This is a genomic window from uncultured Hymenobacter sp. (assembly GCF_964243305.1).
GTDB lineage: Bacteria > Bacteroidota > Bacteroidia > Cytophagales > Hymenobacteraceae > Hymenobacter.
Genome location: NZ_CAXTEF010000009.1, coordinates 1 through 57,671 on the forward strand (window position 1 = coordinate 1; position 57,671 = coordinate 57,671).

Below are 57,671 nucleotides of genomic sequence, written 5' to 3' on the forward strand. Positions count from 1 at the left end.
GTTGAGTGAATACCATGCCCGAAAGATACAATCACCCCCGGTTAGACCACCGCCCTCTTGGGCTCTAGAAACATCCTTAACCCTTATCACTGTCGATTTGGTGTAATTTAACACGAGGAGAATATAGCTGAGAGATAAGGTAAAAGCGATAATTAAATGAGTTGTCAAGGTCGGTCGGCCATACTTATTCAATACCCTACCAGCCAGAATAAAGCTGAAGCCTGCTGCTGCTATAGGCAGGCCAAGCTTGGCTCCGAGGCCTAGTGTGCCAATTGTTATTACACCTCCTATCGTGCAGATTGTAATTCCTATGTTTCGAAGAAGCTTCGGTTTTTTCATAGCATCTATATTTTACGAAATTCAAAATAATCGAGGTACTACTTAAACTTCATACCCCACTAACCCCGCAATTTGTTACAAGAAGCTGGTCAACTTCGCTTATGGTTACTCAGCAAGCTGCCCTAGCCCGCGTCCATCAGTTCCTGGAAGAAGTCCGCCAGTTGGGCGTCCCCTTGAAACAGGCTATTCTGTTTGGCTCTTTTGCGCGGGGCGAACAGCACGAGTATTCCGATATTGACTTGGCGCTAGTAGCTGATGGCTTTACGGGCGCGGCTTTTATGGATATAAAGCCTTTTATCCGGTCGGTCGTGAAACACGTGGACATTGAGCCCCACACCTTTTCCCCGGTGCAGTTTACCGACTGGAACCCTTTCGTGCAGGAAATCAAGCGCACCGGCATTGTCGTTGGTGAGTGGGAGCCGGCTGGTCAGGAGCCACAAGCAACTCGCAGATAGTTACGCCCGGCGGCAACCAACCAGCAGCGGCAGTTTCGGGAAGAAGCTGCCGCTTTTTTATGCACCGCGCACCGTCTCGCAAGCTGCGGGTTCGTCGAAACGGCAACCTTGCGGCCCGGCCCTGCGAATACCCTACCCCCACCAGCCGGCCGCAACCCAGCGCCGGCTACCCAACTGCTATGGCATTCCCCCTCCAATTCCTCCTCCAAACCGTTTTACCGCAACTTCTGATGGGCAAAGGCAACAAGAAGCACTCGAAAAAAGGCAAGAAAGACGAGCTGTCGGACGATATTCTGGACATGGCGGCCATGTCGGTGAGGAAATTCCGCAAGGTGACCAAGGAGATAAACAAGCTCAGCGTGGGTCAGAAGGTGGTGGGCGGCGTGGCCCTGGCAGCCGCTGGCCTGGCGTACCTGGCCGCTAACCGGCAAGGCGGGCCGGAAACGCCCATCGTTAGCAAGCTGCTGGCGCTGGCCGGCGGGAAAGAAGAACCCACCAGCGCGGTCGAGGCCGAAGAAGTGGCGGCGGAGCCAATTGAGTCCGACGAGGTGCCGCCGAAAAGCCGGAAACCGCGCAAAATCAAATAGGCTCGGCTGGCGTTTTGAAGCCGCCATCAGAGCTTGGTCAGGGGTAGCCGCTCAGCCAGTCATGTTAAGAATTGGGCTGCGTGGCAACCTTCGGATGGGTGGCTGCGAATACCAACCTCACCTGCCGCGCAAGCGGCCACCTCATCATCAAAAACGTCATGAACATGAAAAAGAGTAAGGACAAGAAAAAGGACGTTAAGAAAGCCAAAGCCACCAAGAAAACCAGCCTGTTTGGCGGGGCCGGTAAGTCCATCAAGAAGCTGGGCAGCGGCATCGGCGGGCTGAGCACCACGCAGAAAGTGGCCGGTGGTGCCGCCCTTGTGGCCCTGGGCCTGAGCTACCTGGCCAAGCGCCGCGGCAACGGCTCCTCATCTACTGCCACGACCAACTCGGCCGACGCGGCCGGCGCCGAGCAGAGCCTAGCCGCGATAGATGGCGGCAACATTTAGCGTGCAAAACCACCCACGCTCAAAACAAAGCAGGCGGCCCGATTGGGCCGCCTGCTTTGTTTTGAGCGTGGGACTAATCAATCGACCGCTACCTATTTCACGAAGCGGCGGGTTATTGTTTGCTGGTCTTTGGTGACGACAACCAGGGTATAAACTCCGGCCGGCAGCGCCGCGACGCTGACGGTGCCGCGCGCGGCCGAGCCGCTGGCTACGCGCTGGCCGGTGGCATTAAGGATGCGGTACTGGCTGCCGGCCAGCTCCAGGCCCGAGCTAAGGGAAAGCTGGTCGGTGGCGGGGTTGGGATAGACGTCCAAGGTGCGGCCGTTGCTGGCTTGGCGGGGGGTAGGGGCCGTGACGAGGGCACCGCGGGCGCTGGTGCTCCGGCTGATGCGCACCCAGTTGAGGTTGTAGCCGCCGGTTTGGGCGAAGACGCCGAAGTTGTAGGTGCCCGCATTTATGGTCACCGTCTTGGATACGGTCTGCCAGTTCTGCCAGCCGCCGGTAGCCGGCACGCTTGTGCTGCCGAGCTGAATAGCACCTGCATTCAGGTCCGCGGATATGGTGCCACCATTGGCGCCGCTGGCCACGCGGTATTCAATAAGGTAGGTGCCGGTAACCGGAAAGTTGATGTTGGTGAACACCAGGTAGTCGTTGGCGTCGATGTAGCCCAGGTTCTGCCCGCCGCCGGTGTCGGTGCAGCTTTCGACAATCATACCGCTGTTAGTGTTGGCGCCTTCAGCTTCGAGCTGCCGGCTGAAGCTTGGGGCAGCGGCCGTCTGCACCCGCAGCGACGTGGCTTTGTCGTTCCAGTTGCCCGTACCCAGGACATTGTTAACTAAGCAGCCGTTGCTACTGGCGAGCGTGAGCGCTGCGCCGCCGAAGTTGTCGTTTTCGTAGAGCACCACCTGGTAGCCGCTGTTCACCCGCAGCGAGGAAACGTCGTCGTTGAGGATGCCGCGCGCCTGCAAAGCAGCCAGGCTGTAGTCGCCCACGGGCAGGGTCACGGCCGTGCCCGTGTAGTTGCAGTCCCGGTACATCGTCGCCACGCCGCTGGTAGCTGGCGGCGTAATCGTGCCCCGCGAGGCAACTACTTGATTAATTGCCGTGAGCAGCGAGTTGGCGCCTACCACATCCTGGCCCAGGTGCCAAATCATGATGCCGCCGCCCTGGTCGAAGGCCAGGTTGGTTTTGCTCTTGATGGTGGCAATGCCGTTGTAGCCCACGCCGTTGAACAGGTCGGCGTTGGGGTCGGCACCCTGGGCGAGCAGCGTAGCAAACGGCACCCCGTTGGGCTGGCCGTAGAAGGGCACGCCGAGCACGGTTTTGCTGGCCGCCAGCCCGCGCCCGCGCCAGTACGAGACGGACTGCGAGGCCAGTGCATACGTCGAGTGGTTGGGCGGGGAGTCGTCGTAGGCCATGATGTTGAGAAAGTCTACATTGCTGAGCACGCTGTTCTGAATGTAGCCACCGGCCCAGGTGCCGCCGGCCACGGCCGTGGTCAGCAGCTTGCCGCGGCCGTGCAGCTGGGTGGCCAGAGATTGCATTACTGAAGCGTAGCCGTTGGCGGTGTTGGCGTCGGGGTGCTCCCAGTCAATGTCCACGCCGTCCAGGTTGTACTGGTTGACGAAGTTGATGAGGTTGGTGGCAAAGGCGCTGGTGTAGCCGGCGTTGTTGGCGATAGAGACGAAGACGCCGGGGTTGCCATCGAGCCAGCCGCCAACCGAGATAATGACTTTTACATTGTTGGCGTGGGCCGTGCTCACCAGACTTTGCAGCTTGGCCGGGTTTTCAATGGGCTTAAGCGAGCCATCGCCGTTGGGCAGCAAAAAGGCGTAGTTGACGTGGGTGAGCTTCGAGAACTGCACGCCGCTCACTTCCCCATTCCAGGACGGCAGGTAACCAACTACCTTGAACTGGGCAAAAGCCGGCGCCGCCGTCAATAATAACAGCAGCCCGAGCGCCCTGCTTAGTAGCGTTATCTTCTTCATATAGAGAAAGTTGGGGTGGAAAGATGGAAGAAAGTAAGAAACTATCGGAATTTAAGCAGCCCGCCGTAGGGACGCGACACTGCGCGTCTCCTTGTGCGTGGGGGATAGGGTAATCAGTTATAGCTAATGACTGCGCTCAACCACGTGCCAGAAGATGCAAGGTGTCGTGTCTCCGCAGTGGACCGCGGCTGCGGCTTTTGGCCCGGCCAATAAATTCGCCTTACCTCGGTCCACTTTCCTACCCCCCCTTGCCGGCTTGAACGCGGGCAGGGGGGGGTAGGAAAGTGGACCGAGTATAAAGAGGAAATCCTCTTATTTCACGAAGCGCCGGATTTTTGGGGCGCGGCCCTCGGCCGTGAGCACGAGCGTGTAGGCGCCGGGCCGGAGCCTCGCCACGTCGAGGCTGCCCGCGGCGGCCGAGCCACTGGCTACCGTGCGGCCCACGGCATCGAGAATCCGAAACCGCGTATCGGTCAGGCTTTGCGCCGAGCGAATCAGTAGCCGGTCGGTGGCTGGGTTGGGGTACACAGTCAGCTCGCTCGCCGCTGCGGGCGCCGCCGAAGCCAGCGTGCCGCGGGCGGCGGTGCTGTTCTGGCTGATGCGCAGCCAGTTGATGTTCCAGTCGCCGACCTGGGCCAGGATGCGCAGGTTGTAGGTGCCGGCGTTCACGTTCACGGTTTGCGAGATGGTGCGCCAGGTCTGCCAGCCGCCGGTGCCGGGCACGTTGGTGGTGCCAAACGAAACGGCGCCGTTGTTGAGGTCGGCGCTGAACGAGCCGCCGCTGGTGCCGCAGGCCACGCGATACTCAATGAGGTAGGCACCCGAATTGGGGAAGTTGATGCTGTTGAAGATGAGGTTATCCCCGTTGACGATGTAGCCCATGTTCTGGCCGCCCTCGGCGCAGGTTTCGGCTATCATGCCATTGTTGACGCTAAAGCTCTCGGCCTCAATCTGCCGGCTGAAGCTGGCCGCGGGGCTGGCAGCGGCGGCGAAGCTGAGCCAGTTGACGTTGCAGCCGGTGGAGGCCGCCGCGAACAGGCGCAGGGTCTGCGCACCGGCGGGCAGGCTCACGTTGACGCTCAGCGTCTGCCAGCTCTGCCAGCCGCCGGTGTTGCCCACGCTAATGCTGCCGAGCACCGTGCCGGCGCTGTTGCGCAGCTCCAGGCGGGCATTGCCCACAGCGCTGGCCACGCGGAAGTCCACCTTGTAGGTGCCAGCCGTTTGCACGTTCACTTTGTAGTCGAGCCAGTCGTTGGTGTCGAAGTAGTCCACGTTGAGCCCGCCGCCCGTGTCGGTGGTGCCCTCGGTCTGCGTACCCGACTGGGCCGCGAAGCTCTCGGCTTCAATCCTGCCCGGAATCGTTTGCGCGCTCGGCGCCGGTGCTGTAGTGCCCTCCACCGTGTTGAGCATGGCGACGGCATCAGCCACGCGCAGGGCCACGAAGTAGCCGAAGGCCTGATTCAGCTGGCTCTGCTTGGTGGTGTTGCCGGCGTACTGCTTGCGCAGGTTGTAGAGGCGGTGCACCTGGCGCAGCTCGGTTTCGGTGTAGGGCGCGCCGGTGTACTGCTGCACCTGCACGAGGTATGAAAAGCCGAACTCGCGCGTGGGCTCAAACATGGTGCCCTCGCCGAAGTCGTTGAACGTGGCCAGCTGCACGAAGCCCAGCCGGCTCTGGTACTGTTTGGCCAGGCTCAGCGTCTGGCTCAGCGTCTGGCCGTTGTTGTGCGCGATGGTCCAGGTCGGCCCGGCCCAGCCGCCTTGGGCGTAGAAGCCGTTGAAGCCGGGGTAGGCCACGCCACCGGCCACGCTCAGCGTAGGCACGCGGTTCTGGTAGAAGTTCTGCAGGCCGGTCAGAAAGTCCGAGTAAATCCAGTTGTACTCGCCCGCCGCGTTGGCGCCGGCCTGCTGCGACTGGTACCACAGGGTCAGAAACGTAGGGGGGGTAGGGAGCACCCCCAGAATCTGGGTCCAGTCCGACGGGGTCTGGTACTTCTGCGGGCCAAAGGTGAGCACCAGCGGCTTGTTGTTGAGCTTGATGTAGTTAGCCTTGGGAAAGTAGTTCGTACCCACGTACTGCATGTTGGCCTTGGCATCGTTGAGCGTGGCGGCAAACTGGTCTTCAAACACGACGGCGAAGCCCAGCCCTACGTCGGCGCTGCGCGGCAGCACGGCGTTGGTGTTGCGCAGCAAAAGGGGCAGGTCGTTGCCGCCGTTGCCGTAGAAATCGACCAGCACCCCATCTACGCCGGCATACTTCATCAGCAGGAGATGATACTCCAGCACGTCCGGGTCCGACGAGGCGTAGGGCCCGATGAGGGGGTAGTAGTGGGCGGCAATCTGGCGCTTGCCGGTGGCCGCGTCCACGATGATGTTCGGGTTCTGGTTGGCCATCGTCCAGTGCACGCCCCACTGGCCGGTGCCGGAGGTCTGGGGCGTCTCGAACCAAGGCATGTAGTGCATGTACACCCGCGTCGGGTTGGTCTTGGCGACGGCCGCGGGCTGGGCCTGCGCGTCCAGAAAGGTCAGGACGCCGAGCAGGACAAGAAAAAGTTTTTTCATAATAGTGTGGGCAGGGTGGGGTAGGGAAAAAGAAAAGCAGGTCAGTTTGCGGGCAGTGGGCTGCCCGGCGCCAGCAAAAGGTAAGAGGAAGTAAGGCGAAGCCCACTTCCTCTTACCTTCTTGAGAGCGTATTACTTATTTACTCAGCCGCTATTGCTTGCTAAACCGGCGCACGAGCTTCTGCCCGTCTTTGCCGACAACCACGAGCGTGTAGAAACCGGGCTTGAGCGTGGCTACGCTCAGCGTTTCGCCGGCGTAGGGGCCGTGCCACACGGTCTTGCCGTCCACGCTCAGAATCTGAGCCTGCCCGCCCGCAAAAGCCGCCGCGGCCGAGAGCGTAAGCCGGTCCGTCACCGGGTTGGGGTAGAGCAGGATAGCCGGATCACTTCCGGTTTTTGTCGTGGCCAGGGTGCCGCGGGCGCTGGTGCTCCGGCTGATGCGCACCCAGTTAAGGTTGTAGCCGCCGGTTTGGGCGAAGACGCCGAAGTTGTAGGTGCCCGCATTTATGGTCACCGTCTTGGATACGGTCTGCCAGTTCTGCCAGCCGCCGGTGCCGGGGATGGTCGTGTTGCCGAACTGGACGGCGCCCGCGTTCAGGTCCGCGGAAATTGTGCCGCCCGCCGCGCCGCTGGCTACGCGGTACTCGATGAGGTAGGTGCCGGTGGTGGGGAAGTTGATGCCGTTCCACACGAGATAGTCGTTGGGGTCGATGTAGCCCATGTCCTGCCCGCCCTCGGAGCAGTTTTCGACCACCATGCCGCTGTTGACGCTGGGGCTCTCGGCTTCGAGCTGCCGGCTGAAGGCCGGGGCAGCGGCGGCTTGCACGCGCAGCGACGAGGCCTTGTCGTTCCAGTTACCGGCGCCCAGCGGGTTATTCACCAGGCAGCCGTTGCCGGCCGCCGCCACGGTCAGGGCGGCGCCGCCGAAGTTGTCGTTTTCGTAGAGCACCACCTGGTAGCCGCTGTTCACCCGCAGCGAGGAAACGTCGTCGTTGAGGATGCCGCGCGCCTGCAAAGCAGCCAGGCTGTAGTCGCCCACGGGCAGGGCCACGGCCGTGCCCGTGTAGTTGCAGTCCTTATACACTGTGGCAACCCCCGTAGCGGCAGGCGGCGCCGAGCCGGCGTACCCGCCGAACGTGGCAATGGCCTTGGTCGGCTGCGGAGTTTGCAGCGTTGCCGACTGGTCGTTCACGTCGTCATACGCAAAGCCGTAGGACTTCTGGTCGACGCTGATGCCGGGCAGGTGCCAGAACCGGGCGTAGTAGTTGGCCGGCGCGGCCTGGTAATACCTGGTGGCGTCGTACCAGTTCTGCTGACCGGGGTTGGGCGTGGTTGTGTTCACCACGTGGCGGTTGATGGCTGCCGTGAGCTGGGCCTGCACCACGAGGTCGGCGTCGCCGTCGCCCACGCGCCTGTCCAGCACGCCCTTGCCCTCGAACGCCTCCTGCGTCGTCGGCTTGGCTGCCACGATGCCCGTGCGCCCGGCGTAGGCACCCGACTGGCCCACGACCGTGAGCCGCCCGCCGCTGACGCGGCCCTTGAAGACGCCCGCGTTGCCGGCGAAGAAAATCAGGTCCTCGTTCACGTACTTGTTCCAGATGGCGTCGATGTACGAGCCCAGGTAGTTGGCGTAGGGGCCGGGCGTGGTGCCGTTGGTGCCGTCGGCGAAGGCGGCGGTTTTCGAGGGGAACGTGATTTCGCCGGTCGTGGAGTTGAGCAAGCCCTGAAACTCGGTGGGCACGTTGGCCTTGTAGGCGGCCTGAATGTCGGCGTGGTTTTTCAGCTCGCCCGTGCGCTGCTGGTAGCCGCCCTGGCCGAACAGCTCCAGGCCCATCGGGTACTTGTAGGAGTCTACGCGCGTGGTGTTGCCGAAGAAGCCGAACTGGTTGTTGGTCAGCTCAATGATTTCGTGGAGGATGCCGCGGTTCGGGTCGTTCGGATTCTGCGGATTAGGTCCGGAGTAGCCCGACGGCGCGCCGGAGGCGCCGTAGAAGTAAAAGTAGAGCTGCTGCCCGCGCGAGATAAATACCCGGCAGCCCTCAATCCGGGGCAGGGTGAACGTGCGGTTGGCGATGTCGCTCAGGCGCGTGAAGCAGTCGGCGTAGCGGGAGTTGCCGCCCGGCCCGGTAGCGCCGTTGTAGGTCGGGCCCAGCACCGTGTTGTAGGACGTGGACATGGGCAGCACTGCGCTGGTGCGGGCATTCACCCAGACGTGGTTGCCGGTGGCAATGTCCTTGCCTACAATGGCCACGAACAGTTCCGTGTCGGCAAAGGGAGAATTGTTGGCAATCGTGAACGGAATGGGGCCCTGAGCCCGGCTGCTGAGTGGCAGCAGCGCGCCAAACAAGAGAGTAAGGACGGAAAATAGCGTAAGTTTTTTCATGCTGCGGATGGGAATTTGGGGATGGAAGAGGATAAAAAGAAAACCGGCTTGCAGGTGCAATCAAGCAACTTTTCAAATGAAAGAGAAGCTGCCCGCGCCGGGCGGGGGCACCAGTCATCCCCGCCCGCACGCTTAGCGCACACGCTAATCCGAACTTCTTTGCCTCCACCATCAGCATCGCCAGTCAAGTTTTGACGCCCTCAATCGGCGAAGCTGCCCGCCGCACGGCAGCGCGACGCGACGCCTGGCAGGTCTGCTGGCCCGCGTTAAAAAACAATGAAATTGCCCGTATTTTATTGGCCTTGCCGGCCTGGTTCAGGGGACGCAAACGCACTTGGCGCTTCGCTTTTTCCCGGGTACTCCCAGCATTGAGTTGGCAGCCGCGAACACAATTCCCTACCCCCACCTGCGCGTGCAAACGCCAGGCTGCCGCTGGCAAGGCAGAGATGGCGCCTGCGTCCCTCCGCTGCTCTATTCAACCTACAACGCCCCAGCGGCGGCCACTCCGAGAGTGGCCGCCGCTGGGGCGTTGGTATTTATTTCCTGCTTCCTGCTTAGGCCGGATTGGCGGCTGGCGGGGGGGTAGGCGGGGGCGTGGCGCTGGCACCTTTCACGCGCACGGCCGTGGGGCCTTTCTGGCCCATCTCCACTTCAAAATTCACCCGGTCGCCTTCCTTGATGGGGCCGCCGGCCAGGCCATTGGCGTGCACGAAAATGCTTTCCTGGCTCGCCTGGTCCTTGATGAAGCCGTAGCCTTTCGAATCGTTGAAGAAGCTTACCACGCCGGTGCGCACGGTGTCTTCGGGCTCGCGGTCTTCCTGCTTGGCCACGCTGATGCGGATGTCCTCGTCCTTGATGACCTTCTTCTTCTTGGGGTCGGGCGGCGTGGCTGAGATGTTGCCGTTTTCGTCCACATACGCCAGCATCTCGTCCAGGCTCTGGCCGGATTTTGCGTTGGATTTGCGCTCTTCCTTGCGCTCCTCTTTTTCCTGCTTTTTCTTCTGCTTCTTCTTCTCGTTGTCTTTTTTGCCAAAGGTTTCCTGTGACCGGCCCATAGTGCGTGCTGCTGATTTGTGGTATCTGTTGCGCCGCCTGAGGTAGGGGCTTTAAACAAAAGAAGGGGATAGCAGCGAAGATACGAAATAATGGCCGCGTTGTACTGTACCGGGGTCGCCAGGAGTTCGCGAGTGGCGGGCAGTAGAGCGAACTTTGCAGTCTGCGAATCGAATAATTAACCGGCGCTGTAGGCGCACTCGCGGACTGCAAAGCCCGCGCTACTGCCCGCCGGCCAACAAGCTGAACCTTAACTCTCTTAGTCTGGGCTGCGTTAGCCAGTCATATTGTTTCCCTACCCCCTCACAATTTCCCAAACTCCGGAAGGCTATGGCCGATAAACCCACTACGCTGCCGCCGCAGCACCAGGACCAGCAGCCCGGCCTCGAAGCTGAGATGACGCCGCCGCCCGAATACATCCGCCCCGGCTACCGCGGCAGCGGCAAGCTCGCCGGCAAGGTGGCCCTTATCACGGGCGGCGACTCCGGTATCGGGCGCGCTGTGGCCGTGCATTTCGCCCGCGAGGGCGCCGACGTGGCCATCTCCTTTAAGCCCGAAGAGGAAGAGGATGCTTACACCACCCGCCAATTAGTAGAAGCCGAGGGCCGCCGCTGCCTGACGCTGCCCGGCGACCTGCGCGAGCACGGCTACTGCCAGGACATCGTGGACCGCACCGTGCAGGAGCTGGGCCGGCTCAATATCCTGGTCAATAACGCCGCCGAGCAGTTTGTGAGCCAGGACCTGACCGAGACGACCGACCAGCAGTGGGAAGACACGTTTCAGGTTAACTTCTTCGCCATCGTGCGCGTGACGCGCGCCGCGCTGCCCCACTTGCAGGAAGACGACAGCATCATTTGCACTTCCAGCATCAACGCCTACCGCGGCAACCAGCAGCTCATCGACTACTCATCCACGAAGGGCGCCATCACGGTGTTTGTGCGCTCGTTGGCCCAGCAGCTGGCCGAGAAGAAAATCCGGGTCAACTCGGTGGCGCCCGGCCCCATCTGGACGCCGCTCATTCCGGCCAGCTTCCCGGCCGAAAAGGTGGCCAGCTTCGGCAAAGACACCACCATGAAGCGCCCCGGCCAGCCCTCGGAGGTGGCGCCGGCCTTCGTGTTTCTGGCGTCGGACGACTCCACTTATTTCACGGGCCAAACCCTGCACCCCAACGGCGGCGAGACGGTGAACACCTGAGCCGGCGGCCCACCAGCCAACAACTCCGCGCCAAGCCGCGCCGTACCAAGTTAAAATCAGAGTCAAAGCCGGCCGCCTATGCGGCCGGCTTTTTGTTATGCTACCGCGGCCATTATGCTATTAATTCACTGAAAAATTTAGCTTATGAAACCCCACTTCCTGGCGGCGCTGGGCGCGTTGGGCCTGCTGCTGGCCTCCTGCTCGGACGAAAAAAGCACCGAAACCACGGCCGCCGCGCCCGCCGCCGGCGAAAGCAGCCTGGTGCCGACTTCCGCCACTCCCATTCCGGTCGGCGACCTGTACGCGGCGGATACCATCACCTACCGCACCGACGCCCGCCACCTGGCCGACCGTGTGGCCGCCGACCTCAAGCTGGCCGACCCTATCACCGAACGCCGCCTCGAAAAAGTCTACTTCGTGCGGCGCCAGCGCCGCGCCCAGCTGGACCGGCGCTACACCGCCGACACGACCGGCCGCTACGCTGCCCTGCGCCAGCTCAACGACGACACCGACCGCGAAGTCCGGCAAGTGCTGCCCAGCCCGGCGCTGACGCGCACCTACGAGCGTGGCCGCGCCGGCTACTACGACGGGCCCCTCACCGCGACGGCCGCCTCGGCCGAGGCGGAAGTGTCGGCTGAGGCAACCCCAGTGGTTGCGGCCACCGGAACGACTTCGGCCCGCCGGTCGGCGCCGCGCCGCGGCGCGCGCATTGTCAAGTACAAGAAGAGTGGCGACGAAGTAAAGATTAAGTACAGCGACGGCACGAAGGTAAAAATTGGCAAGGATGGCCGCCGCCGGGTGCGGCACGGCCTCGGCGCCAAAAAGAAGCTGGATGCGGCGCTGCGGCGGCTCAACGCCAAGAAGGGAGAGTAGCTGGTGGCGTTTTCACCACTTCAGGTTGAAAGAAGGGGGTAGGGAATGCCCGCGGGCCGGGCCGCTTTTTTGGCAAAACCAGCTACCTTACCAGGCCTGGCCGCCCGCCCGGAAGCTGGTCGTTGGCGCCCGGTTGCTACCCCTTCTTTCGCATGGAAATCCCTACCCCCCCTGCCGCGCTCAATGCGCCCGTGACTCACGGGCTGGCCCAGGCCACGGACCTCAGCGCCGCGCCCGCGGCCAATCGGTTTCAGTTGCCGTTCGAGGCTTTGCGGGCGCAGGCGCCGGTGCTGCGCGCTGAGGATGCGGCGGCCCGCTGCCGGCGCCTGCGCCGGCTCAGCAACTGGCTGATGAGCAACCGCGAAGCCGTGCAGCAGGCCCTCTACGCCGACTTTCGCAAGCCGCCGGCCGAGTCGGACCTGACGGAAATCTGGACTTCGCTCACGGGGATAAATCACGCCATCAAAAACCTGAAAACCTGGATGCGCCCGCGCCCGGTGCCGGCCCCGCTTTCGCTGGTGGGCACCCGCAGCTGGGTGCAGGTCGAGGCCAAGGGCGTGGCCCTGATTATCGCGCCCTGGAACTACCCGTTTTACCTGGCCGTCGAGCCGCTGGCCTCGGCCCTGGCGGCGGGCAACTGCTGCGTGGTCAAGCCCTCGGAGCTGACGCCCCATACCGCCGCCCTCATCAGCCGCCTGGCGCGGGAGCTGTTTCCGAAAAACGAGGTGCTGGTAGTGGAAGGCGACAAGGATGTGGCCACCGAGCTGCTGCAACTGCCCTGGGACCATATTTTCTTCACCGGCTCGCCTGAGGTGGGCAAAATCGTGATGCGCGCCGCCGCCGCGCACCTCTCGGGCCTGACGCTGGAGCTGGGCGGCAAGAGCCCCGCCGTGGTCGATGAGACGGCCAATCTGCGCGACGCGGCCGAGAAAATCGTGTGGGGCAAGTTTCTCAATGCCGGCCAGACCTGCGTGGCGCCCGACTATGTGCTGGCGCAGGAAAGCGTGAAGGACGAGCTGGTGCGCGAGATGCAGAGCGTGATAAAGCGCCTCTACAACCCGGGCGGAGCGGGCATTCAGGCCTCTGATTCGTTTGCGCGCATCGTCAACAAGCACCACTTCCGGCGCCTGGCCGGCCTGCTCGAAGACGCCCAGACCCAGGGCGCAACCGTGGTGCAGGGCGGCACTATTGTGGAGCAGGACCGCTACATCGAGCCCACCATTCTGACCGATGTGCCGGCCACGGCGCGGGTGCTGGAAGAGGAGATTTTCGGCCCGCTGCTGCCGGTGCTCTCCTTCGGGCAGCTGCCCGAAGCCGTGCAGTATATCAACGCCCGGCTACGGCCGCTGGCCCAATATTTTTTCACCCAGAGCCCCGATAACCGCCGCCTGCTGCTCGGCGCCATTCCGGCCGGCGGCGCGGCCGTCAACGAGGCCGTGTTGCACTTTGCCCACCCTGAGCTGCCCACTGGCGGCGTCGGCAACTCCGGCCTGGGCAAGTCGCACGGCTACGCGGGCTTTCTGGCTTTCAGCAACGAGAAAGGCGTGCTGCGGCAGCGCGTGGGCCTGACCGCCATCAAGGCCCTCTACCCCCCCTATACCGGCCGGGTGCGCCGCCTGATTGGGCTGCTGGTGAAGTATCTGTAGGTTGAAATACTCAGGCGCCGCCGAATGGGAGTGACTAAAGAATTTTTATAAAAAATTTCAGCAGCTCAGGTAGGGATTAAACTCTGAAAATCACTCTTTAGGCCGAAAAAAGTATTGTGGAAGTTCTGCCGCCACAGTAGGCGCGGCAACCTGCCTGCCGGCTCGGCGTAAAGCAGCCGACATGACTGAGCCATTGTCCGCTTCCGCCCCCCAGTCCCAGCCGACTACTGCTGCTGCTGCCAGCCCGGCCGATACCACCGCGGCCAGCGGGGCGGTTGTGCTGCCCGTTATTGAAGAGCAGGCCGTCATCAACCGCGAGCTGGTTGAGGCGGGCCGGGTACGCATCACGCGGCAGGTGCACGAAGCCGACGAGCTGGTGCGCGTGGCCGTGCAGCATGATGAGGTGCGCGTCGAGCGGGTGGCCGTCAATCAGTATTTGCCCGCTGGCGCCCCTACCCCCCCCACCCGCTACGAAGGCGAGGTAATGATTATTCCGGTGCTGCGCGAGGTGGCCGTGGTCGAGAAGCGGTTGTTGCTGGTCGAGGAGCTGCGCGTTACGAAGCAGCAAGTCATGACCGAGCACGCCGAATCGGTGCGCCTACGCCGCGAAGAAATCAACGTCGAGCGGCTGCCGGGAGCCTCCTTGCCCGCGGCTGGCCCAGCTCCCCAGTGAGCTTACCCATTGGCTTTCAGGTGCTAAGGTCGTAAAATAGAAACCCTTTCCCAATTTCTTTCCTTTCCCGTTTCACTTTAAATTTTCAAATCATGCAGACCGTAGTAGGAATTTTCGACAACGCTGCCCAGGCGCAGCAGGCTTCCCAGCAACTCGCCGCCGCCGGCTTTAGCTTGGAAAATGTGGATGTAGCTTCTTCGGGTGCCTACGCTGGTGGCCAGTCCGGCAACACGCTCAGCCAGGCCGCCCGCCCCGACCGTGACCCGTCGGACTATCAGAACAATAGCGGTACGGTCACGGAAGGCGCCGCCGACGCGGCCGGCCGCACCGGCGACGGCATCGGCAACTTTTTCAGCAACCTCTTCGGTGGCAGCGACTCGGATGAGACGCAGCGCTACTCGCACGTGGCCCGCCAGAGCAGCTCGTCCATCGTAACGGTGCACGTGCAAACCGCCGAGCACGCCCGTAAGGCAGCCGAAATCCTGGACGCCGCCGGCGCCGTAGACGTAGACCAGCGCGCTGCTGAAACCGGCTACCAGAGCCAGGGCAACAGCTATGCCGCCAACACCGGCACCACGGATAATGCCGGCATGACCGCCCAGGTTATCGAGGAAAACCTGCAAGTAGGCAAGCGCGTCGAGGAGACCGGTGGCGTGCGTCTGCGCAGCCGCATCGTAGAAAAGCCGGTTGAGGCCCACGTTCGCCTACGCGAAGAGCACGTGACCGTGCAGCGCAATCCGGTGAACCGCCCGGCTACGGACGCTGATTTCAACACCTTCAAGGAAGGTCAGATTGAAATAACTGAAAGCGCTGAGCGGGCCGTAGTGGGTAAAGAAGCCCGCGTGGTAGAAGAAATCTCGCTGGGCAAGGAAGTGACCGAGCGTGAAGAAGTAGTACGCGACACGGTGCGCAAAACCGAAGTGGACGTGGAGCAGATTCCCGGCTCAACGACCCGCACTACGGGCACGTCGACTGGCTCGACTTCGAGCACTGATAACAGCCGCAACAGCTAAGACTGATTCGGCGAGTTAAAAAAAGAGGCCGTCCCAATTGGGACGGCCTCTTTTTTTTAGCTATCGAAGCTGTTTAGGAAGTCCTGAACAACTTCGATAGCTAAAACTGGACTTAAATCACTTGCGATTCAGGCGTATGGTCTTGATCGACGTGTATAACGACACTAAGTAGGGAGACGCCGTTGGGTTATAGTCAGAAGGGGGGGTAGGGATTTTTACTTGACCTGCCGCTGCTGCATCTCGGTCTGAATCTGGCGCTTCTTGCTCTGGAATTCCTGGTAGCTGGCCGCGCCCAGCGCCTCGCGCAGCTGGGCTTCGGAGGTGGCATTAATGCGACGCAGCTCAGCGTTGAGCTGGGGCGATTTGGCGGGAAACTTCAGGCGGGCAGCGTTCACCTGCTCGACGGTGCCGTTAAAAATCTCACGGATTTTCAGGGTCTGGTCGGGGCGCAGGCGCAGGGTGGTGGTCATCACATCGGCTAGGTCGCGGGCAGCGACGGGCGGCGTGGGCGACTCGGGCGTGCGCACGGTTTCGATGACGGGCGCTGGCTTTTCCGGGCGGCGAAAAAGTGAACAGCTGGCTAGAGTGAGGGTGTTCAGGCCAAAAATCAGCAGCAAACGGCGGGAGGGCATAAGCAGAAGCGTAAGTTTAGCGGACTTACGCAAATACAAGCCGTAGGGTGCGGGGCTTGCCCTCGCCCGGCGCGTGAACGATGTTGATTGCTGAGGTAAGTTAAAAGTTGAAAGTTAAAATCCTTACGAGTGAGGTTTTAGCCTTTAACTCCACTCCACTGGCGCGCACGCCGGGCGGGGGCAAGCCCCGCACCCTACGCGACGACCACCCGCTGGCTAATCCCTACCCCCTGCTCGGCCTTCAAGGCCTGCGCCGTGAAGTGCGCCAGCGCCATGATAGTCAGCATCGGGTTGACGCCGCTGCACGCCGGAAACGCCGAGCCGTCGGCCACGAACAGGCCCTGCACCTCCACGGTTTCGCCATTGAGCCGGAGCGGGTGGGTGGCCGCGTCGCCGCCCATGCGGCAAGTGCTCATCTGATGGGCTGAATAGAGCCCAAACTGGTTGGGTTTCCAGTTCAAATGCGCCAGTTGCGCCAGCACCTCCGGGTTGGTCAGGCAGCCATCTTCAACTTTCAATGTAGGTAGCGTGCCGTGGGGCAGGTAGATGGTGTGGGCGCCGGCCGCGGCGTGGATTTCGGCCGCGGCCCGCACGCCGGTCAGCATGTTGGCCAGGTCAAACGCCGATAACGTGTAGTCAATCAGCGGCATCCCTTGCCGGTCGATGCGCACCCGGCCGCCTTCGCGGTCGCGGGTGAGCACGATGAACGAGCCCAAATGGCTCGCGTCGCGCATCAGCGCATGGTGCTGCTGGCCCGAGCGCCAGGGCAGCACCATGCTCATCAGGCCGGGGTGGGCAGGCGGCGTTTCGAGCTTGGCGCCGAAGTTGGTGCCGTGCAGCCGGGTGTAGGTGTCATTCACGACCGACATGCTTGGCCCGTGCCAGGGGTTGATGGGGTAGGGATAGCGCGCCGACACCACCACGGTGGGGTGCAGATGCAGGTGCCGGCCCAGGTGCGGGTGTTTCAGGCCGGAGCGCAGGAGCAGCGCCGGCGTCTGGATGGCGCCGCCGGCCACCACCACGCGCCGGGCCCGCACCGTGATGCGCACGCGCCGGCCATCGGCGGTGGTGTGCTCGGCCTCGGCGCCGGTGGCGCGGCCGTTTTCTATCGTCACGCGGCTCACGGCGGTGTCGGCCAGCAGACGGGCGCCGTGCTCAAAAGCGGTTTTCAAATACGTGTTCAGCGTGCCCTGCTTGAGGCCGTGGGCGTCGCCGAGCGTGCTGTAGCCCAGGGCCCGAAAGTGCTTGTCCGATTCGTCCAGGCCCTTTTCGTTGCGCGGGATGAGCTTCACCTCCTGGCCCAGCTTGGTCGAGCCGTCCCAGAGCGCCTGGTTCTGGCCGTTGTGGCGCCCGTAGCTTGTGTTCACACTCAGGGCGCGGGCCACGGCGTCCAGGCTTTGCTTAAATTCCGGGCTGATGAAGTGCGGCGCCTGGTGCTCGCGGGCCCATTCTTGCAGCACGTAATCGGGCGTGCGGAAGGCGCCGGCCCAGTTGACGGTGGTGCCGCCACCCAGGCAGGAGCCGGCCAGCAGCCCGATGCCGCCGTCCTGCGTCGTGAGCGTGCCCTTGGCGTCGTAGAGCTTGCCCATCATGTCCACCTCGCGCTGGGTGAAGTCGCAGCCGTGGCAGTAGGGGCCTTTTTCCAGCACCAGCACATCCAGGCCGGACTGGGCCAGCTCGCCGGCCACCACGCCCCCGCCGGCCCCAGAGCCGATGACGAGTACTTCGCACTCATAAGTCGTGTCCTCGGTGGGTTGAAGGGTTTTCAGCGGCCGGGGCGAGTCCACGAGGTCTTCCAAATCAGGCCCGGCGTAGCCAGCGCGGGCCCACGCGGCAGGGTTGCCCCCAGCCTGCGAGCCCCCATAGTACAGAAACGTAAACAGCTTGCGCAGCGCGTGAAACCCCTTGCGCAGCTGCGGCAGCTTGGAGGACGCCCAGCTTTGCAGCAGCTGCTCGCGCTGAACCGGCGTCAGGTTTTGAAACGGCCGCAGCGGCCCGAACCACGTCAGGCCCAGCACCGGCTTTTCCAGCAATTCCAGCAGTTGCCCAAACTCCTTTTGCGCCCCCAGCGGCTGCGCCTGAATGGCCTGTTCCAGTTTGGTCAGGTCCACGCCGGCCGCGCCCGAAGTACTGGATTGCGGGTCGTCGGGCAGCGGCGGGATAAATGTGTCGGCCAGCGCGCGCAGCAGCGCGGGGTGAGAGGGGGCAAGCGTGTACATAATTCCGGCCTTTAAGCGGCCGTAAAAGGTACGGGTTTTCGGAAAAGTAGTAGGCGTGCCGAGTAGTTGGCGGAAGGGGGGTAGGGAAGGGTTGGGTTAAAAAGGCGGTCATGCTGAGCGCAGCCGAAGCAGCCGGCCAGAAAGAGTAATCAAGTTAAAAGAACGTCATGTCGAGCTTGCGAGACATCTCGCGTGCAGCACTAATCCAATCGTTGTTTTCTATCGAATTACTTCCCCATACGAGATGCTTCGCTCCCCTTCGTTGCGCTCTGCATAACGTTCTTTTTGCTTGATTGCTTCCCCGAGTGAGATGCTTCGGCTGCGCTCAGCATGACCACCTTTTTAACCCAACCCTTCCCTACCCCCTACCATGCCGCCTACCCCCCTGCGCACCCCCGAAACCCGGCACCGCGTTCACTCCCAGGACTGCGACCCGCTCGGCCACCTCAACAACGCCCGCTACCTCGACTACTTCCTCAATGCCCGCGAAGAGCACGTGCTGACGCATTATGCGGGAGAGTTTGACCAGTTTATGCAGGCGCGGGCGGCGGCCTGGGTCATTGCCAAGCACCACCTGAGCTACCTCAAGCCGGCACGGCCGGGCCAGCAGGTGCGCATTCTGTCGCAGCTTATTCATTTCGACAATTCCAACCTGGTAGTGGAGATGCAGATGCGCGACGAGGCCGGCACCCGGCTGCTGGCCCTGCTCTGGTCGGAAATGGCCTTCGTGCAGCTGCCCGCCGGCACCCGCCTCGACCACCCCGACGCCCTGATGGACCTGCTCGACGCGCTCGATGTCGACACCATAGCCTACGACCCCGACGGCTTCGACGAGCGCGTGAAGCGTGTGCGGCAGGAGCTGAAGCAGCAGCGCCGGGCAGGCGACGCCGACTAGGTGTCAGTTGTACTTATTCGGGTCGGTTTGGCTCCTTGCTAGTGGAGAATAGGCTGGCCGGGTGTACTTTCCCGGTCCTATGACTACTATCTTAATTATCCTGGTATTACGTTGGGTTTACGTGGTGTTAAAGCAGGCTGGCGCCGGAATCTGGTTCGCGGCCGGGCTGCTGCTGGCCGGCGCCCCCGCCGCTTTTGCCCAAACCCATCCCATTATTTCAGCTGTCCCGGCCGAGGCCGCCGACACGGCCGCGCACGACGACTCGCACCGGCTGGAAGTCGCCTACACGACGCTGGGCGAAATATCGGGCGTCGTCCGCGACGTGTTTGATGCCCGCGGCGTGGCCGCCGAGCTGCCCACCCTCGACGAAAACCTGCACGCCATCCGCCACAGCGTCGAGGAAACCGACGAAGTAGTGGACGTCAAGCAGTTGCAAATGTGCCAGTTGATGCTGGCCAACATTCAGGGCCAGCTGCTGGACTGGCGCACGGCGCTGGCGGGTGCCCACGAGCAGCTCGAAGCCATGCAGGGCCGCATCGGCGCCCTGGCCCGCCCGCCGGCCCGCCGCCCGGTTCCCGACGTGGCCGCGCTGGCCCTGGAGCGGGCCGATTCGGCGCTGCAAGTGCGGCAGCAGCGCACCGGGCAGCGGCTGGCCCGCCGGTTTCAGCAGGTCAAGCAGCTGCAAACGCAGGTGGCGGCCAGCTACATTCAGGCCCTGGAGCTGCAAGACCAGGTGGGCGAGCAGATGCGCCGCTTCGGCCGCACCGCCCTGCGCGCCGCCTACCCCCCACTCTGGGCAGCAGTCCCTACCCCCCTCGCCGCGCCCGAAGCCGACCACCACGCCGCCCAGTACCGCCAGAAAATCGTTGCCTATTACTTCGCCGAAAACTGGGACAACTGGCTCTACATGAGCGTAATAGGCCTGGTGTTCTATGGCTGGGTGAGCTTCAATTACGGCCGGATGCGGCGGCGCGTGCTGGCCCTGGAGCAGCCCTTCCGCTACCTGCGGCCGGGGCCGGTGGCCGCCACGCTGGTCGTGGTCTTCAGCCTGGCGCCGGCCCTGGAGCTGCACCCACCGCCGGTGTACCTCGACCTGCTGCAAGCCCTGCTGCTGCTGAGTCTGACGGCCGTCTTCTGGCGCTGCTGGCCGCGGCGGCCGTTTCTGTGCTGGCTGGGGCTGGTCGTGTTTTTCGGGGCGCTGGCTTTCACCAATGCCAGCGGCGCCACGGGGCCGCTGGCGCGCGGCGGGCTCTTGCTGCTCGACGTGCTGGCCGTGGGCATCGGCGCGTTTTTGCTTTCGCGCATCCGGCGGGCGGTGGCGCTGCCGCGCTTCGTGGTGGGCATCACGGGCCTCTTTATTTCCCTCAATGGCCTGGCCGTGGCCGCCAACGTGCTGGGGCAGCTGAGTTTGGCCAAGATGCTGAGCACGGCCGCCATCTTCGGCCTCACGCAGGGCATCGGCCTGGCCGTGTTTATCGAGCTGATAACCGAGGCGTTTCACCTTCAGATGCTGAGCAGCCGGCTGGCGGCGGGCGGCGTAGTCCACTTCAGCTACGATAAAATCGGCGCCCAGCTGCTGCGCCTGCTTACGGTGGTGGCCGGCGGCCTCTGGCTCGTGGTGTTCACCTCCAACCTCAACCTGCACTCGCTGCTCTACGCCAGCCTGGCCCACCTGCTGGCGGCTCCGCACCTGCTGGGCAGCACCGAGTTCACCTTCGGCAACATCCTGCTGTTCTTCCTCATTCTCTACGTTGCTACCCAATTGCAGCAGTACGTGGGCTACTTTTTCGGCGAAGTGGGCGAGGAAGCCAGCGCCGAGCTGCGGCAGCGCGGCTCGTGGCTGATGGGGCTGCGGCTGCTGCTCGTGGTGGTGGGCTTCGCGCTGGCCACGGCCGCCACGGGCCTGCCCCTGAGCAAGTTGGCCATCGTGTTCGGCGCCCTCAGCGTGGGCATCGGCCTGGGTTTGCAGAGCATCGTCAACAACCTGGTTTCCGGTGTCATCCTCCTATTCGAGCGGCCGTTTCACGTCGGCGACTTCATCGAGGTGGCCGGTAAGTCGGGCCGGGTGCAGGACATCGGCATCCGCTCCAGCAAGCTCACCTCGCTCACGGGCTCCGAAATCATCCTGCCCAACGGCGACTTGCTCGCCGGCCACGTCATCAACTGGACCCGCACCAACGACCATATCCGCGCCGACCTGGTGTTGCGCCTGGCTCCCGGCACCGACCTGCCCAGCGACCTCGAAACCGCCCGCGACCTGATTCAACAGGAAATCAGGAGCAGCCCCTACACCATGCAGTCCCTACCCCCCGAAATCCTGCTCAGCAGCATCAACGGCCAGGTATACGAGCTGAAAGTGCTATTCTGGATTATCAACATCCGCCAGGAGCAGCTCACCAAAAGCGAGATTCTGGCCGGCATCTACCGGCGCTTCACGGCGCAAGGTTTGCAGCTGAGCTGATGGAGCAGGTTGCTTGTTCGGCCTTTTTTGGCTACTCCTCGCTAAGACACAGTTTGCAGTTTGACCATCAAGAATATTCGCATACATTTGACCTAGTCTTGCTATCATGAAGAGGCTCTACTTGAATAACAGCACCTTCCATGTTACTCAGCGGCTCACCCTTGCCTCTGCCACCGGCTGCCACGCTCTGCTGGAGTTAGGCCATGTAGAGCATGTGCAGCAAACTAATTTTCACTCAAATGCATCACGAAATGGATAGCAAATTAAAAATCAAAGTTGGCGACTTGGAGATTGAATTTGAAGGTAGTGAAGATTACATAAAAGATGGTTTACTAAAACTGGTAGCTGAAGCAGTGGAACTACTTGGCGGTTCGAGGAAATCAGGCGAAGAAACTTCCCACAGTTCAAGTTCGTCGAGTAATCAAGGTGCTGCAACTGAAGGTGGAAGCTCGCAAGTTGATATGTCAACATCAACTATTGCATCTAAAATAGGCGGCGATAGCGGGACTGATCTACTATTATCAGCAGCAGCTTACTTGACGTTTGTTCAAAAAAAGGAGTCCTTCTCGCGCACAGACTTACTTCAAGAATCAAAAAACGCCACATCTTATTACACACAGAGTGTGAGTAAAAACCTCTCTGCTTATTTAACTAGATTAGTTAAAGCTGGTAAACTGGTGCAGCGAGCAAACGACTCTTACGCTATGCAAAGCGCCACACGAACCCAATTGCTCGCTCAACTTGCTAACTGAAAACGTTCTGTCTGGCTTGTTGTACAAAAAGCATCTTGTCCGTAAGGATAAGGTGCTTCTTTGTCTTGCCGTTGAGTCTGATAGCCCAAAATCAATTGCGACAATAACGAAACTCGCATTAAGCGCAGGGCTACTTGCTGTTAAGAAATGGAATGTTTCGGCCGTTCTATTAAGTGCTACTGGTTTGGCAATTCGGGTTAAAAATGGCTGGCGGTTAACGGATGAAGGGAAGCAGTATTTAGTTGATTCTGGCCTTTTAGTCGGGGTCGATTTTACGCCTCCATCAGCGCTAACTGACCTCAAAAGTCATTTGTCCGAAATAACTCATGCTGACGCAGCTAGTTTCGTTAATGAAGCAATTGGCTGTTTTGAACGACAGTTTTACAGGGCTTCTGTAGTGCTGTCGTGGATTGGTGCAATGTCTATCTTGTATGAGCATGTCATATCTAAACGCCTGCAAGATTTTAATATTGAGGTAAAAAGAAGAGATGCAAAATGGCGCGACGCAAAGACTGCAGATGACCTTGCTAGGATTAAAGAAAACGACTTCTTAGATGTTTTAGAGGCGCTGTCTATAATTGGTAAGAACGTTAAGCAGGAGTTGCAGGGCGTGTGTTTAAAATTAAGAAATGCTTGCGGTCATCCCAATAGTTTAGAGATAAAAGAGCAGCGCGTAGCAGCTCATTTAGAATTACTGGTTTTAAACGTGTTCTCTAAGTTTTAGAGAAACGAACCAAAGACCACAGCGGGCGTAAATGAAACGGGCCGGGACTACCCCCGGCCTTTTCTTTTAACTTCTATTTCGCCATGTCACTTTTCAGCAGCGATAAACTCAAGGGCCGCAAAATTGCCATCATCGCCACCGACGGCTTCGAGCAGGCCGAGCTGGACGAACCCAAGAAATACCTCGAAAACGAGGGCGCCGAAACCCACGTCATCTCCCTGAAAAGCGGCTCCATCAAAGGCTGGGACGGCCCGGCTAAGGACTGGGGCGACAAGGTGAGCGTGGACAAGGTAATTACTGAGGCCCGCCCCGCCGACTACGACGCCCTGGTGCTGCCCGGCGGCCAGATGAACCCCGACGTGCTGCGCATGGATGACGACGTAGTGGCCTTCGTGCGCGAGTTCGCGCAGTCGGGCAAGGTGGTAGCCGCCATCTGCCACGGGCCCTGGACGCTGATTGAGGCCGGCGTGGTGCGCGGCAAGCGCGTGACGAGCTGGCCCAGTCTGCAAACCGACCTGCGCAACGCCGGCGCCCACTGGGAGGATTCGGAAGTGGTGACCGACCACGGCCTCATCACCAGCCGCAAGCCCGACGACATCCCGGCCTTCAATAAAAAGATTGTGGAAGAGATGTTGGAGCCCCAGCACGGCGGCCAGCGTTGAGGCCCGGGCAGGGGGTAGGGAATTCGGTGTCTCGCCCAACAACCGCTTCAATTTAGAAAAAAGGCCTGACAGCGTGCGCTGTCAGGCCTTTTTAATTGGAATATCGCGGCCAGAGAGCTACTCCACCAACGCCAGCAGCCCCGCGCTGAAGCGGTGCAGGAGCAGCCATAAGCTCACGTCAAACACAAACAAGAACCCTCCCTGCACCCACAGCGAGCGGCCGAAGCCGGCCAGCCGCTCGGGGCGCCGGGCAGCCGGCGCCAGGGCGCGGGCGCGCAGCCAGGCGCCGGTAGCCACGTAGGCTACGTCGAGGCCGGCGTTGAAAAGCAGCAGGTTTTCGAGGTGGAGCTGCTCGGTGAGCAGGCCGGAAAGCGTGAGGCCGGTGGTTTGGCCAGGGTGCGTGCCGACGATGCCCACGGCGGCCAGCACGGCATTGACCAGGCCCCAGCCGGCGTTCATGAGGTGGAAGTGGTGAGCTTCGAGGCGCGGCTCCAGGCGGGCGACCTGGTAGCCGCTGAGCACGATGTTGAGCAGGGCCCACACGCCGAGCACGCTCATGCCCTGGGCCACGAGTAGCTCGCGGGCCTGGTGCAGGGTTGCCAGCGCGGTGGGGGGTAGGGAGGGGACCGGGGCGAAGAGCAGCATAGCAAGGAGCGGCCGGATAGGGCGGCTTCAGCGGATAAGCATTGACGAAAGAGCAGCAAAAAAGGAAGCCGGGTAGGGCTTCCTTTTCAAGGAAAACAAATGAAAAACGGGAAAGAAAAAGCTTATTGGGTGAAGCCCAGGCCGATATATACCTGCACCGTGCCGTTGCGCACCTGCTCAGTAACGTTCAGCCTATTCGCTTTGCTCGTGTCGAACACCTTGCCCAACCCTAAGTCATAGCGACCGCCAACCCGAGCAGGCCCCACTCGAAATTCAAGGCCGGCCACGCCGCCGAAATCAAGGCTATTGAGGCCGGAGTCATCGATGGCATAATCCTGCCCGTTTTGCTCGTACTTAGTGAGCAGCGAAATCTGGGGGCCAACGTGGAAGCTGATGGTTTCGGTCACGTTGCCCACGAACAGGATAGGCAGTTGCAGGTAGTCGAGGCGCACGTCGTCAGCGGTGCCGCTGCCATTGGTTTTGGCGCCCTTGCGTGAATACAGCAGCTCAATTTGCGTGGAAGCGAAGTCGTTGAAGCCAAACTGCCCATACACGCCAGCGTGGAAGGTGTTAGTGCCGCGCAGGTCAAGCTGGTCGGCCCCGTCGCCGTAGAGGTTAGTGTAGTTGTAGCCGCCCTTGATGCCGAAGCCGGTGTTGCGCGAGTCGGTGACGGCGCCGCCGGTGTAGTCTTTCGAGGACAACTCGCCCCCGGCGCGGGCCTGGGCCTGGGCCCCGGAGATGGAAGCGGCGGCCAATGCGGCCAGAAGGAAAAACTTTTTCATGGGAAGGCAGAAATGCAGGTAGAATTAGAAAAGACCGATATTATCAGGGCTGCTATACTTGGCCGGGTTAGGAAAGGTTGCCCGGTAGCGGCGCCCGGGGGCATTATTAAATTGCGTGATGTAGCTTTGCGGCCCGCTACCGGCTTTCGGCGGCGGCAAGCCGGGATATTAGCTCAGTTGGTTCAGAGCACTACGTCGACAACGTAGGGGTCACTGGTTCGAGCCCAGTATGTCCCACCGAAACCCTGTTTCCAGCCTGGAGACAGGGTTTTTATTTTTATGCCCCGGTTTTGCCCCCGGTCGTCAGGACATGAACTACTGCTTTTAGTGGAGCGATAGAAGCCAACGATAGCAGTCAAGCTTGGCCCTCCCACGCCATTTAAGGCCAGCTTTGAGTGGTAAAAGCTCAATCGACCGACTTGTTTACAGCAGCTTGCTGTTGGCTGTGGACGACGACACATCTGTGATGCGAGTGCTCGTAGAGGATGTACTTCGGGATACGGAAGCACCGCGCAACTTCGTCCACCCCAAATTCTTGTTCGTGATACAGCGTGTCCTACAGTAAGCAGGCGCTATGGCGAGTGACTTGGATGGTCGCCCACTCCAGCGTGCCCGGCGCCCAGCACCCCAAGGCGCGGCTGCTCAGCAACAAGACGTACTACAGCCCCGCAGACCCCGACGCGCGCATCTCCGTCAAGCCCGGCAAAGCCCGGGCCCTGAACTACCTCTGCAGCTTGGCCGTGGACACGGCCCACGGCGTCATTAGCCATGTGCAAGCCGACTTGGCCGATAGCCGCGACAGCCTGCATTTGCCTCGGCTGCTTACTGGCCTGCAGCGCCGGCTGCAGGCCCACGAGCTGCCCCTGCGCGAGTTGCTGGCCGACGCCGGCTACGCGAATGGGTTGAATTATATGCTGCTCGAAGCCGAGCGCATCACGGCCTGGATCCCTGTCTTTGGTCAATACAAAGCCGACATTACGGGCTTTACCTACGACGCCTCGACGGACGCTTACACCTGCACGGCCGGTAAAGTTCTGCCTTTTCGCAAGTACGACGTCGGCACTGACGGCGGGTGGCGCAAGCTTTACTGGGCCACCTGCTCGGACTGCCAACAGTGCCCTCTCAAGGCCACCTGCGTGCCCGGGGCTAAGCGCAAACAACTCACTCGTACGCTCTATGATGCGCCGTACCGCCGAGCGTGGCAGCGGCAGCAGAGCCGACGAGGCCAGCGCATGTGCCGGGTTCGGCAAAGCACGGTCGAACCAGTCTTCGGCAACCTGATTCACCACTACGGCCTGCGTCGAATGTACGTGCGCGGGCTCGTTGGGGCCCACAAAACCATGCTGCTGACGGCCGTGGCCTACAACCTTAAGAAGCTGCTCAAGCACAGCCCTACCTGACAGCTGAGCCTGGCCGTGGCCCAGCCTAGGCCACTTCTGACGGCCACTACCCGCGCTGGATGGCGAGGCAGGCGCACTTCAGTGCCAACTCGGGCTCTCGTGAAGTCGCTACGTCCAAATAGAACTACCTAACCTGAGTTCTGCAACAGCCACTATCGTCTTCGGTTTGTTCAAACGTGGGGGCCAAGTGTAGACGGAAATTGTATCGGATTGCTCGAAAAAGACGTTGCAGGGCATCATTCGCGGCAAAATCGACCCAGCCGCGATGGTTAATACCGATACCGATAGCTGGCGCGGCTACGATGGCTTGGTAGATGTGGGCTTCGACCGCCACTACCGCGTCCACCATAGCCACGACGAGTTTGGGCAGGGGGCGGCTCATCTTAATGGAATTGAATCGTTCTGGAGCTTCGCCAAAAACCGTCTGCATCAATTTGCCGGCGTGCCCAAGCATACCTTTCTGCTGCATCTGAAAGAGTGCAAATTTCGCTTTAATCATCGCCACCAAGACCTCTACGAGGTCCTGCTTAAAGAACTTCGTCAACACCCCCTAAATTCTGGTTCTGCTTCCTAAGCCCCTGATATAATTGATATTCAGAGTCCGAGTCACCGCTTGCGTCGAGCGGCTCTCGGCCGCGACACGTGGTGCCTCGACTCTGAGGCTGCATCCTATTTGCGGTGTTTGTCAGGCTTTTCCATCGAGAAGAAAAGTGCTACCCATTTCTGTCTCGCTCAGCTAGACCACCTCAGCGCTTGACTCGCCCGGTCTTTAAGCAGCGCGTAGCGTCTACTTTTATAAGGCCTTCGGCTGCTCACAAAAAGCAAAAAAGCTGTCCTGCCTGTTGCTTACCACTATTGTGGTGCGGGTGGAGGCCTAGTTAGTTCAGACTGCACCCCTCCCCGTTCCTACTAGGGCCCAGCGCCGGTTTGGACAGCGGGTCCGCCCGTAGGCCCGCTATTCAAGCCGAGCTATTCGATTTTCGTTACGAGGCTTGCCAACTATGAAACGAAACGCGCTACTCCTGCTGGCTTACTTTGGCTTAACGCTCTCTGCTTTTTCGCAAGGATATGTATTTAACCATCTGAGCGTTGATGAGGGCTTGTCGAACAACACGGTGCTGAGCATCTGCCAGGATAGCCGGGGATTTATGTGGTTTGGCACCTACCACGGGCTGAACAAGTATGATGGCTACCGCATCACCTCCTACCTTTCCAATTCCCAGGACTCGCAGGCCATCAGCGACAACATCGTAACGTGCCTGCATGAAGACCGGGCCCAAAACCTGTGGGTGGGCACTCACTTGGGCGGCCTCAACCGCTACGACCGCGCCCGTGATGCCTTTGTGCGTTACACCCAGGAGAGCAAGCCTCCTTATCATCTTAGTGCTAATAAGATAGAGTGCATCCTGGAGGACAGCCAGGGCAACCTGTGGGTCGGCACGGACTACGGCCTGAACCTGCTCGACCGCGCGACTGGCGCGTTTCGCGCCTTTTATGCCCGGCCCGGTGACAGCACCTCGCTCAACAGCAACCAGATTTACTCTATCACTGAAAACGACGAGCATGAGATTCTGGTCCTCACCAATGTAGAGGGCCTGAACCGCTACAATCCGCGCACCGGCAGCTTTACCCGGCAGGCGCTGCGCCCACCCTGGCCGCACGCGAAGCTGGCGCGCATCCTGACGCAGGACGCGCGCCAGCAGTATTGGGTAGGTACCTGGGAGCAGGGACTGCTCCGCTTCGGACCGGGTGGCCAACTGCACCACTACCAGCACCAGCCAGGGCAGCCTCAGAGCCTGAGCCACAACCAGGTCCGGGCGATTTTACAAACCCGGCCGGGGGCCCTTTGGGTGGGCACCGACGGCGGCGGCCTTAATCTTTACAACCCGGCCCGCGACAACTTTACGCACCTGCTGACCGACGAGGCGAACCCCGGCAGCCTGAGCAGCAACGCCGTCTATAGCCTTTATGAGGACCGGGCCGGTATCATCTGGGTGGGGACGTTCGGGGGCGGGGTCAATTTTTATAGTCAGTACAAAGCCAAGTTCACCCACTTCACGCACCTGCCGCACACCAGCAACAGTCTGAGCCACAAGTCGGTGCTGGCCGTGCTGCAAGATGCGGGGGGCAGTATCTGGCTCGGCACCGACGGCGGCGGGCTGGATTTGTTCGACCCAGTGCGCCAGACCTTCCGGCACTTTCGCCACAACCCCGCCGACCCGACCAGCCTCGCGTCGAACGTGGTGAAGTCCTTGTATGAGGACAGCCGCGGCAACTTGTGGGTGGGCACCTACCAGGGCGGCCTCGACCGCTACGACCGCGCCCGCGATGCCTTCGTGCACTACGCAACTGATTCGAGCCGGGCCAGCAGCCTGACGACCAACAGCGTCTGGGCCCTGTACGAGGACCGGCACCAGCAGCTATGGGTGAGTACGCTGGGCGGCGGGCTGTGCCGCATGGACCTCAACAAGGAGGGCGTCTTCACCCGTTTTCAGCCCCGAACGGGGGTAGGCGCGCTCGGTGACTACAACGTGGTGACGATGCGCGAGGATAGTGCTGGCAACTTTTGGGTGGGCACCGAAGACCGCGGCCTGAACCTGTATCAGCCCCGGAGCCAGACGTTCAGCTACGTGCAACACGATGCGCGCAACCCCAAGTCCTTGAGCAGCAACCGTATTCAGGTTATTTTTGAGGACAGCCGTAAACGATTGTGGGTGGGCACGGCCGATGGCGGGCTCAACCTGCTGAACCCGCGCACGCGCACGTTTCGGCACTTTACGACGGCCGACGGCTTGCCCAGCAACGTCATCAACGCCATCGTGGAAGACCGGGCGGGCAACCTCTGGCTGAGCACCAACAAAGGTATTTCGCGCTTCGACGTGGAGCACCGGACCTTCAAGAACTTCGACCGCGAAGACGGCCTGCAAAGCAACGAGTTCAACATTAACTCGGCCCTGCGCGCCCGCGACGGCAGCCTTTACCTGGGTGGCATCAACGGGTTTAACGGCTTTTCGCCCACGGTGCTGCTGCGCAACCCCAATGTGGCGCCGGTGGTGCTCACCGACGTGCAGGTGTTCAACACCTCGCTGCGACCCGGTGCGGCGGGCAGCCCGCTGCGGCAGCACATCTCGGAAGCTAAGACCCTGACGCTGCCTTACAAAGCGGCGGCGGTAACGTTTGAGTTTGCCGCCCTGAACTTCATTGACCCGCAGAAAAACCAGTACGCCTACCAGCTGGTCGGCTTCGATGACGCTTGGCGCTACGCGGGCACCCGGCGCGAGGCCACGTACACGAATCTGGACCCCGGCCGCTACGAGTTTCAGGTGAAGGCGGCCAATAACGACGGCGTGTGGAGCGCCCACGCCACTACCCTGACGGTCATCATCACGCCGCCCTGGTGGAAAACCTTCTGGTTCCGGGGGCTGGCCGCGCTGGTTGGGCTGAGCGCAGCGACGGCCTTTTACCTGCTGCGCACCAACGCCTTGCGCAAGAAATTACAGTTGGAAAAGCTGCTGGAACTGCGCACCAAGGAAGCCGAGCTGCGCGAAGCCCGCCTGCAACATGAAAAAGCGCTGGCTGAGCTAAGTAAGACGCAGCTCGAAACCGAAGTGCAGCACAAAAACTCGGAGCTGGCCACGTCGGTGATTGGCATGGTGCAGCAGAACGAGACCCTGCTCAGCATCCGTGACAGCGTGAAGGAAGCGCTGGACGACACCGACGCGGCGCAGCAGCGGCGCAAGATGCAGCGCGTGGTGCGCGTGATTGAAAAGAACATCGACCCCAGCCAGCACTGGCAGCACTTCGAAGCCTTGTTCAACCAGCTGCACGAGAACTTCATGCAGCGCCTCAAGGAGCAGTACCCGCAGCTCACCAGCCGCGACCTCAAGCTCTGCGCCTACCTGCGCATGAACCTCGACAGCAAGGAAATTGCCTCGCTCATGGGCCTTTCAGTGCGCGGCGCCGAGGACCTGCGCTACCGCGTGCGCAAAAAGATGCAGCTCGACACGACGACCAATCTGGCCGAATTTATTCTGCTTATGTGAGCTTGGAGCTTACAAGGGGGGTAGGGAATCCAGGAAATATCCGGCGATTTTGAGTGCGGCAGGAGTTGGTTGCAGCACCGTAGCAGCGCCAATTGAACGTGGTGGTTAATGGCGGCTAGTCGGCGTTCGGCTTGCCATCCTGATACAAGGCAAAACATGAATAATACGCTCAAAGTCAAAAGTTTACTGTCTTTAGTTAGACTGGTTTTTTTAGAGCTTGCCGTAGTTATCCCGTAGGTGATTTACTGGCAATCCAGGCCAGCAGCACGTACTTTGTACCAGACGGGTTCTGTGCCCCGGTCGCATTTTAATTCTTCTTATTCCTCATTCTTTCACTTCATCCTTTACCTCACTAGCGCATGAAAAAGCATTTAACCAACCGCTGGCCCGCTGGCTGGCTGCTCGGTCTCCTCGGCCTGCTGGCGGCCTGGCCTGCCCCTACCCTGGCCCAGACCAAAAGCGCCAAGCGCGGCCTAGCCTACGACTTTCTCACGGCGGCCGACCTCCAAGCGCTGGCCCCCGGCCTGAGCTGGTGGTACGGCTGGGGCCCCGTTCCTAAAGCCGCCGTCGCGAGCATTTATCAGGGCCTAGGCGCGGAGTTCGTGCCCATGCAGTGGAACGCGACCCTGGATGGCAGCACCGTCACGGCCGACCGGCTGGCGGCCAAGATTCCGGCGGGGGCCAAATATCTACTGGGCTTCAACGAGCCCAACTTCCGTCTGCAAGCCAACCTGACGCCCAAGCAGGCGGCGGCGCTCTGGCCGGTGCTGCAAGACGTGGCAGCCCGCAAAAACCTCAAGCTCGTCTCGCCGGCCGTGAACTACTGCGGCGACTGCGTGAGTGAGAATGGGGTGACGTATTATTCGCCCACCCAATACCTAGACGCTTTTTTTGCCGCCTGCCCCAACTGCCAGGTCGACTACATCGCCGTGCACACCTACGTGTGCGAGGAGCAGTACCTGCGTCAGAAAATCGCGGAGCTGAAGAAGTATAACAAGCCCATCTGGCTCACTGAGTTCTCCTGCGGCGACATGGACCACAGCAGGATTACGCTGGGCGTGCAGAAAAAGTACCTCATCGACGCGGTGAACTACCTCGAAAACGAGCCGGCGGTCTTCCGCTATTCGTGGTTTTCGGGGCGCAACAACGAGATTCCCAACATCAACCTGCTCGGCGCCGACGGGCAGCTCACCGAGCTGGGCCAGCTCTACGTCAACCAGCCCTACGCCGGCTCGCCGCTGCTGGCTAATCGCCTCACGCCGGTAGCGGCCACGGCGCAATCGAGCGAAAACAGCTCGCTGGGGGCCGCCAACGCCATCGATGGCAACATCAACACCCGCTGGGCCAGCGCCTGGACCGACGCGCAGTACTTCCAGCTGGACTTCGGCACGGCGCAGAAATTTTCGCACGTGCGCATCAGCTGGGACCCGGCCTACGCGGCGGACTACAAGCTGCTGACTTCTCCGGACGGCAACACTTGGACGCCCATCCAGACCGTTATCAACGGCGACGGTGGGGTGGATGACTTCACTGGGCTGGCGGGCAGCGGGCGCTACCTGCGGGTGGCGTGCAGCCGGCGCGGCAGCGCCTACGGCTACTCCATCTACGAAATCAACGCCTACGGCTCGGCGGCCACGACAACTCCGGCCCCTACCCCCACGCCGACAGCCAACCTCATTCAGGCGGAAAACTACAGCAGCATGAGCGGCGTGGGCGTGGAAACGACCAGCGACACGGACGGCGGCCGGAACGTGGGCTACATTGATGCCGACGATAAGATGACCTACAATGCCGTCAACTTCCCAACGACGGGCTCCTACTCCATTGAATACCGCGTGGCCAGCCCCAACGGCGGTAGCCTGGCGACCGACCTCAGCGGCGCGGCCCTGGGCACCACCGTGCCAATTCTGGCCACCGGCGGCTGGCAGAAGTGGACCACCATCTCGCAAACCGTAAGCGTAACGGCTGGCACCTACAACCTGGGCATCCGGGCCGTGGCGGGCGGCTGGAACCTGAACTGGCTGCGCATCACCCCGCTCACCACTGCGGCCCGCCCGGCCCTGCGGGCGGCCGGCGCGCCTACCCCCCCTGCGGCCGGCGAAGCCCTGGAAGTATACCCCAACCCCGTAACCGACCGGCTGCAACTGCGCTCCTTGCTGAGCCTGGCCGGCAGCCGCTACCAGATTCTCAACGCCCTGGGCCAGTCCGTGGCCAGCGGCGCGGCTAGTGCGGGCAGCCTCGATGTGTCCGGCCTCCAGCCCGGCATGTACACCTTGCTGCTCACGGCTGAAGGGCAGCGTGTTAGCCGGCGCTTTGTGAAGTAGCTAGCTAGCTGCCGCAGGCCGGCAATGCGGCCCGGCTCTGGCGAATATCTCTTTAAATCCGGGTGCCCAGGGGCCCCAGCCCGCTTCAACTGAGTTGAGGCGGGCTGGGGCCCTTACTTGTTCCTCCCCCCTTATTACGGCCAACTCAGTTATAGGCCAGGATGCTGAAGGGCAGGGAAAGCTGGCTGGCATCAGGCGAGCAGCGGGCGCTGGCAGGTGGGCTTGGGCGAGTTGGGCGGAGAGCATTGAAAATAATCTGCGTTCTTCCCATTCTCCAACTTCTTCTTCAGACTTTCAACTGCTTGTGCGACTGCGCTGGGGGTGTAGACAGTAAGCAAAAAGAACGTCCTGCTTTATTTGGCGTCCGCTTGTCGAAGCATCTCGCTCGCATCGTTCAACGACTCACGCGAGATGCTTCGACAAGCGGACGCCAAATAAAGCAGGACGTTCTAAAGGATTAGAAATGCCTTTTTCGACTACTGTTCCTTTTGAGTACTGTCCCCCCAGGTCAGACATTAGACAGTTGTAAAGGTTGATAACCACACTGGTACGCCCCGCCGCGCCGGCACTAAAGCTGCCCTTCCGGCACACAAAAACGCCCCCTGCTGAGGCGCTTCAGCAGGGGGCGTTTCGTAGCTCAACTCAATGAGCTGAGTAAGCGATTCGGCTTACTTCTTATTCAGCTTCAGCCGCTGAAGTCCATTCTTGCTCTCAACAAGCAGTACGTAAGTACCAGCCCGCAGCGTATTCACCTCGACGGCGCTGTTGTGGACTGTGGTTTGCAGCACGACCCGGCCGGTCATGTCCACAATCTTCACCGGCGCGTTTTCCGCCGCGTTGTGCAGGTAGAAGCTGGTTTCGACTGGGTTCGGGTAGCCCATGACCTGACTTGTGGGTGCTACGGCGGCAGCCGCAGCGGCTGGCCGGGCGCTGATTTGCTGCCCGTTTTGCTGCGCGAAGCTCAGCCAATTGAAGTTGAACCCGCCGGTGAGAGCCCGCACCCGCAGGGTCAGCGCCCCGACCGGCAGCGTGACGTTATTAATGGTCACGGTTTGCCAGTTTTGGCCGCCGCCCGTGTTGGGCAGCGTGACGGTCGCCAGGGTGGCGATGCCTTCCAGGCCTTGGGGCTGCTGGAGCTGGAGTTGGGCCCCGTTTATCCAGCTGGCCACCCGGAACTGCACCGTGTAGTAGGCATTGACGGACGAGGTTACTTTATAGTCCAGGTAGTCGCCCGCATCGATGTAGCCCACGTTCAGGCCACCGTTCGCGTCGGCGGTGGGCTCGGTTTGAATGCCCTTCATGGCGTCGTAGCTCTCGGCCTCAATCTTGCCCGGAACGGTTTTGCCAGTGGGCGCGGCGCCAGGGAAGCCATACACTTCGAGCTGGTAGATGGAGTAGCCGTAGCCCGTGCCGCGCGTGAGGCCCAACACCCGCACGTACCGGCCGCTGCCCCGCAGGCCGGTGAGGTCATTTTCCCGCGCCGTGTTGCCAGTAACTTCCCGCAGGCTGGTCCACGTGGTGGCGTCGAAGCTTACTTCCACCCGGTAATCCTTGCCCAAGGCGTTTTCCCAGGTGATTTTTACTTCGTTAATGTTGTAGGTAGCGCCCAGGTCAACGTATAGCCACTGGTTGTCATCCACGGCAGCCGTGCCCGTAATGGCGCTCTCCCAGCGCGTGTTCGCCGGGTCACCATCGACGGCGAAGCCCGCCACGTTGCCGTTGCGCGTGCTCGATGCCGTGGCCGGCTTGCCCCGCGCCAGGTCGCCGGTAGAGCTGGGCGGCGTGGTGCCAACGGTGACCGCCACGGCCGCCGAGGTGGTCGTCAGGCCGCCGTTGTCGGTAGCTTTGGCCGTGATGGAATAGGTGCCTGCGGCCACATTAGTCCAGCTGAAGCTGTACGGGGCGGACGCATCGGTGCCGAGCAGGATAGCGCCCTGGTAGAACTCCACTTTGCTGACGGTGCCGTCAGTATCCGACGCATTGGCCGTCATGTTGACGGTAGCGGGCGCCGTGAAGGAGGCATTGGCCGCTGGCGCGGTGATACTGACGGCGGGCGCCGCATTGGCGGTGGTGCCGCCCGACCCGTACACTTCCACGTTGTAAATCGAGTACCCGTAGGCCGGAAGCTGCTTGGTTAAGCAGAAGATACCTACGTACCGCGCCTTGCCCGAGAGTCCCGTGATGTCGTTCGTGGTGGTCGTGTTGCCCGTAATGGACTTGATAGGCGTCCAATTGGTCTTGTCGGCGGAAAACTTAATGTCATAATCCTTGGCAAAAGCGCTTTCCCAGAGGATTTTCACCCGGTTGACCTCGTAGGTGTTACCCAGGTCCACGTAAATCCAGTCGGTGGCATTAGCGTGCACGCTTTCCCACTTGGAACCTAGGTCGGCATCGAACGCCCGCGAGGCACCTTGGTCGCCTAGGGTCGAGGAGGCCGTACCCGGCCGGTTCAGGGCTAGGTTAGAGGTCGGACCATTGACCGCAACCTTCACCGCGTTGGAGGTAGAAGTTATGCCGCCGTTGTCGGTGGCCTTGGCCGTGATGACGTAATTGCCGGCCGGCACGTTAGTCCAGTTATAGCTGAACGGAGCGGCGTTATCCGTTCCAATCAGGGCGGTACCATTGTAAAACGAAACCGAGCTGATGGTGCCGCCTTCCGTGTCGGAAGCCTCAGCGGTGAGCGTCACGCTGCCGGGGGCAGGGTAGGTGTCGGCGCCGGTGGGCCCGGTCAGCTTGACGGTGGGCGGCGGGTTAAATGTCAGGCCATTGGAATAGACCCGCACCCAGTCGATGTACACGTCGGCCGGAAACACGGCCGGCTCGCCCGTCACCGAGCCGCCGTAGGTGTTGCCGCTGCCACCGACGCCCGCGCTCAGGATGGCGTACATCTTGTGCTCAAACGGGTGCCACTCGGGGTAAAGGTTCGAGTACTCCGACTTCTTCAGCTTCTTGCCATTGACCACGGCCAGAGCCTCTTCGTTCTCACCGTCGACCTTGCCCGACACCGCGCCGTCGTTGAAGTAGTGAATGTGGTAGACGCTGCCATCCACGAAGAACTCCATGCGGTCCGAGAACCAGTCGATGCCGTACTCGTGCCAGCCGTTGGCGCCAATGTTGGGGTCGGTGGTGCTGGCCACAGTGCCGGTCTGGTACTCCGGATTGCGTGGGGCGCTGCCCCAGCGGGTGCTGGTCTGGCCGTCGATGGCATTACGCGGCAGCAGGTCGGAGGCCTGCGAGCTGCTGGCGCTGGCCTCGCTGGCCAGGGCTAGGTTGGTAGCGCTGCCCGCGCCATACACCTGAAATTCGAACAGGGAGTAGCCATAGTCGTCCGACCGGCCGGTGCCGCGCACCCGCACAAAGCGGGCATTGGTAGCGGCGAACGTTACATCGTCGATGCCGCCGTCGCCGGTCGTGGTGCTGAATACCGGGGCCCAGCTGGTGCCGTCGAGCGAGGTTTCAATGTTGTAGTTCTTACTGTTCTTGTTTTCCCAGCTCAGGTTCACCCGGTTGATGGAGTAGATGGCCTTCAGGTCCAGCCGAATCCATTCCTCGCGGTCGGGCGTCTGCTTGGTGGCAAAGCTGTAGTAGGCACCGTGCTGGCCGTGATTGCCGTCCTGATACTGGTTGTTGTTGTAGTACCAGGCGTAGTGCACCGTGCCCAGGTTGTGGTCGGGGATGGAGCCCACATACTCCATGATGTCGATTTCGCCCAGCTGGGGCCAGGTCAGCTCCTGCACGCCCGTCGGGTGCTCGTTACCCATCATCCAGAAGGCAAACCCCTGGCCCTTGGTGCGCACGCCCTTCGGCCAGACGCGGGCCACGATGCGGTGGTTAGGCCCCCAGAACGCCTTGTCCTTGGTGTTGATGCGCCCGCTGGTGTAGTTGCGGTCAAGGTAGGTTTCCTTGCGCGTGCTGATGCGCAGCGCCCCACCGGTAGCGCCAGCAATGCCCTGCTCGATGGCGACGTTCTCGGGGCGGTCGGTGGCGCGGTCAAGCTGCCCGGTGCCGAAGTCGCCGTTGACGCCGGTGCCGGTTTCGTAGGTCCATTTGGTTTGGTCCAGCGTGGTGCCGCTGAACTCGTCGCTCCAGACCTGGGTCCAGGTCGGGGCCGTCTGGCTGTTGGCTGCCAGGCTGGTGCCTAGCAGCAATAAGAGAAGAAGTAGGTTTTTCATGCGCTATCGGGTAGGTTTTAGATGGGTGAGAAAAAAAATAGACTTCCCGGAAGAAGTGGCCTAAAGGTCCTACCCCTTCTAAAAAACACCAGCAGGCCAAGCTACGGGAGAACTACGGGAGCCTGAAAGTCACCCCAAAACCGCCTGACTGTGCAGCCTGCAATAGTTACCTGAAAAGATTGGCAGTGAGCCTAATACAGCGAGCACTGTGCCGGGACAAGACACCGAGACACTTTGTAGGTAATGCGGGGGTAGGGAATTTGGCAGGGCGGAGCCTCGCACACGAGCCAAACCACAAGCTGCCGAGAAGCGCCTGCTTGCGCGCCGCCAGGCAGACCCTTGTTTTCTGGAATGCCGCCCGTCGTCCCGGTCCTACTACTTGCACTGGCTCGGTGTATTCCTACCCCCCCTGCCGCTAGTAACCCGCCGCGCGGCTTCGCAGTCTGGCTAGGGCTCGCAGGGCCTCAGGAGCAACCTTAGTGATAAATAACACCAAGAGTCAGCAGCCTGCCTAGCCCCTTGTTTTGCTGACAGGTGGCTAAGCGGTTTTCGCAAGTTTTCTGGTGATACCCGGCTGGTGACAGAGGTAAAGTAGGTGAGCCACTGAGCAACTGGTTTGCGGACCTTGTGTACCAAGCCGATGTGCGGTGGCCGACATTAAGGCAGTACTCCTTGCCTCTAGTAGACAGAAAGTCGGCTGGTCTGTTTTGTGTATTTAGTTATAAATAATAAATGAATAATTATAAAAATTGTACATATACCGGGCTTTTTAGCGGCCCCGTACTGACCCCGTAGTGTCTTTTTTCGTCTGAGCCTGGGTATGAGGTAGGTTTAGTGCATCAAGAATTATCCACTTAACCACTCTTTCATGTCCACCTCAACAAACTTCCTTTATCGAACCAATAAGCTCGTCAGCAGCCTGCGGACGCTGCCGCTACTGCTGGCTGTCGCTCTGCTGCTAGGCCCAACTGCCGCCTGGGCCCAATGCGAAAAGCTCACCTGGCAGGACGAGTTCAGCGGCCCCAATATCGACCTGAGCAAGTGGGAACTGGAAACCCCGCGCAACCAGGGTACCGGCCAGTTGGACCTGCCGACCACGCGCCCCGAAAACGCCAAAATCGTGGACGGCAAGCTCGTGCTCACTATCCGCAAGGAGGAATACGAAGGCTTTCACTACACCAGCGCCCGGCTGCGTACCTATAAGAAGCTCGACTTCCAATACGGCCGCGTCGAGGCGCGGGTGAAGGGCGTCGACACCCAGGGCAACGGCTTCGCGTTCTGGATGCTGGGCTCCGATTTTGAGTCGGTGACCTGGCCCAAGTGCGGCGAGGTTGACATTTTTGAGAACACCGGCCGCACGCCCGGCCGCAACATCGGCACGGCGCACTTCGCCGGCCCCGAGGGTAGGGATGCCATCTCGCAGGGCGCAGTCGAGCTGCCCGCCGGCCAGAAGTGGGCCGACGACTTTCACGTAGCCGGCATCGAGTGGAGCCCGACTTACATCAAGTGGTACATCGATGACCCGAGCAAGCCATACCACGTGCTGGACCTGACCAACCCCATCAATGGCTACCGGCCCTTCAACCGGCCTTTCTTCCTGCTGCTGAGCGTGGGCATGGGCGGCAGCTACTCCGGCGACCCCGATGCCACGACTGTCACGCCCATGTCGGCCACCATTGACTGGGTGCACGTGTACAAAGGTGCTTACAGCACTTTCGTCAGCGGCGACGATAAGGTGTACCAGGGCGAGCAAAACAAGCAGTACACGGTGAGCACCACCGACGACGGCACCTATAAGTACAACTGGACTGTGCCGGCCGGCGCCACAATCGTTTCCGGGCAGGGCACGCCTACCGTGACGGTTGACTGGGGCCAGACCGGCGGTCTGGTCAGCACGCAGGTTAGCTCATCTTGCAGCACGAACAACTACTCGCTGAACGTCGTGACGGAAGCGCCCTTCGTGGCCGACAAGGTGTTCGAAAATTTTGAGGCGCCCCCGGCTTTCAACTACGTCAACGTATCGGGCACGCTCAGCAAGGGCGTGCCCAATCCGCTGGTCAACTCGATTAATCCCTCGCCCAAAGTGGGCAAATACATTCGGAATGACGGCGCGCTGTATGACGTGATTGGAATGCTGGGCGTGAACGCGGCGCCGGCCGGCGACTTCGCCATCGGCAAGCGCCGTATTTTGCTGGACGTGTATACCAACGCCGCGCCGGGCACGCACGTGTCGCTGAACTTCGAGAACAGCAAGGCCGCCCGCGCCGACAACTACCCCACCGGCCGCTACGCCAACTTCGACGCCGTGACGACCAGGCGCGGGCAGTGGGAAACCCTGGAGTTCAGCTACACCGGCTCGCCCGACGGCGGCACCGGCGCCTCGAACGTGGACCAGTGGATTCTGCTCTTCGCCCCGGTCACCAACACCGGCAACGTCTTCTACTTCGACAACCTGCGCACCGGCCAGCCCGGCGGCCCGCCCCGCGTGCTCGATACGCGCGTACTTCAGAACTTCGACGGCAACGACCAGCTCACCAAGGACTTCGCCAACGGCCAGTACGCGGTGCAGGCCAACCCCGCCGCTGGCAGCGTGAATTCTTCAGCCACGGTAGCGAAGTACGTGCGCGACTCCGGCGCCCTCTACGACGCGCTGGTTTACAAGACACTCGCCATTGCCGACGGCCGGCCGTTCCGGCTGGGCACGAGCACCGTGTCGATGGACGTGTACTCCGACGCGCCCGTGGGCACCAAGCTTTCGCTGAACTTCGAAATCAGCAGCATCGCCCAGGCCGGCAACTACCCGAACGGCCGCTACGCCAACTTCGAGGCCGTGACGATGAAGCAGAACCAGTGGGAAACGGTCACGTTCTCGCTCTCGTCGGTGCCCGACCGCGGCGCTTCCGATGCCGCCGTGGACAAGCTGGTGTTCCTGTTTAACCCGGTCACGAACACGACCAACACCTACTACTTCGATAATATCCGTCTCAACTCGACGGCCCCGAAGGAGTCGCTGGTGCTGGCCAACGTGCTGGAAGACTACGACGCCAACGACCTGCTGACCGCCAACGCCGCCACCACGGGCGCCTACTCGCCGAAGGTGGCCAACCCCACACCGGGAGGCAGCAATACCTCGGCCAACGTGGCCAAATACGTGCGCAGCGCTACCGCGCAGTACGACTTGCTTTACTTTAACCGGAACGCGGCGCCCCTGAACGCGGGCGCCCTCAAGAACCGGCAGCAGAAGTTCGCCCTCGACGTGTACACCGACGCGCCGGCCGGTACGCCCGTGCTCATGGGCCTCGATGCCAGCACCCTGCTCGGCACCTCGGAAAACAGCGGCAAGCACAGCAACTACCTAGGCACCACCACGGTGCAGGGCGCCTGGCACACCGTGTATTTCACCTTCGGCTCCCAGCCCGACAACGGGGTGCCCGACAACCTGGTGGACCGCGTGGCGGTGCTCTTCGAGCTGGGCAAGTTCACGGGCACCACGTATTATATTGATAACCTGCGCACGGTGAACGTAGTGCAGCAGCCCACGCTGACGAGCCTGGCCCTCACGCCGGCTTTGTCGCAAAATGTGGGGGTAGGGCAAAAAGTGCAGTTTGCGGCCCAGGGCAAAGACCAGTTCGGCGCCAACCTCGCCGCCGGAACCATCACCTGGGCGGTTTCGGGCGGCGGCAGCATCGATGCCAACGGCCTGTTCACGGCCGCGGCCAACGGCGCCTTTAAAGTGACGGCCACGGCCAGCGGCGTGACGAGCACGGCCGACGTGCTCGTCGGGCAGAGCATCGCGCTTACCACCGTGAAAGTGGACCCGATTTCGACCTTCATTTACCAGGGCACTTCCCTACCCCTCACCGCGCGCGGCACCGACCAGACCGGCCAGCCCTTCGCCTTCACGCCGACCTGGACGAGTTCGGGCGGCACCGGAATCTCGGTTTCGGCCACCGGAGTGGTTTCGGCGTCGGCCACGGCGGCGGGCACGGCCACGGTGGTGGCCAGCGGCGGTGGCAAATCATCAACGGCCACCATTCAGGTGCGCGCCACGCCGGTGGCCGATTCCATTGCGGTGGGCCCGGCCCAGGTGAAAGTGGCGCAGGGCGACGCGCTGACGTTCTTCGCCAAGACTTTCGATCAGTACCGCAATCCGTTCCCTACCCCCCTCACCTGGTCGGTCAGCGGCGGGGGCAACATCGACGCGGCGAGCGGCGTGTTCACCTCGACCACCATCGGCACGTTCGTAGTGAAGGTGCAGGCCGGCAGCGTCGTGGCGTCGACCTCCGTGAGCGTGGTGCCCAAGCCTACGAATCTAGCGTTGAACAAGCCCACGCGGGCTTCGTCGGGGCGGGGCAACCTGGCCCCCTTCTACGCCACCGACGGCACGAGCGTCCGCGTTTCGCCCGACACGCGCTGGGGCAGCGCTGAGCTGAATGGCGAGTGGCTGCGGGTGGATTTGGGCCAGCAGTATGACCTGAGCCGCGTGGTGCTGTACTGGGAAAACGCCTACGGCAAAGCCTACCGGATTGAAGCGGCCGACGACACGCTGCAAGCCCGCCGCGTGCTCTACACCGAAACCGCTGGCAACGGCAACACCGACGACCTGCCGCTGCCGGCCGGCGCCAGCGGCCGCTACGTCTGGATGCAGGGCGTGGAGCGTGGCTCGCCCTACGGCTACTCGCTCTACGAAATCCAGGTGTTCGGCCTCACGCACCAGGACCCGGCGCTCAAGTCAATCGTCGTCACCCCGAACTTCAGCAAAGTGGCGGCCGGCCAGCGCGTGACCTTCAAGGCCACCAGCCTCGACCAGTTCGGCAATCCCTACCCCACCACCCCGACCTGGACGGCCAGCGGCGGCACGATTAGCAGCGCGGGCGTTTTCACCGCCAGCGCGACGGGCACTTACACCATCACGGCCACGGCGGGCGGCGTGAGCGGCTCGGCCAGCCTCACGGTGCAGGCCGCCGCAGCCACTCCGGTCCTGACGAGCCTCACGGTCACGCCCGCCACGGCTTCCGTGGTGTCGGGTGCCAGCCAGCAGTTCACGGCGCAGGGCAAAGACCAGTTCGGTAACGCCTTTGCCACCACGCCCACTTGGACGGTAAGCGGTGGCGGGACCATCAGCAGCGGCGGCTTGTTTGCGGCCAGCACCGTGGGCGGCCCCTTCACGGTGACGGCCACCAGCGGCAGCGTAAAGGGCACGGCATCGGTCACGGTGACAGCGCCAACGACGACCGTGGGCCCGAACCTGGCCCTGAAAAAGCCGGTGCGCGTGTCGTCGCTGGAAAATGGCCAGCAGTTCCCCGGCTCCGCGGCCGTGGATGGCAACGGCGGCACGCGCTGGGCCAGCGCCCGTGCCGACGCGCAGTGGCTGCGCGTGGATTTGGGCGCGAGCTACACCGTGAACCGCGTCAAGCTGACCTGGGAAGGCGCCTACGGCAAGGACTATAACGTGGAGATTTCGGCTGATACCACCAACTGGAAGCCACTCAAGGCGGTGACCGGTAACTCGGTGCTGGTCAATGACTGGACCGGCCTTGCGGGCACCGGCCGCTACCTGCGCCTCAACCTCAAGGCCCGCGGCACGGGCTGGGGCTACTCGCTCTACGAGCTGGAAGTGTACGGTGCGGCGGCCACCAGTGCCAAAGGGGCGCTGGCCGCTCAGTCCACCGCCGGCCCGGCTGGGACAGCGCTGGGCGTGTTCCCGAACCCGGTTACAAGCACAGCCACGCTCACTGGCATCGCGGCCTACCCCGCCACGGTGGGCGTGTACGACGGGCAGGGCCGGCTGGTGCAGCAGGCGCAACTCAAGCAGCCAGCCGATGCCGGCCGCCTCGACCTCTCCGGCTTGGCTAAGGGCATCTACCTGCTCCGCGCCACCAGCGCGGGCGCCGTGCAGACCCAGCGCTTCGTCAAAGAATAAAATAAAAGCCCCTTTCTGAGCTGAAAACACCAAACGGGCGGGTCGTAATGAACCCGCCCGTTTGAGTAGCTGGCCGACCTGCTTTTCCTACTTTGACGTGCTTTCCCTAGCTTTTCTGCTGACTATTTCTTGCATTCTTTCACCCTAAATCCCGGACCACCATGCCAAAACGCCTTCCAATTGTAGCCTCCGCCTACCCCCCCTCCCGGCCCGCGATGGCCGCCAGGTTGGCGCTCGTGTTGCTCGTGCTGCTGGGCCTGCTGACCGGCCGAGCAGCGCTGGCCCAAGGCATTCAGCCTACCCTCCCCCCCGGCTTCAGCGCCTCGCTGGTGGTCAACGGCTTCGTAAATCCCACGGCTTTCACCTTCGCGCCGGACGGCCGCATTTTCGCCGCCGAACAGGCCGGCAGGCTGCGCATAATCAAAAACGGCGTCTTGCTGCCCACCCCCTTCGTGAGCCTGACCGTGGACTCGAGGGGCGAGCGCGGGCTGGTCGGCGTCACCCTAGACCCCAATTTTTCGACCAATCGCTACGTCTATCTCTACTACACGCTGGCTAGCGGGGCCAACAACCGCATTGTGCGCTACACGGCGAGCGCGGCCAACGGCGACGTGGCTGACCTAAGCACCGGGCAGGTGATTCTCAACCTCGACCCGCTGGACCCCACCGCCACCAACCACAACGGCGGGGCCATGCACTTCGGGCCCGACGGCAAGCTCTACGTGGCCGTGGGCGAGAACGCCGGGGGCGAAATACCTTCCCAGGGCCTGGACACGTACATGGGCAAGCTGCTGCGCCTCAACCCCGACGGCTCGGTGCCAGCCGGCAACCCCTACGTAGGCAGCGGTCTGTCGGCCCAGCGCCAGCGCATCTGGAGCTACGGCCTGCGCAACCCCTACACCTTTGGCATCCAGCCCGGGACGGGCAAGATTTTTATCAACGATGTGGGGGGCGGCTCCTGGGAGGAAATCAACGACGCCAGCGTGGGCGGGCGCAACTTCGGCTGGCAGCACAGCGAGGGCTACAATAATCTGCGCCCCGGCGACACGGGCCCGCTGTATGCGTACTCGCACAATAACACCCTGCCTGTCAATCAAAACGGCTGCGCCATCACGGGCGGCACGTTCTTCAACCCGGCCAGCACCAACTACCCGGCCCAGTACCGAGGCAAGTATTTTTTCCAGGACCTGTGCAACAGCTGGATTAATTACCTCGACCCGGCCAGCAGCAGCCCGGCCCCGTTCCAGGGCTTTGCCACCAACCTGCCCTCACAGTCGCTGGGCCTGGAAACCGGGCCCGACGGCAACCTGTATTACCTGGCACGCTACCCGGCCGTGGCGCTCTACAAAATCGTGTACACGGCCGCCAGCAGCGCGCCGGTCGTTACCACCCACCCGCAGAGCGTCGCCGTCGCGCCGGGCGTAGCGGTCACCTTTTCGGTGGCGGCGACTGGCACGGCCCCGCTGAGCTACCAGTGGCAGAAAGATGGCGTAGACCTCCCCACCAACGCCACGGGCAGCAGCTATTCTATCCCTAGCCCCACAGTGGCCAACGCCGGCCAGTACCGCGTGGTAATCACCAACTCGGTCGGGTCGGTCACGAGCAACGCGGCTACCCTTACCATTACGGCCCCCAACACGGCGCCCACGGCCACCATTCTGACGCCGGCAGCCGGCACGACCTACGTGGCGGGCACCACGCTCACGTTCTCGGGCGATGCCACCGACCCCGAGCAAGGCGCCCTGCCGGCCAGTGCGTTTTCGTGGCAGCTTGATTTTTACCACGATACGCACGTGCACGACGGCACGCCGTTTAACCAAGGGGCCAAAACCGGCTCGTTCACGATTCCCATCGAGGAAAAGGCGGCCAACGTCCGGTATCGCCTCACCTTGACCGTGACCGACGCGGGCGGCTTGAAAGGCACGAGCTACGTCGAGATTTTTCCGCGCAATACCACTTTCACCCTGGCCACCAGCCCCGCCGGCTTGCAGCTGACGCTCGACAACGCCCCGCGCGCCACCCCGCTGGCCACGGTCGGCGTGGAAGGCATCCCCTTCACCATTGGGGCCCCCTCACCCCAGACCGTGAACGGCGTGACGTATGAGTTTGTGTCGTGGTCGGACGGCGGCGCCCAGAATCACGTAATCACCACGCCCACCGACGACGTGACTTACACGGCCACGTTCAAGGTCGTGGTGCCGCCCACCGGCGGGCAAGCCGTGACCTCGCTCACGCTCTTCAACGCCGACACCGACCTGCCCCTGGACGGCTACGACCCGCTACCCAGTGGCGCCACCCTCAACCTGGCCACCTTGCCCACCCGCAACCTGAACATCCGGGCCAACACCAACCCCGCCACGGTGGGCAGCGTGCGCTTCGCGTATGACGGCAATGCCAATTACAAGGTGGAAAGTCAGCCGCCCTACGCTATTGCCGGCGACAACGGCACCAGCAACGGGCGGCCCAACTACAACGCCTGGACGCCCACCGTGGGCAGCCACACGCTCACCGTGACGCCCTACACTGGCGGCGGCGGGGGCGGCACCGCCGGCACCCCAATCACGGTCACTTTCACGGTCACCAACGACGCGGGCACCGCGGGCCTGCGCACGCCCGAAAACCCGACCGGCACCGCTGCCGGCCTCGACTACGCTTACTACGAGGGCACCGGCTGGGGTTCCCTACCCCCCTTCGCCAGCCTGACGCCCGTCAAGACCGGCACCACGGCCGCCTTCGAGCTGACCTCACGTCAGCGCGACGACAACTTCGCCTTCCGCTACACCGGCTTCGTGACGGTGCCCGCCGATGGCGTCTACACCTTTTATACCAATTCCGACGACGGCTCCCGACTCGCCATCGGCTCGGCCGTGGTGGTGGACAACGATGGGCTGCACGGCAATCAGGAGAAGAGCGGCCAGATTGGCCTAAAAGCCGGTACCCACGCCCTGACGGTCACCTTCTTCGAGGCGGGCGGCGACCAGGTGCTGGGCGTGAGCTACGCCGGTCCCGGCCTGAGCAAGCGGGCGCTACTGGCCACCGCTTTGGCGCGCCTAGTGCCAGCCACCGGAGCCCGGACCACGGCGCTAGCCAGCACTACCCCGGCCGGCGCGACCCGGCCCGCGCTGGTCGTGCAGCTCTATCCCAACCCGGCCCGCGATGAAGTAACCCTGGTTCTCGAAGCCCTCGTGGCTCAGCCCGCCCAGGTAAACGTGTACGACGCGTTGGGCCAGCGCGTGGCCCGCTTCGAGCGGCCCGTCCAGGCCGGCCGTAATGAACTGCGCCTGCCGCTGCCGCAGCTCGCTAACGGGGTATATTCCGTGGCAGTGCAGCAGGGCGATGGCCGCAGTGTCCAGCGCCTGGTGGTGAATAAGTAAGTAGTATCAATTGCTGCTGTGCAGCCTGAGCTGCCGTGACCGGGCGGGTTGATTCAACCCGCCCGGTTTTACTATTGGTGCCGTTTTCATCGAGAGATGGTTTACCTGCCTAAACTACTAGGGAGTGTGAGCTAGTAACGCTGGAGAGTTCAGAAGTAACTTAGAGCCTATCCAAATAGGCAATTGTACCAGGTAATTCGGGCGCAGGCAAAATGGAGCATGGCCAGGTAATTTTCGGGCTTTTTAGCCCAGCGGGTGAGCAGGTGTCGGAAGCGGTTGAGCCAGGAATGCGTCCGTTCCACGACCCAGCGCCGGGCTTGCTGGCCGGCTTTTTTGGCCTGAACCTCTTCGCCTCGCGGCCGGATGTGAGCCGTGTAGCCCAACGTGTCGACCACTTCCCGCACCTGGTCGTAGTCGTAGCCGGCGTCCAGGCACAGGTGCTGGTCGTGGCCGGCCGCCCGATGGGCATAGCGGGCCGCTTCGGCGGCCGGGGGCAAGCTACGCAAGGTGACTTCCGTCAACTTCATGTCGTGCCGGTTGGCCCCCTCCAGCACCAGCCCCACCGGGATGCCCCGCGCTTCGGTCAGCAGGCTGCGCTTGACGCCGCCTTTGCCGCGGTCCGTGGGATTGGACCCGGTTTTTTCCCCCGCCCAGCGGCGCTTTGTGCAGCGAGCCGTCGAGGGCCATCCAGGCAAAATATCAGTCCTAGCAAGTCGTCGTAATCCTGCAAGGCCTCGTCCCAGAGACGGGCAAAAACGCCCGCCTGCACCCACTCCTGAAACCGACTGTGCGCCGTCGAACCCTTGCACAAACCTGTTGCATCCAGAGCTTTCCATTGGCAACCCGTGCGCAGCACAAAGAAAATGGCGTTCAGCACTTCTCGGTCGGCAATGCGCCGCCGGTGCCGGCCCAGCGGGTGAGGCTTGGCTACATGCATGGGAAGCAACGGCTCAAGCCGGGCCCATAAAGTGTCGGAAATGGTAAACTCTTGTACGGTAGCCATGAACCAAATTTAATCCCTATTTGGATACGCTCTTAGAGCCGGGGCTTCGAATAATCCGCTGCGCTAAACCAGAACGGGTAGCAGCCCCGCCCAGCCCGAGCCAGTGAATCTAGTCAGTTAACTGGCGTAATGCCGGAATTGGGCAGGGGCCGTAGGGGTGCTACCACGACTTCGACGGCCGTGCCGGGCGGCCACCCCACCTGGCCTAATACCAGCACCACGGTGCTTGAGTCGGGGCCCGGCAATAGGGCGGTCAGGGGCGTGACGACTCCAGCCAGCCCCGCCGGACCAGTTATTATCCGCAAGGAGTCGCCGGAACGGAGCCGGGCCGCGGCGGCCGTTGCCATCCGGATCCACACCGGGCCGCGAGGGGCGAGGCGCGCGTAGGGCGTCCCCGCTGCCAGATACTGACCAACTTTCACCCGCGCGTTGGTCAGGTCGCCCGCCACTGGGGCCGATGCGAAAACCGGCAGCGAGGAGGGGCCCGCGCCTACGGCTAACTTTAGCAGCACGGCGCCGCTTTTCACGGCTTGGCCTTCATTGAAATATACCCGCGTGACCCGGCCTCCAACGAGCGAGCGGACCACCTGGTAGGGCGCGGCCAGCACCGTACCGGCCAGCTGAGTCCCGGTCGGCGGCGCCGGCATCCGCAAGGCAACTGGTGAGGTGCTGGCTGGCTTGGAGTGCGGCCCTTCCTGGCCCAGCAGGAGTAAGCCGGGCAAGGCAAATTTGGTGATAAGTAAGGTGAGTTTCATGATACGAATAGTTTGAGCAGCGGCCCCGGCCAGCATGCTCTAGCATTGGCATAGGAGGCGCCGAACCGCTGGTTAGGGAGACGAATGGGGCGGGGGAATACCGCAGCGCAGCGGAGTAAAGGCCAGGGAGTAAACCAGCGGAGGCAGCGCTGCCGGACCAGACCGGGGGGGTAGGGAATGGTAGGCAAGCGCAAGCCAACGGCGTGGCCTGGCTGCCTGCACGCGGAAGCAGCCAGGCCGCTTTCGGTCAGATGAGCCGGTTAGCGCTACTCGCCAGTGGCTTGCACCAGGGCAGCCTCGGCAATGCGGTATTCCGCTTTGGCATCGACCAGCTCGGCGGCGGCCCGCTGGCTGATGGTTTGCGCTTCGAGCAAATCAACCAGCGAGAGCAGGCCGGCCCGGAAGCGGTTATCATTGAGGCGCAGGTTTTCCTGGGCCTGCGCCACCGTGAGGCGTTGCAGCTCGATGCGCCGGGCGGCCTGGTTGAGGCGCAGCAGGTCGCGGCTGACTTCCAACTCCACTTGCTGGCGGGCCTCTGCCAGGTCGGCCTGGCTGGCCTGGGCCTGGTAGCGCCGCTGGGTTTCGAGCAGCCGGTTTTCCTTCCAGTGCACCAGCGGCAAGTTGACGCTCAGCAGGGCATAGGTGGGCGTGTAGTTTCTATCGGGCAGCAGGAAGCCGGGCTGCTGCCGCAAATACAGGGCATTGACGCTGGCATTGACCTGCGGCCGGCGGGCGCTGCGCGCGATGTCGATTTGCAGCGAATCTGCCTGATTCGTCAGGGCGAGCTGGCGTAGGTCGGGCCGCTGGGCGAGGGCCCGCGCCGCGTAGTCGGCGGGGCTGACGGCGGCAAATTCGCCCTCAATGGATTCGGTCAGGCGCAGCGAGTCACCAGCGGGGCGGCCGATAAGCTGGCGCAGCTCCAGCTGGCTGAGGAACTGCTCGTCGCGGGTGCGCAGCAGCAATACCTCGGCATCACGCAGCTGCACCTGGGCGCGAAGCAAATCGGCCTTGTAGCCCAGGCCGGCCTTGAACTTGTTGTCGAGGTCACGCACCAGGGCTTGCAGCTGGGCGCGGTTGCGCCCGGCCAGCGTTACCTGGTCGCGCAGGGCCACGGTGCGCCAATACATCTGGTCGGTTTCGGCCACGAGCTGCTGCCGGGTGGCGCGCACGTCCTCGGCCGCGGCCCGCGCCGTGACGCCCGCACTGGCTAGCTGGGCCCGGAGGCGCCCCCCGGAATACACCGGCTGATTTATCCCTACCCCCGCCGTCACGCCCTGCGTGTTCAGGGTGCTGCCCAAGCCGCGCACGTAATAGCCGGTGCTGCTGAAATCCAGCTTGGGCAAGCGGTTCGTTTTGGCCGCGTCGCGGCCCGCTTCGGCCGCCTGCTGCCGGCGGCCCGACGCGGTAAGGCGCTGGTTCTGGCTTAGGGCCAGGGCCCGGCATTCGGCCAGGGAGAGCGGCGCGGCATTGGGCGGCGCGAGGGGGGTAGGGGCGGGCAAGGTCTGGGCATCGAGGCCCGGAGCAAGTAGCCCCAGGCCCACACAAAACAATAATTTCATCAATGAAAAGACTAGTTAGTGGCCAGCGCCAAGGCGGGCTGGTCGTGGTCTTGAGGTTCGGCTTCCGCCGGTTTGGGCTGGCCTTTCTGCGACTGGTAGTAGAGCACCGGCACCACGAACAGGGTCATTATCATGGCCACCATAATGCCGAAGGCAATGACGCTGCTCAGCGGCGACCAGAGCGGCGACTTGCTCAGTATCATCGGAATCACGCCCACGGCGGCGGCTGAGGAAGTCAGGAAAATGGGCCGCATCCGGCGGTGGGCCGAAGCAATGGCCGCGTCCCTGACGCTGTAGCCGTGCTCGCGCACCAACTCATCAGCGTAGTCCACCAGGATGATGCCGTTGCGTACCACGATGCCCAGCAGGCTGTTGATGCCCAGAAAGGCCGTCATGCCCAGCGGGTTATCCGTCAGCCACAGGCCAAACATGGCCCCCGGCAAGCTCAGAAAGAACGTGGACAGCACAATAAGGGCGCGGCCCACGTGGCGGAATTGCAGCAGCAGCGTCAGGAAAATGAGCAGAAAGCTCAGGCCCAGCGCCAGGTTGGTGTTGGGCGCCGCGTCGCGGCCCGATTCGTCGTCGCCCCCGTATTCGAGGTGCGTACCGGCGGGCAGCTTCAACGCGTCGAGCTGCGGCTTCACGTCGCCCAGAATTTGGGCCGCTACCCGGCCGAAATCCGTGTCGCTGCTCACCGTGAGGGTGCGCAGGCCGTTGCGGCGCACGATGTTGCTCAGGTGCCAGGCCGGCACCACGTCGGCCACCTGGCGCAGCGGCACCTTGGTGTTGTAGGCCGTCGTCACATACACCTGGCTCACGTCGCTCAGGTTCTGGCGGTTGCGCTCGTCGAGGCGCAGCACGATATCCAGGGGTTTGTCGCCTTCCCAGAGCGTCGAGACGGGGTATCCTTTGAGGCTGCCGCCGAGGGTCTGGCCCACGGCTTCCTTGCTCACGCCCAGCCGGTCGGCCTCGTCCTGCTTCACTTGCACGGCCACGCCCAGGTAGGGGTTGCGCCAGTCGTCGCGCACGAAGTGGGTGTTGGCGGTGCCGGCAAAAATCTGCGCCACTTGCTGGCCCACTGCGCGCAGGTCGGTAGCGTCGTCGCTCACCACGCGCACTTCCAGCGGGGCTTTCGTCTCCTTCCAGCTCAGGCGGCGCACCCGCACCGAGCCCTCGGGCACTAATTGTTGCAGCGAGTGGGTGTATTCCTTCGCCAGCTCCACGGTGGCTTCGCCATCGACGGTGTTAATGAATACCTGGGCGTAGTTTTCGGCCGGGGCTTCGGGAGCGTAGCTCGAATAAAAGCGCGGCGAACCCGTCCCGATAAAACTCACCACCTGGCTAATGCGCTTATCGCCCTTGATGGCGGCCGTCACGCGGTCCACGGCCTTTTCGGTCTGGGCCACGGGCGTGCCTTCGGGCAGCCACAGCTCCAGGTTGAACTGGTCGCGCTCGGAGTAGGGCAGGTACTCAAACTTGACTTGCGAGCCAAACACGCCAGCGAAAGCCAGCGACGAAAAGCCCAGCGTCAAGACCAGTTTGGGGTGGGCAAAGCTCCAGTCCACGGCCCGGTTGAAGCGCCCCTGCACCCGGTCAAGCACCGAAGGTTTGGCATCCGGCGCATCCGCCTTTTTGCTGTGCAAGCCCTTGCGAATCGAGAAATAGCACAAATACGGCGTGAGCAGCATCGACACCAGAAACGACGAGACCAGCGCCACCGACACCGTGGCCGGAATGTGCATCGAAAACTCCCGCGTCAGGCCCGTATACACGATGGCCGAGGGCAAAAAGGCGAAGATGATGGTGGCCGTGGCCGCCAACACCGGCACGAACAGGGCCGTGGCCGAGCGCCAAGCGGCTTCCCAGCGGTCCATGCCCTCGTCGAGCTTTTCCACATAATTATCCACTACCACAATGGCGTCGTCCACCACCATGCCCAGCACAATCACCAGCGCCGCCAGCGACACCTGGTGAATCTCCATGCCCAGCATATGCAGCACGGCAAACGTGATGAGAATGGACAGCGGGCAGGCAATGGCCGAAATCAGGGCAATGCGGAGGGGTAGGAGCAGCATGACCACCGCAATCACCGAGGCCACGGCAATGCTCAACTCCAGGAAAAAATCCTTCAGCTTGTGGTCCACCACCCGCGGCTGGCTTACGATTTCCTGCACCTTCACGCCGGCCGGAAACCTGGCTTCTACTTCTTTGATGCGCGCATTCAGTTGGTCGCCGAACCAGACCATGTTATTGCCCGGCTGCATTTCCACGGTCAGCATCACGGCCGATTGGCCGTCAATTTTGATGCGCGAGGTCAATTCTTCGTCGCGTCGTTCGAGCTTCGCCACGTCGCGCAGCCGCACCTGGCTGCCCGAGGTCGGGTCGGTGTACACGAGTTGGTTGGCCAGCGCCTCCTGCGAGCGGTAGAGCCCCTCGGTAAAGACCGGCACGCGGGCATCGGGCAGGGCCAGCTCGCCGGAGTAGCGCACGTTGTTCTGGCGCTGCAACACCTGCCCAATCAGCCCGAAGTCGAGCCCGTATTGGCGCAGCTGGTCCGCCGAAGTCGTTACGTACACCTGCTCGCGTTGCTCGCCGTAGCGCCGAATCTTCGACACCTGCGGCAGGGTCTTGATGGCGTCTTCCAGCTGGTCGAGGTACTCCTTGAGGTCGGCGTAGCTGCGGTCTTTCGCTGTCACGGCCAGCATTAGCGCCGCCACATCCCCGAACTCCCCATTGACGAACGGGCCCTGCACAGCCGCCGGCAACTGCTGCTTGCTGGAATTCAGGCCGTCCTGGAGCTTGGCCCAGAACTTATCGGTGTCCGTCACCCAGTCCTGGAGCTGCACGTTCACCACCACGGCCCCGGCCTTGGTCGTGGAGTAGGTTTTCTCCTTGCGCACTTCCTTGTAGCTAAAGAGCTGCTGCTCCAGCTTCTTGGTTACCTGGTTTTCCACTTCCAGCTCGCTGGCGCCGGGGTAGGCCGCCAGCACCAGCCCCTGCCGGATGGTGATGCGCGGGTCTTCCATGCGCGGCATACTGTAAATGGCCCAGATGCCCGCCAGCGCCAGCATAATGGTGATGCCAAACGTGACCTGCTTGTATTTCATGGCCGCTTCAATCAGGTTGATGCGGCGCGGCGGCTTTTTATTTTCCATATTCGGCAAAGGATAATTATCTGAGGAATGCGAAGTCGGGTATTGGGTGACTTCGAAGCAAGTGAGGGGGGTAGGGCGGGTTATTGCAGGATGCGAATGGCCTGCCCGTCGTGCAGGCGCTGCTGCCCGGCCACGATGAGCTGCTCGTTGGCGGCCAGGCCCTGGCTCACCACCACCTGGCTGCCCTGCACGGCCCCCAGCACCACGCGGCGGCGGCGGGCCGTTTTGCTCGCGGCATCGGCCACGTACACCACGCTGGCGCCGTCGGCTTCCTGCACCACCAGCTGCGGCGCCACCGCCACCACCGGGGCCGCGTGCCCGGCCGGCAGCGGAATGCGCAGGCTGGCCAGCATCCCCGGCAGCAGGTGCAGGCTGGGGTTGGGCAGCAGCACCTTGAGGTAGAAGCTGCGCGAGGTAGGGTCGGCCACCGGGTTAATCACCTGCACCGTGCCCCGGAACTCGCGGCCCAGCGCCGGCACCCGCACCCGCACGGCCGTGCCGCGGCTCATGCGGCCAATCTCCGCTTCCGGCACCACCGCCCGCGCAAACACCTGCTCGGTCTTGATGAGGCTGAAGGCCGGCGCGCCGGGCATGGCCGCTACGCCGGGCTCCACCAGCTTGGCGGAGATGAGGCCCGCAAAGGGGGCCCGCAAATGTGTGTCGGCCAGATGCTTGCGGGCTACACGGGCGTTGGCTTCGGCCCGCAGCAAGCCGGCATTAGCTTGCACCAGCTCCCGCTCCGTCAGGCTCTCTGATTTGAACAACTGCTGCGAGCGGCGCGCTTGGTCGCGCGCCTCCTGCAAGGAGGCATCGGCCCCTGCCAGCAGCCCGGCATATTCTTCCGGGTTCAGCTCGGCCAGCAGTTGCCCGGCCCGCACCTGGTCGCCCTCGCGCACCAGCACCCGGCGCACCGAGCCGGCCACGTTAAAAGCCAGGTTAGCCGTGTTTTCGGCCTCGATGGTGCCGCTGTAGGTCTGGTCCTGCGCACCGGTCGTCGTGCCCACGGCCTGCACTTGCACGGCCACCGCCTCGGGACCTTTAGGCAGGCTGGCTGCCGCCGCCATAGTCGATTTGTCAGCAGCCTTGGAGCACGCGCTGGCGCCCAGAAGTAGCGCAAACCCTAGCCACCGGCCAGGTTGTTGGGAAAGAAGCATGGGGGTAGGGATTAAAAATGAAGGCCTATGAATCTTGCTCATAAAATGACTAATAGTCCGGCAAGGGGAAAAAAGAGGCGCTGCGCTACCCACTGGCCGGACTACAGACCAAGTGGAAATTAGCAGATTTTTGATTATTATTCATAAAGTGACTATCGGTCCAAAAAGTTTGAGAAAATGAGAAGAAGGTCAGCTTTTCTCAAACGTCCATGAATTAGCGGCTATTTCGGGGCTTGGATGCCACTCGCCAGGGTAGACAAGAAGGTTTCGAACAGCTCATCCAGGCTGATGTGGTGGTCCTGCACCAAGTGATGGCCTTTGCTGACCACAAACTGCATAATGCCGCAAGAGGTAGCCCAAATCGTGCTGGCGACCAAGTTCGTTTTCAGGTCAGTGCGTAGCGAACCATCCTGCTTGCCCAGCTCAATCAGCTCCATTACCAGAACGTTGATAGCCTTGGTTGTCTCGTACACCGCAGCCGCATCGGTACTCGTGAACGGTGATTCGAAGAAAGCAATGAACCCAAAATACACTGGGTTAGCCGCCACGAAGGCATAATAAGTGCGCGTAAGCCGCAGGATTTTTTCCAGGCCGCTGCCGGCTCCCGCCACCGCTTTCAGGTATTGCTGATGGACTTCCCGCACGGCTTGCTCGTTGATAGCCAGCAGAATATCCTCTTTGCTGCGGTAATGGCGGTATAAGGTGCCCTTGCCCAACTCCGCCTCGGTGGCAATGTCATCCATAGTAGCCACTACCAGACCCTTCTCCAAAAAGACCTTCTTGGCCGCCGCCAGAATGGACTCCTCGCGATAAACCTTCTCGCGTTGCTTACGTTCTTGAACTCCCATCTAATAATCTAGTCATTTTATGACTGCTGGTCCAAAGGTACAAGTTTTTCAACATTTTGGTTCTGATTCCGCTAATTCAAAACGGAGTTCAGGTCAGTGGATAATTGGTTCTCCCTTTCTGAAAAGGAGAGGGGGTAGGGATGAGGCAAAATGTTAGAATGACCTACACACTGACTTGGGAACCGTTCTAATCAGCTACTAGATTGGCCGCCGCACGCATCAACCGTTGCAGTAGAATAGCAAAAAAACGCCAAGCACGATGTACTAAGCGGAAGCACCCCATTGGCATACAAGTGACTGGTAAGTCTTTTGACGGCTTACATCATACCAAATGCCTCTTACGGGCTTAGAAATTAAGCCGCATTTTCCTAGGCACCCCGGTTATTTGAAAATTCAACAGCTTTATTTACAGCGTTATATAAAAATAAAGGTCGCTCAGTTGCTAAAAATTTGGGTGAAGTGTAACCTTTTTCACCTGGTTTCGGTAATAGGGCCACACTTGCTGACATGAGTGTCAAACACTGATGACAGTCCCAACTATAGAAACCGATATTGAACTGCGGATTCGCCAGGCGGCGATGAAAGTTTTTCTTGAGAAGGGCCATTCCGCGACCAGCATGAAGGCTATTGCGGACGAGGCCGGCATTAAGCGGACCCTTTTGCACTACTATTTCCGCAATAAGGAGAAGCTTTATGACGTGGTGTTCAGCCAGGTCATGCGCCAGGTAAATGAGCGGACCAGCGCCATCAACCGTTCGGGCTTGCCTATTGGCGAGCGGATTGAAGCCTTCATTGACGACTATTTTGAAGGCTCCGCCGAGGGCGACCACTGCGAAGCGTTTTTCCTTCACGAATACAACCAGAATCCCGAGCATATGAAGCAGGCGCTCAGTCGCGACGGGTTTTTCAGTGCCGTGGCCGAGTTTATTGAGGCCCTGGACGCGGCCCATGCCCGGGGGGAGCTAGGCTATAACGCACGGCAGCTTTTTCTTGATATTCTCTCGCTGTGCATGTTCCCATTTTCAGGTCAGCGAATGGTTGCCGATACGCTGGGCCTGAGCGAAACGGAATACGCCGCCTTACTGCTTGAGCGCAAAACGCACGTAAAGAAATTGTTGAGAAATGGCCTCCGGGGCTAATTTTTTTACTACTACTTTGACACTACTGACAGGATTATAAGTACGGCCTGCTGGGTGCCGACCTAGCCCCTTGTTTTCCTACCCCCGCCCTGAGCGGTGTGGCCTGGTCAGGTTAATTCCTCTCCCCAATCGACTGCCTTAATTACCCATTTTTGTTTCCTTTTTTCAACCAAACTTTTTTCACTCATGCCCAATACCGCGCACCTCAATTCCACCATCGAAGCGCTCAGCAAAGGCTTAGCTCAGGCCAAAGGCGGCGCCAGCCGTAGCATCACCAGCTGGGCCGACACCCTGAAGGGCGACGCCAAGCTCGCTGGCATTGCCGACGAACTGCACAAGTTGCACGACCTGCTCAGCAGCGACCAGATTGATTCGGCCAGCCTGAAAAAATCCTTGAGCACGCTCGGTCAGCACACGACCAAAGCAGCCGCTGCCGCCGAAGGCGCTACGGCCGACAAAATCAAGGAGCTGGGCCAACTGCTCACTACGGCGGCTGATCAGCTGAAATAACCTTCGCGGTTGTACTGGATTGTCGGTTGTCAGCTGGCGTTTTTGACGCCAACTAACAACCGACAATTTCTTTTGCAGCGAGGGCTGGCAGCCTGATGAGCTTATGCCAGCTCTGGAGAATGGGGAGACCAGACCGGCACCATCGAAGCTGGCCTCAATTCCGTCAAATTTCACCGTGCCATCGAACAACGCGCGCGTGCGGTCATACTCGTGGCAGCCGATTTTAAGACGACTTCCTAAACAGCTTCATTGTTAAATAGAGCATCGAACAAAAGCAGCCAGCCCCGCTCAGCGCCGAATGCCGGCGCACAGCCGCTTCCAGTTGCCGGAGGCGATTTTCTCCTGGTCAGCTGCACTCAGGTCCGCCTCTTCGAGGAAGCGGCGGCAACCGCCCGGTGCGACGGGGACAAACGAATAGTCGGTCGAGAACATAATGCGCTCAACTCCCACCAACTCAATCGCTCAGTGCAGGGAATATGACTCAGCAGGCCGCTGGGGGTAGGGAACACATCGCGGCGGAAATAGTCGGAAAACGGCCGGGCCAGCTTCGCCTCCTGGGCCAACGCGTCGAGCTTGTCCAGGTAAAACAATACGACCTTGCCCAGTGGCCCACAATTATCTGGAGGTCGGGAAGGCGGTTGAAGACCCCGCCCAGAATCAGACGCAGGAGCTGCACGCCGGCTTCGTAGTACCAGCCAATGTCGTGGGTGGCAAAGGCGGCGTCCAACTCGTCGTTGAACCCGCTGTAATAAGCTGCCCGCACCGCCGGCAGCGGCGACTGCGGGTGCAGGTAGAGTGGCGCGTACAAGGCCGCCGCTTCGGAGATAGGCCAGAAGTCGGGGTGGTCGAGGTTGCGCTCGCAGGTGCGGCCGAACACCAGCGCGCCGTTCAGGCCCAGCTTCGTGACGGCCCGCTCCAGCTCACGCGCGGCGGCGGCCGGAACGGGGGTGGCCAGCGTCGTGAGGCCCTGCCGGTGGTCGGGGTAGGCCCGCACCACTTCGGCGAGTAGGTCGTTGGCGGCGGTCTGGAGCGCCACAGCCCGGTCGGGGGCCAGGTTTTGCAGGCCCGGCGCGGTGAGGGACAGCACTTGCACGTCGAGCCCGGCGTGCTACATCGCGGCGAAGCGCCCGGCCCCTAATTCGGCCAGGCGGCGCGCCAGCGCTCCTTCTTCCGCAGCCTTCAGCGCAACGTCCTGCCAGGCGGGGTCGAGCGCGCCAGGCCTTGAGCGCCTCCCCGGTCACGAAATGTTCTTCTAAGCCGATGATTCTCATGGGTGAACTTGTTGGGGGTGGAAAGCTGCCGGTTGTTTTGCGCTGGTCAGCGGCTGCT

At 61.8% G+C, this 57,671-nt stretch carries 38 protein-coding genes, 1 tRNA gene and 2 pseudogenes (1 of these 41 running past the window's edge); 22 read left to right on the top strand and 19 right to left on the bottom strand.

Going from position 1 to position 57,671, the window contains the following annotated elements:
• Nucleotides 1-339: hypothetical protein (locus tag ACFE70_RS07595; protein ID WP_375417130.1), on the bottom strand; the 339-nt coding region annotated here is incomplete at its 3' end.
• A 101-nt stretch (nucleotides 340-440) separates the two neighbouring features.
• On the opposite strand from ACFE70_RS07595, the gene ACFE70_RS07600 reads away from it, so the two are divergent.
• The 3 genes from ACFE70_RS07600 to ACFE70_RS07610 all read left to right on the top strand — a co-directional run bounded on the left by ACFE70_RS07600 (nucleotide 441) and on the right by ACFE70_RS07610 (nucleotide 1,830).
• Nucleotides 441-794, top strand: coding sequence for a nucleotidyltransferase family protein (locus ACFE70_RS07600; protein WP_375417131.1), 354 nt, complete (start codon nucleotides 441-443; stop codon nucleotides 792-794).
• Nucleotides 795-973: 179 nt separating this feature from the next.
• Nucleotides 974-1,381, top strand: a complete 408-nt coding sequence (locus ACFE70_RS07605; protein WP_375417132.1) for a hypothetical protein — start codon at nucleotides 974-976, stop codon at nucleotides 1,379-1,381.
• Between the two features lie 98 nt (nucleotides 1,382-1,479).
• Nucleotides 1,480-1,830, top strand: a complete 351-nt coding sequence (locus ACFE70_RS07610) for a hypothetical protein (protein WP_375417133.1) — start codon at nucleotides 1,480-1,482, stop codon at nucleotides 1,828-1,830.
• Between the two features lie 92 nt (nucleotides 1,831-1,922).
• Here ACFE70_RS07610 and ACFE70_RS07615 read toward each other — a convergent pair whose 3' ends face one another.
• The 4 genes from ACFE70_RS07615 to ACFE70_RS07630 all read right to left on the bottom strand — a co-directional run bounded on the left by ACFE70_RS07615 (nucleotide 1,923) and on the right by ACFE70_RS07630 (nucleotide 9,814).
• Nucleotides 1,923-3,818, bottom strand: coding sequence for a glycosyl hydrolase family 18 protein (locus ACFE70_RS07615; protein WP_375417134.1), 1,896 nt, complete (start codon nucleotides 3,816-3,818; stop codon nucleotides 1,923-1,925).
• A gap of 312 nt (nucleotides 3,819-4,130) precedes the next feature.
• On the bottom strand, nucleotides 4,131-6,377 hold the full coding sequence (locus ACFE70_RS07620) for a carbohydrate-binding protein (RefSeq protein ID WP_375417135.1): 2,247 nt from the start codon (nucleotides 6,375-6,377) through the stop codon (nucleotides 4,131-4,133).
• A gap of 150 nt (nucleotides 6,378-6,527) precedes the next feature.
• Nucleotides 6,528-8,759 (bottom strand): beta-1,3-glucanase family protein, encoded by a 2,232-nt coding sequence (locus ACFE70_RS07625; protein WP_375417136.1) that lies wholly within the window; start codon nucleotides 8,757-8,759, stop codon nucleotides 6,528-6,530.
• Between the two features lie 554 nt (nucleotides 8,760-9,313).
• Nucleotides 9,314-9,814, bottom strand: coding sequence for a cold-shock protein (locus ACFE70_RS07630; RefSeq protein WP_375417137.1), 501 nt, complete (start codon nucleotides 9,812-9,814; stop codon nucleotides 9,314-9,316).
• Nucleotides 9,815-10,142: 328 nt separating this feature from the next.
• On the opposite strand from ACFE70_RS07630, the gene ACFE70_RS07635 reads away from it, so the two are divergent.
• The 5 genes from ACFE70_RS07635 to ACFE70_RS07655 all read left to right on the top strand — a co-directional run bounded on the left by ACFE70_RS07635 (nucleotide 10,143) and on the right by ACFE70_RS07655 (nucleotide 15,211).
• Nucleotides 10,143-11,006, top strand: a complete 864-nt coding sequence (locus tag ACFE70_RS07635) for an SDR family oxidoreductase (RefSeq protein WP_375417138.1) — start codon at nucleotides 10,143-10,145, stop codon at nucleotides 11,004-11,006.
• A 144-nt stretch (nucleotides 11,007-11,150) separates the two neighbouring features.
• Nucleotides 11,151-11,879, top strand: coding sequence for a hypothetical protein (locus ACFE70_RS07640; RefSeq protein WP_375417139.1), 729 nt, complete (start codon nucleotides 11,151-11,153; stop codon nucleotides 11,877-11,879).
• Nucleotides 11,880-12,031: 152 nt separating this feature from the next.
• Nucleotides 12,032-13,525 (top strand): aldehyde dehydrogenase family protein, encoded by a 1,494-nt coding sequence (locus ACFE70_RS07645; RefSeq protein WP_375417140.1) that lies wholly within the window; start codon nucleotides 12,032-12,034, stop codon nucleotides 13,523-13,525.
• 193 nt (nucleotides 13,526-13,718) lie between these two features.
• A complete protein-coding gene (locus ACFE70_RS07650; protein WP_375417141.1) occupies nucleotides 13,719-14,198 on the top strand; it encodes a YsnF/AvaK domain-containing protein in 480 nt (159 codons plus the stop codon).
• Between the two features lie 92 nt (nucleotides 14,199-14,290).
• Nucleotides 14,291-15,211 carry a YsnF/AvaK domain-containing protein gene (locus tag ACFE70_RS07655; protein WP_375417142.1) on the top strand — a complete coding sequence of 307 codons (921 nt, stop codon included), beginning with the start codon at nucleotides 14,291-14,293 and terminating at the stop codon, nucleotides 15,209-15,211.
• 215 nt (nucleotides 15,212-15,426) lie between these two features.
• Here the strand turns inward: ACFE70_RS07655 and ACFE70_RS07660 are convergent, their stop codons facing one another.
• Together ACFE70_RS07660 and ACFE70_RS07665 are read right to left on the bottom strand one after the other, a co-directional pair.
• Nucleotides 15,427-15,843 (bottom strand): hypothetical protein, encoded by a 417-nt coding sequence (locus tag ACFE70_RS07660; RefSeq protein ID WP_375417143.1) that lies wholly within the window; start codon nucleotides 15,841-15,843, stop codon nucleotides 15,427-15,429.
• A 194-nt stretch (nucleotides 15,844-16,037) separates the two neighbouring features.
• Nucleotides 16,038-18,062, bottom strand: a complete 2,025-nt coding sequence (locus ACFE70_RS07665) for an FAD-dependent oxidoreductase (protein WP_375417144.1) — start codon at nucleotides 18,060-18,062, stop codon at nucleotides 16,038-16,040.
• A 370-nt stretch (nucleotides 18,063-18,432) separates the two neighbouring features.
• Here ACFE70_RS07665 and ACFE70_RS07670 point away from each other — a divergent pair, with 370 nt between their 5' ends.
• The 5 genes from ACFE70_RS07670 to ACFE70_RS07690 all read left to right on the top strand — a co-directional run bounded on the left by ACFE70_RS07670 (nucleotide 18,433) and on the right by ACFE70_RS07690 (nucleotide 23,556).
• Complete coding sequence (locus ACFE70_RS07670; protein WP_375417145.1) at nucleotides 18,433-18,957, top strand: acyl-CoA thioesterase; 525 nt, start codon at nucleotides 18,433-18,435, stop codon at nucleotides 18,955-18,957.
• A 79-nt stretch (nucleotides 18,958-19,036) separates the two neighbouring features.
• On the top strand, nucleotides 19,037-21,418 hold the full coding sequence (locus ACFE70_RS07675; protein WP_375417146.1) for a mechanosensitive ion channel family protein: 2,382 nt from the start codon (nucleotides 19,037-19,039) through the stop codon (nucleotides 21,416-21,418).
• A 251-nt stretch (nucleotides 21,419-21,669) separates the two neighbouring features.
• Nucleotides 21,670-22,170 carry a hypothetical protein gene (locus tag ACFE70_RS07680; RefSeq protein WP_375417147.1) on the top strand — a complete coding sequence of 167 codons (501 nt, stop codon included), beginning with the start codon at nucleotides 21,670-21,672 and terminating at the stop codon, nucleotides 22,168-22,170.
• Complete coding sequence (locus ACFE70_RS07685) at nucleotides 22,160-22,894, top strand: hypothetical protein (RefSeq protein ID WP_375417148.1); 735 nt, start codon at nucleotides 22,160-22,162, stop codon at nucleotides 22,892-22,894. The genes ACFE70_RS07680 and ACFE70_RS07685 overlap by 11 nt, the downstream gene beginning before the upstream one ends.
• 83 nt (nucleotides 22,895-22,977) lie before the next feature.
• Entirely contained in the window at nucleotides 22,978-23,556 is a 579-nt protein-coding gene (locus ACFE70_RS07690) for a type 1 glutamine amidotransferase domain-containing protein (protein ID WP_375417149.1), read from the top strand.
• A gap of 117 nt (nucleotides 23,557-23,673) precedes the next feature.
• On the opposite strand, the gene ACFE70_RS07695 is transcribed toward ACFE70_RS07690, so the two are convergent.
• Both ACFE70_RS07695 and ACFE70_RS07700 read right to left on the bottom strand, forming a co-directional pair.
• Nucleotides 23,674-24,201 carry a DUF6992 family protein gene (locus ACFE70_RS07695; RefSeq protein ID WP_375417150.1) on the bottom strand — a complete coding sequence of 176 codons (528 nt, stop codon included), beginning with the start codon at nucleotides 24,199-24,201 and terminating at the stop codon, nucleotides 23,674-23,676.
• A 122-nt stretch (nucleotides 24,202-24,323) separates the two neighbouring features.
• Nucleotides 24,324-24,983 (bottom strand): porin family protein, encoded by a 660-nt coding sequence (locus ACFE70_RS07700; RefSeq protein WP_375417151.1) that lies wholly within the window; start codon nucleotides 24,981-24,983, stop codon nucleotides 24,324-24,326.
• A gap of 162 nt (nucleotides 24,984-25,145) precedes the next feature.
• Here ACFE70_RS07700 and ACFE70_RS07705 point away from each other — a divergent pair.
• The 5 genes and pseudogenes from ACFE70_RS07705 (at nucleotide 25,146) to ACFE70_RS07725 (ending at nucleotide 32,750) form a co-directional block, all read left to right on the top strand.
• Nucleotides 25,146-25,220, top strand: a tRNA-Val gene (locus ACFE70_RS07705).
• Between the two features lie 353 nt (nucleotides 25,221-25,573).
• On the top strand, nucleotides 25,574-26,383 hold the full coding sequence (locus tag ACFE70_RS07710) for a transposase (protein WP_375417152.1): 810 nt from the start codon (nucleotides 25,574-25,576) through the stop codon (nucleotides 26,381-26,383).
• Nucleotides 26,384-26,534: 151 nt separating this feature from the next.
• A pseudogene (locus ACFE70_RS07715) lies at nucleotides 26,535-26,957 on the top strand (IS1595 family transposase); the annotation flags it as partial.
• Nucleotides 26,958-27,384: 427 nt separating this feature from the next.
• On the top strand, nucleotides 27,385-30,426 hold the full coding sequence (locus ACFE70_RS07720) for a two-component regulator propeller domain-containing protein (protein WP_375417153.1): 3,042 nt from the start codon (nucleotides 27,385-27,387) through the stop codon (nucleotides 30,424-30,426).
• Between the two features lie 359 nt (nucleotides 30,427-30,785).
• Nucleotides 30,786-32,750, top strand: a complete 1,965-nt coding sequence (locus tag ACFE70_RS07725) for a glycosyl hydrolase (protein ID WP_375417154.1) — start codon at nucleotides 30,786-30,788, stop codon at nucleotides 32,748-32,750.
• A 668-nt stretch (nucleotides 32,751-33,418) separates the two neighbouring features.
• Here ACFE70_RS07725 and ACFE70_RS07730 read toward each other — a convergent pair.
• Complete coding sequence (locus ACFE70_RS07730) at nucleotides 33,419-36,922, bottom strand: discoidin domain-containing protein (protein WP_375417155.1); 3,504 nt, start codon at nucleotides 36,920-36,922, stop codon at nucleotides 33,419-33,421.
• An 868-nt stretch (nucleotides 36,923-37,790) separates the two neighbouring features.
• Between ACFE70_RS07730 and ACFE70_RS07735 the strand changes: the two genes are divergently transcribed.
• Together ACFE70_RS07735 and ACFE70_RS07740 are read left to right on the top strand one after the other, a co-directional pair.
• Nucleotides 37,791-42,845 carry a discoidin domain-containing protein gene (locus tag ACFE70_RS07735; RefSeq protein ID WP_375417156.1) on the top strand — a complete coding sequence of 1,685 codons (5,055 nt, stop codon included), beginning with the start codon at nucleotides 37,791-37,793 and terminating at the stop codon, nucleotides 42,843-42,845.
• A gap of 161 nt (nucleotides 42,846-43,006) precedes the next feature.
• Nucleotides 43,007-46,219, top strand: coding sequence for a PQQ-dependent sugar dehydrogenase (locus ACFE70_RS07740; RefSeq protein WP_375417157.1), 3,213 nt, complete (start codon nucleotides 43,007-43,009; stop codon nucleotides 46,217-46,219).
• Nucleotides 46,220-46,386: 167 nt separating this feature from the next.
• Here ACFE70_RS07740 and ACFE70_RS07745 read toward each other — a convergent pair.
• The 6 genes and pseudogenes from ACFE70_RS07745 to ACFE70_RS07770 all read right to left on the bottom strand — a co-directional run bounded on the left by ACFE70_RS07745 (nucleotide 46,387) and on the right by ACFE70_RS07770 (nucleotide 54,693).
• A pseudogene (locus ACFE70_RS07745) lies at nucleotides 46,387-47,222 on the bottom strand (IS5 family transposase).
• A gap of 113 nt (nucleotides 47,223-47,335) precedes the next feature.
• Entirely contained in the window at nucleotides 47,336-47,977 is a 642-nt protein-coding gene (locus ACFE70_RS07750) for a hypothetical protein (RefSeq protein WP_375417158.1), read from the bottom strand.
• A 266-nt stretch (nucleotides 47,978-48,243) separates the two neighbouring features.
• On the bottom strand, nucleotides 48,244-49,536 hold the full coding sequence (locus tag ACFE70_RS07755) for a TolC family protein (protein WP_375417159.1): 1,293 nt from the start codon (nucleotides 49,534-49,536) through the stop codon (nucleotides 48,244-48,246).
• A gap of 11 nt (nucleotides 49,537-49,547) precedes the next feature.
• The gene (locus ACFE70_RS07760; protein ID WP_375417160.1) at nucleotides 49,548-52,691 is read right to left on the bottom strand and encodes an efflux RND transporter permease subunit; all 3,144 of its coding nucleotides are present in this window, start codon (nucleotides 52,689-52,691) and stop codon (nucleotides 49,548-49,550) included.
• An 80-nt stretch (nucleotides 52,692-52,771) separates the two neighbouring features.
• Complete coding sequence (locus ACFE70_RS07765; RefSeq protein ID WP_375417161.1) at nucleotides 52,772-53,845, bottom strand: efflux RND transporter periplasmic adaptor subunit; 1,074 nt, start codon at nucleotides 53,843-53,845, stop codon at nucleotides 52,772-52,774.
• A 221-nt stretch (nucleotides 53,846-54,066) separates the two neighbouring features.
• A complete protein-coding gene (locus ACFE70_RS07770) occupies nucleotides 54,067-54,693 on the bottom strand; it encodes a TetR/AcrR family transcriptional regulator (protein WP_375417162.1) in 627 nt (208 codons plus the stop codon).
• A gap of 524 nt (nucleotides 54,694-55,217) precedes the next feature.
• Between ACFE70_RS07770 and ACFE70_RS07775 the strand changes: the two genes are divergently transcribed.
• Nucleotides 55,218-55,832 carry a TetR/AcrR family transcriptional regulator gene (locus ACFE70_RS07775; protein ID WP_375417163.1) on the top strand — a complete coding sequence of 205 codons (615 nt, stop codon included), beginning with the start codon at nucleotides 55,218-55,220 and terminating at the stop codon, nucleotides 55,830-55,832.
• 186 nt (nucleotides 55,833-56,018) lie between these two features.
• Nucleotides 56,019-56,342, top strand: coding sequence for a hypothetical protein (locus tag ACFE70_RS07780; RefSeq protein WP_375417164.1), 324 nt, complete (start codon nucleotides 56,019-56,021; stop codon nucleotides 56,340-56,342).
• Nucleotides 56,343-56,630: 288 nt separating this feature from the next.
• Here ACFE70_RS07780 and ACFE70_RS07785 read toward each other — a convergent pair whose 3' ends face one another.
• The 3 genes from ACFE70_RS07785 to ACFE70_RS07795 form a co-directional block, all read right to left on the bottom strand.
• Entirely contained in the window at nucleotides 56,631-56,774 is a 144-nt protein-coding gene (locus ACFE70_RS07785) for a hypothetical protein (RefSeq protein ID WP_375417165.1), read from the bottom strand.
• 49 nt (nucleotides 56,775-56,823) lie between these two features.
• Nucleotides 56,824-57,435 carry an amidohydrolase family protein gene (locus ACFE70_RS07790; protein WP_375417166.1) on the bottom strand — a complete coding sequence of 204 codons (612 nt, stop codon included), beginning with the start codon at nucleotides 57,433-57,435 and terminating at the stop codon, nucleotides 56,824-56,826.
• Between the two features lie 224 nt (nucleotides 57,436-57,659).
• Nucleotides 57,660-57,671, bottom strand: partial view of a DNA-3-methyladenine glycosylase family protein gene (locus ACFE70_RS07795; protein ID WP_375417167.1) — the end only. Its footprint extends 876 nt past the window's final position; 12 of the gene's 888 nt are visible here — the last part of the coding sequence; the start codon falls outside the window, past its right edge; its stop codon occupies nucleotides 57,660-57,662.

Coding starts and splice junctions, on each gene's coding strand:
- ACFE70_RS07600 (WP_375417131.1), top strand. CDS start 441: ATGGTTACTCAGCAAGCTGCCCTAGCCCGCGTCCATCAGTTCCTGGAA.
- ACFE70_RS07605 (WP_375417132.1), top strand. CDS start 974: ATGGCATTCCCCCTCCAATTCCTCCTCCAAACCGTTTTACCGCAACTT.
- ACFE70_RS07615 (WP_375417134.1), bottom strand. CDS start 3,818: ATGAAGAAGATAACGCTACTAAGCAGGGCGCTCGGGCTGCTGTTATTA.
- ACFE70_RS07620 (WP_375417135.1), bottom strand. CDS start 6,377: ATGAAAAAACTTTTTCTTGTCCTGCTCGGCGTCCTGACCTTTCTGGAC.
- ACFE70_RS07625 (WP_375417136.1), bottom strand. CDS start 8,759: ATGAAAAAACTTACGCTATTTTCCGTCCTTACTCTCTTGTTTGGCGCG.
- ACFE70_RS07630 (WP_375417137.1), bottom strand. CDS start 9,814: ATGGGCCGGTCACAGGAAACCTTTGGCAAAAAAGACAACGAGAAGAAG.
- ACFE70_RS07635 (WP_375417138.1), top strand. CDS start 10,143: ATGGCCGATAAACCCACTACGCTGCCGCCGCAGCACCAGGACCAGCAG.
- ACFE70_RS07640 (WP_375417139.1), top strand. CDS start 11,151: ATGAAACCCCACTTCCTGGCGGCGCTGGGCGCGTTGGGCCTGCTGCTG.
- ACFE70_RS07645 (WP_375417140.1), top strand. CDS start 12,032: ATGGAAATCCCTACCCCCCCTGCCGCGCTCAATGCGCCCGTGACTCAC.
- ACFE70_RS07655 (WP_375417142.1), top strand. CDS start 14,291: ATGCAGACCGTAGTAGGAATTTTCGACAACGCTGCCCAGGCGCAGCAG.
- ACFE70_RS07660 (WP_375417143.1), bottom strand. CDS start 15,843: ATGCCCTCCCGCCGTTTGCTGCTGATTTTTGGCCTGAACACCCTCACT.
- ACFE70_RS07665 (WP_375417144.1), bottom strand. CDS start 18,062: ATGTACACGCTTGCCCCCTCTCACCCCGCGCTGCTGCGCGCGCTGGCC.
- ACFE70_RS07670 (WP_375417145.1), top strand. CDS start 18,433: ATGCCGCCTACCCCCCTGCGCACCCCCGAAACCCGGCACCGCGTTCAC.
- ACFE70_RS07675 (WP_375417146.1), top strand. CDS start 19,037: ATGACTACTATCTTAATTATCCTGGTATTACGTTGGGTTTACGTGGTG.
- ACFE70_RS07680 (WP_375417147.1), top strand. CDS start 21,670: ATGGATAGCAAATTAAAAATCAAAGTTGGCGACTTGGAGATTGAATTT.
- ACFE70_RS07690 (WP_375417149.1), top strand. CDS start 22,978: ATGTCACTTTTCAGCAGCGATAAACTCAAGGGCCGCAAAATTGCCATC.
- ACFE70_RS07695 (WP_375417150.1), bottom strand. CDS start 24,201: ATGCTGCTCTTCGCCCCGGTCCCCTCCCTACCCCCCACCGCGCTGGCA.
- ACFE70_RS07700 (WP_375417151.1), bottom strand. CDS start 24,983: ATGAAAAAGTTTTTCCTTCTGGCCGCATTGGCCGCCGCTTCCATCTCC.
- ACFE70_RS07710 (WP_375417152.1), top strand. CDS start 25,574: ATGGTCGCCCACTCCAGCGTGCCCGGCGCCCAGCACCCCAAGGCGCGG.
- ACFE70_RS07720 (WP_375417153.1), top strand. CDS start 27,385: ATGAAACGAAACGCGCTACTCCTGCTGGCTTACTTTGGCTTAACGCTC.
- ACFE70_RS07725 (WP_375417154.1), top strand. CDS start 30,786: ATGAAAAAGCATTTAACCAACCGCTGGCCCGCTGGCTGGCTGCTCGGT.
- ACFE70_RS07730 (WP_375417155.1), bottom strand. CDS start 36,922: ATGAAAAACCTACTTCTTCTCTTATTGCTGCTAGGCACCAGCCTGGCA.
- ACFE70_RS07735 (WP_375417156.1), top strand. CDS start 37,791: ATGTCCACCTCAACAAACTTCCTTTATCGAACCAATAAGCTCGTCAGC.
- ACFE70_RS07740 (WP_375417157.1), top strand. CDS start 43,007: ATGCCAAAACGCCTTCCAATTGTAGCCTCCGCCTACCCCCCCTCCCGG.
- ACFE70_RS07750 (WP_375417158.1), bottom strand. CDS start 47,977: ATGAAACTCACCTTACTTATCACCAAATTTGCCTTGCCCGGCTTACTC.
- ACFE70_RS07755 (WP_375417159.1), bottom strand. CDS start 49,536: ATGAAATTATTGTTTTGTGTGGGCCTGGGGCTACTTGCTCCGGGCCTC.
- ACFE70_RS07760 (WP_375417160.1), bottom strand. CDS start 52,691: ATGGAAAATAAAAAGCCGCCGCGCCGCATCAACCTGATTGAAGCGGCC.
- ACFE70_RS07765 (WP_375417161.1), bottom strand. CDS start 53,845: ATGCTTCTTTCCCAACAACCTGGCCGGTGGCTAGGGTTTGCGCTACTT.
- ACFE70_RS07770 (WP_375417162.1), bottom strand. CDS start 54,693: ATGGGAGTTCAAGAACGTAAGCAACGCGAGAAGGTTTATCGCGAGGAG.
- ACFE70_RS07775 (WP_375417163.1), top strand. CDS start 55,218: ATGACAGTCCCAACTATAGAAACCGATATTGAACTGCGGATTCGCCAG.
- ACFE70_RS07780 (WP_375417164.1), top strand. CDS start 56,019: ATGCCCAATACCGCGCACCTCAATTCCACCATCGAAGCGCTCAGCAAA.
- ACFE70_RS07785 (WP_375417165.1), bottom strand. CDS start 56,774: ATGTTCTCGACCGACTATTCGTTTGTCCCCGTCGCACCGGGCGGTTGC.